The sequence below is a fragment of the Agromyces albus genome, assembly GCF_004134825.1.
Taxonomy (GTDB): Bacteria; Actinomycetota; Actinomycetes; order Actinomycetales; family Microbacteriaceae; genus Agromyces; species Agromyces albus.
The window spans coordinates 1-54,780 of the sequence record NZ_SDPN01000024.1 but is presented as its reverse complement, the minus strand read 5'-3'; the positions used below and the strand labels follow the sequence as shown (position 1 = coordinate 54,780).

The 54,780-nt window shown below is 69.9% G+C and carries 52 protein-coding genes; 31 read left to right on the top strand and 21 right to left on the bottom strand.

Translation table 11 applies throughout. The features are described 5' to 3' along the window. Nucleotides 1-2,022 (top strand): translation initiation factor IF-2 (infB, locus tag ESP51_RS13095; protein ID WP_129521339.1); only part of this gene is annotated, 2,022 nt, incomplete at its 5' end. Nucleotides 2,023-2,148: 126 nt separating this feature from the next. Beyond that, complete coding sequence (gene rbfA, locus ESP51_RS13090) at nucleotides 2,149-2,676, top strand: 30S ribosome-binding factor RbfA (protein ID WP_129521338.1); 528 nt, start codon at nucleotides 2,149-2,151, stop codon at nucleotides 2,674-2,676. A 7-nt stretch (nucleotides 2,677-2,683) separates the two neighbouring features. Here rbfA and ESP51_RS13085 read toward each other — a convergent pair whose 3' ends face one another. Further along, entirely contained in the window at nucleotides 2,684-3,604 is a 921-nt protein-coding gene (locus ESP51_RS13085; RefSeq protein ID WP_241843155.1) for a LysR family transcriptional regulator, read from the bottom strand. Nucleotides 3,605-3,715: 111 nt separating this feature from the next. Here ESP51_RS13085 and ESP51_RS13080 point away from each other — a divergent pair, with 111 nt between their 5' ends. After that, entirely contained in the window at nucleotides 3,716-5,092 is a 1,377-nt protein-coding gene (locus ESP51_RS13080; protein WP_129521336.1) for an MFS transporter, read from the top strand. Nucleotides 5,093-5,150: 58 nt separating this feature from the next. Here ESP51_RS13080 and ESP51_RS13075 read toward each other — a convergent pair whose 3' ends face one another. Next, a complete protein-coding gene (locus tag ESP51_RS13075; protein ID WP_129521335.1) occupies nucleotides 5,151-6,041 on the bottom strand; it encodes an HhH-GPD family protein in 891 nt (296 codons plus the stop codon). A 49-nt stretch (nucleotides 6,042-6,090) separates the two neighbouring features. Between ESP51_RS13075 and ESP51_RS13070 the strand changes: the two genes are divergently transcribed. Then, nucleotides 6,091-6,693: a nucleoside/nucleotide kinase family protein gene (locus tag ESP51_RS13070; RefSeq protein ID WP_129521334.1), complete on the top strand. Its 603-nt coding sequence runs from the start codon at nucleotides 6,091-6,093 to the stop codon at nucleotides 6,691-6,693. A gap of 233 nt (nucleotides 6,694-6,926) precedes the next feature. After that, a complete protein-coding gene (locus ESP51_RS13065) occupies nucleotides 6,927-7,856 on the top strand; it encodes a hypothetical protein (protein WP_241843154.1) in 930 nt (309 codons plus the stop codon). 64 nt (nucleotides 7,857-7,920) lie between these two features. Here the strand turns inward: ESP51_RS13065 and ESP51_RS13060 are convergent, their stop codons facing one another. Then, nucleotides 7,921-8,913: a ketopantoate reductase family protein gene (locus ESP51_RS13060; protein WP_129521333.1), complete on the bottom strand. Its 993-nt coding sequence runs from the start codon at nucleotides 8,911-8,913 to the stop codon at nucleotides 7,921-7,923. Nucleotides 8,914-8,961: 48 nt separating this feature from the next. On the opposite strand from ESP51_RS13060, the gene truB reads away from it, so the two are divergent. Genes truB through ESP51_RS13040 form a run of 4 tightly spaced genes read left to right on the top strand, consistent with a single transcriptional unit; the run spans nucleotide 8,962 to nucleotide 11,672 of the window. Next, on the top strand, nucleotides 8,962-9,906 hold the full coding sequence (gene truB, locus ESP51_RS13055) for a tRNA pseudouridine(55) synthase TruB (RefSeq protein WP_422386848.1): 945 nt from the start codon (nucleotides 8,962-8,964) through the stop codon (nucleotides 9,904-9,906). Beyond that, nucleotides 9,903-10,271: a hypothetical protein gene (locus ESP51_RS13050; RefSeq protein WP_129521332.1), complete on the top strand. Its 369-nt coding sequence runs from the start codon at nucleotides 9,903-9,905 to the stop codon at nucleotides 10,269-10,271. Before truB ends, ESP51_RS13050 begins: the two co-directional genes overlap by 4 nt. Before the next feature lie 25 nt (nucleotides 10,272-10,296). Then, the gene (locus ESP51_RS13045) at nucleotides 10,297-10,743 is read left to right on the top strand and encodes a hypothetical protein (RefSeq protein ID WP_129521331.1); all 447 of its coding nucleotides are present in this window, start codon (nucleotides 10,297-10,299) and stop codon (nucleotides 10,741-10,743) included. Next, on the top strand, nucleotides 10,740-11,672 hold the full coding sequence (locus ESP51_RS13040; protein ID WP_129521330.1) for a bifunctional riboflavin kinase/FAD synthetase: 933 nt from the start codon (nucleotides 10,740-10,742) through the stop codon (nucleotides 11,670-11,672). The genes ESP51_RS13045 and ESP51_RS13040 overlap by 4 nt, the downstream gene beginning before the upstream one ends. 44 nt (nucleotides 11,673-11,716) lie before the next feature. On the opposite strand, the gene ESP51_RS13035 is transcribed toward ESP51_RS13040, so the two are convergent. Beyond that, a complete protein-coding gene (locus ESP51_RS13035; protein ID WP_129521329.1) occupies nucleotides 11,717-12,412 on the bottom strand; it encodes a hypothetical protein in 696 nt (231 codons plus the stop codon). Nucleotides 12,413-12,435: 23 nt separating this feature from the next. On the opposite strand from ESP51_RS13035, the gene ESP51_RS13030 reads away from it, so the two are divergent. Continuing rightward, on the top strand, nucleotides 12,436-13,650 hold the full coding sequence (locus ESP51_RS13030; protein WP_129521328.1) for an MFS transporter: 1,215 nt from the start codon (nucleotides 12,436-12,438) through the stop codon (nucleotides 13,648-13,650). A gap of 8 nt (nucleotides 13,651-13,658) precedes the next feature. On the opposite strand, the gene ESP51_RS13025 is transcribed toward ESP51_RS13030, so the two are convergent. Beyond that, the gene (locus ESP51_RS13025; RefSeq protein ID WP_129521327.1) at nucleotides 13,659-14,591 is read right to left on the bottom strand and encodes an ROK family protein; all 933 of its coding nucleotides are present in this window, start codon (nucleotides 14,589-14,591) and stop codon (nucleotides 13,659-13,661) included. A 119-nt stretch (nucleotides 14,592-14,710) separates the two neighbouring features. Between ESP51_RS13025 and ESP51_RS13020 the strand changes: the two genes are divergently transcribed. The 6 genes from ESP51_RS13020 to ESP51_RS12995 all read left to right on the top strand — a co-directional run bounded on the left by ESP51_RS13020 (nucleotide 14,711) and on the right by ESP51_RS12995 (nucleotide 21,409). Then, nucleotides 14,711-15,655, top strand: coding sequence for a sugar-binding transcriptional regulator (locus ESP51_RS13020; RefSeq protein ID WP_129521326.1), 945 nt, complete (start codon nucleotides 14,711-14,713; stop codon nucleotides 15,653-15,655). A 49-nt stretch (nucleotides 15,656-15,704) separates the two neighbouring features. Next, on the top strand, nucleotides 15,705-16,712 hold the full coding sequence (gene deoC, locus ESP51_RS13015; protein WP_129521325.1) for a deoxyribose-phosphate aldolase: 1,008 nt from the start codon (nucleotides 15,705-15,707) through the stop codon (nucleotides 16,710-16,712). A 13-nt stretch (nucleotides 16,713-16,725) separates the two neighbouring features. Then, on the top strand, nucleotides 16,726-18,306 hold the full coding sequence (locus tag ESP51_RS13010; protein WP_129521324.1) for an aldehyde dehydrogenase family protein: 1,581 nt from the start codon (nucleotides 16,726-16,728) through the stop codon (nucleotides 18,304-18,306). Beyond that, nucleotides 18,303-19,163 carry an aldehyde dehydrogenase family protein gene (locus tag ESP51_RS13005; RefSeq protein WP_129521323.1) on the top strand — a complete coding sequence of 287 codons (861 nt, stop codon included), beginning with the start codon at nucleotides 18,303-18,305 and terminating at the stop codon, nucleotides 19,161-19,163. Before ESP51_RS13010 ends, ESP51_RS13005 begins: the two co-directional genes overlap by 4 nt. Nucleotides 19,164-19,233: 70 nt before the next feature. Then, nucleotides 19,234-20,397, top strand: a complete 1,164-nt coding sequence (locus ESP51_RS13000; protein WP_129521322.1) for a N(5)-(carboxyethyl)ornithine synthase — start codon at nucleotides 19,234-19,236, stop codon at nucleotides 20,395-20,397. A gap of 121 nt (nucleotides 20,398-20,518) precedes the next feature. Beyond that, nucleotides 20,519-21,409, top strand: a complete 891-nt coding sequence (locus ESP51_RS12995) for a glycerophosphodiester phosphodiesterase (RefSeq protein ID WP_129521321.1) — start codon at nucleotides 20,519-20,521, stop codon at nucleotides 21,407-21,409. Between the two features lie 10 nt (nucleotides 21,410-21,419). Here ESP51_RS12995 and ESP51_RS12990 read toward each other — a convergent pair whose 3' ends face one another. The 3 genes from ESP51_RS12990 to ESP51_RS12980 are packed head-to-tail and all read right to left on the bottom strand — an operon-like array spanning nucleotide 21,420 to nucleotide 23,153. Beyond that, on the bottom strand, nucleotides 21,420-21,962 hold the full coding sequence (locus ESP51_RS12990) for an O-acetyl-ADP-ribose deacetylase (RefSeq protein WP_129521320.1): 543 nt from the start codon (nucleotides 21,960-21,962) through the stop codon (nucleotides 21,420-21,422). Nucleotides 21,963-21,978: 16 nt separating this feature from the next. Further along, entirely contained in the window at nucleotides 21,979-22,872 is an 894-nt protein-coding gene (gene mmuM, locus ESP51_RS12985) for a homocysteine S-methyltransferase (RefSeq protein ID WP_241843153.1), read from the bottom strand. Nucleotides 22,873-22,874: 2 nt separating this feature from the next. After that, a complete protein-coding gene (locus ESP51_RS12980) occupies nucleotides 22,875-23,153 on the bottom strand; it encodes a metal-sensitive transcriptional regulator (protein WP_129521319.1) in 279 nt (92 codons plus the stop codon). Between the two features lie 72 nt (nucleotides 23,154-23,225). Here ESP51_RS12980 and ESP51_RS12975 point away from each other — a divergent pair, with 72 nt between their 5' ends. After that, entirely contained in the window at nucleotides 23,226-25,136 is a 1,911-nt protein-coding gene (locus ESP51_RS12975) for a DUF2207 domain-containing protein (protein WP_129521318.1), read from the top strand. A gap of 8 nt (nucleotides 25,137-25,144) precedes the next feature. Here the strand turns inward: ESP51_RS12975 and ESP51_RS12970 are convergent, their stop codons facing one another. Continuing rightward, entirely contained in the window at nucleotides 25,145-25,354 is a 210-nt protein-coding gene (locus tag ESP51_RS12970) for a hypothetical protein (protein WP_129521317.1), read from the bottom strand. Nucleotides 25,355-25,638: 284 nt separating this feature from the next. Here ESP51_RS12970 and ESP51_RS12965 point away from each other — a divergent pair, with 284 nt between their 5' ends. The 4 genes from ESP51_RS12965 to ESP51_RS12950 all read left to right on the top strand — a co-directional run bounded on the left by ESP51_RS12965 (nucleotide 25,639) and on the right by ESP51_RS12950 (nucleotide 29,830). After that, nucleotides 25,639-27,762 carry a DEAD/DEAH box helicase gene (locus ESP51_RS12965; protein ID WP_241843152.1) on the top strand — a complete coding sequence of 708 codons (2,124 nt, stop codon included), beginning with the start codon at nucleotides 25,639-25,641 and terminating at the stop codon, nucleotides 27,760-27,762. 139 nt (nucleotides 27,763-27,901) lie between these two features. Continuing rightward, nucleotides 27,902-28,930 carry a 6-phosphofructokinase gene (locus ESP51_RS12960; RefSeq protein WP_129521315.1) on the top strand — a complete coding sequence of 343 codons (1,029 nt, stop codon included), beginning with the start codon at nucleotides 27,902-27,904 and terminating at the stop codon, nucleotides 28,928-28,930. Nucleotides 28,931-28,933: 3 nt separating this feature from the next. Beyond that, the gene (locus ESP51_RS12955; protein WP_129521314.1) at nucleotides 28,934-29,407 is read left to right on the top strand and encodes an 8-oxo-dGTP diphosphatase; all 474 of its coding nucleotides are present in this window, start codon (nucleotides 28,934-28,936) and stop codon (nucleotides 29,405-29,407) included. A 102-nt stretch (nucleotides 29,408-29,509) separates the two neighbouring features. Continuing rightward, complete coding sequence (locus ESP51_RS12950) at nucleotides 29,510-29,830, top strand: hypothetical protein (RefSeq protein WP_241843151.1); 321 nt, start codon at nucleotides 29,510-29,512, stop codon at nucleotides 29,828-29,830. Between the two features lie 85 nt (nucleotides 29,831-29,915). Here ESP51_RS12950 and ESP51_RS12945 read toward each other — a convergent pair whose 3' ends face one another. Genes ESP51_RS12945 through ESP51_RS21080 form a run of 5 tightly spaced genes read right to left on the bottom strand, consistent with a single transcriptional unit; the run spans nucleotide 29,916 to nucleotide 35,029 of the window. Next, nucleotides 29,916-30,743 (bottom strand): FadR/GntR family transcriptional regulator, encoded by an 828-nt coding sequence (locus ESP51_RS12945; protein ID WP_129521313.1) that lies wholly within the window; start codon nucleotides 30,741-30,743, stop codon nucleotides 29,916-29,918. Nucleotides 30,744-30,752: 9 nt separating this feature from the next. Further along, entirely contained in the window at nucleotides 30,753-31,544 is a 792-nt protein-coding gene (locus ESP51_RS12940) for a 3-oxoacyl-ACP reductase (RefSeq protein WP_164990512.1), read from the bottom strand. After that, nucleotides 31,541-32,911, bottom strand: coding sequence for an aldehyde dehydrogenase family protein (locus ESP51_RS12935; RefSeq protein ID WP_129521312.1), 1,371 nt, complete (start codon nucleotides 32,909-32,911; stop codon nucleotides 31,541-31,543). Before ESP51_RS12935 ends, ESP51_RS12940 begins: the two co-directional genes overlap by 4 nt. Next, on the bottom strand, nucleotides 32,908-33,681 hold the full coding sequence (locus ESP51_RS21085) for a gamma-glutamyl-gamma-aminobutyrate hydrolase family protein (RefSeq protein WP_164990511.1): 774 nt from the start codon (nucleotides 33,679-33,681) through the stop codon (nucleotides 32,908-32,910). Before ESP51_RS21085 ends, ESP51_RS12935 begins: the two co-directional genes overlap by 4 nt. After that, complete coding sequence (locus ESP51_RS21080; RefSeq protein WP_164990510.1) at nucleotides 33,662-35,029, bottom strand: glutamine synthetase family protein; 1,368 nt, start codon at nucleotides 35,027-35,029, stop codon at nucleotides 33,662-33,664. Before ESP51_RS21080 ends, ESP51_RS21085 begins: the two co-directional genes overlap by 20 nt. A gap of 221 nt (nucleotides 35,030-35,250) precedes the next feature. On the opposite strand from ESP51_RS21080, the gene ESP51_RS12925 reads away from it, so the two are divergent. After that, the gene (locus ESP51_RS12925; protein WP_129521311.1) at nucleotides 35,251-36,834 is read left to right on the top strand and encodes an amino acid permease; all 1,584 of its coding nucleotides are present in this window, start codon (nucleotides 35,251-35,253) and stop codon (nucleotides 36,832-36,834) included. Between the two features lie 52 nt (nucleotides 36,835-36,886). Here ESP51_RS12925 and ESP51_RS12920 read toward each other — a convergent pair whose 3' ends face one another. Both ESP51_RS12920 and ESP51_RS12915 read right to left on the bottom strand, forming a co-directional pair. Then, nucleotides 36,887-38,524 carry a fucose isomerase gene (locus ESP51_RS12920; RefSeq protein ID WP_129521310.1) on the bottom strand — a complete coding sequence of 546 codons (1,638 nt, stop codon included), beginning with the start codon at nucleotides 38,522-38,524 and terminating at the stop codon, nucleotides 36,887-36,889. 52 nt (nucleotides 38,525-38,576) lie between these two features. After that, a complete protein-coding gene (locus ESP51_RS12915; RefSeq protein WP_129521309.1) occupies nucleotides 38,577-39,575 on the bottom strand; it encodes a LacI family DNA-binding transcriptional regulator in 999 nt (332 codons plus the stop codon). Nucleotides 39,576-39,969: 394 nt separating this feature from the next. Between ESP51_RS12915 and ESP51_RS12910 the strand changes: the two genes are divergently transcribed. Next, a complete protein-coding gene (locus tag ESP51_RS12910) occupies nucleotides 39,970-41,433 on the top strand; it encodes an aspartate ammonia-lyase (RefSeq protein ID WP_129521308.1) in 1,464 nt (487 codons plus the stop codon). 39 nt (nucleotides 41,434-41,472) lie between these two features. Here ESP51_RS12910 and ESP51_RS12905 read toward each other — a convergent pair whose 3' ends face one another. The 3 genes from ESP51_RS12905 to ESP51_RS12895 all read right to left on the bottom strand — a co-directional run bounded on the left by ESP51_RS12905 (nucleotide 41,473) and on the right by ESP51_RS12895 (nucleotide 44,102). Beyond that, on the bottom strand, nucleotides 41,473-42,354 hold the full coding sequence (locus ESP51_RS12905; RefSeq protein WP_164990509.1) for a fumarylacetoacetate hydrolase family protein: 882 nt from the start codon (nucleotides 42,352-42,354) through the stop codon (nucleotides 41,473-41,475). 104 nt (nucleotides 42,355-42,458) lie between these two features. Next, nucleotides 42,459-43,217: an SDR family NAD(P)-dependent oxidoreductase gene (locus ESP51_RS12900; protein ID WP_129521307.1), complete on the bottom strand. Its 759-nt coding sequence runs from the start codon at nucleotides 43,215-43,217 to the stop codon at nucleotides 42,459-42,461. A 36-nt stretch (nucleotides 43,218-43,253) separates the two neighbouring features. Further along, nucleotides 43,254-44,102: a fumarylacetoacetate hydrolase family protein gene (locus ESP51_RS12895; RefSeq protein WP_129521306.1), complete on the bottom strand. Its 849-nt coding sequence runs from the start codon at nucleotides 44,100-44,102 to the stop codon at nucleotides 43,254-43,256. A gap of 146 nt (nucleotides 44,103-44,248) precedes the next feature. On the opposite strand from ESP51_RS12895, the gene ESP51_RS12890 reads away from it, so the two are divergent. The 7 genes from ESP51_RS12890 (at nucleotide 44,249) to ESP51_RS12860 (ending at nucleotide 51,555) form a co-directional block, all read left to right on the top strand. Further along, nucleotides 44,249-45,550 (top strand): L-fuconate dehydratase, encoded by a 1,302-nt coding sequence (locus ESP51_RS12890; RefSeq protein WP_129521305.1) that lies wholly within the window; start codon nucleotides 44,249-44,251, stop codon nucleotides 45,548-45,550. Continuing rightward, a complete protein-coding gene (locus ESP51_RS12885) occupies nucleotides 45,547-46,515 on the top strand; it encodes an aldo/keto reductase (RefSeq protein WP_129521304.1) in 969 nt (322 codons plus the stop codon). The genes ESP51_RS12890 and ESP51_RS12885 overlap by 4 nt, the downstream gene beginning before the upstream one ends. Continuing rightward, nucleotides 46,512-47,426: an amidohydrolase family protein gene (locus ESP51_RS12880; RefSeq protein WP_129521303.1), complete on the top strand. Its 915-nt coding sequence runs from the start codon at nucleotides 46,512-46,514 to the stop codon at nucleotides 47,424-47,426. The genes ESP51_RS12885 and ESP51_RS12880 overlap by 4 nt, the downstream gene beginning before the upstream one ends. Before the next feature lie 108 nt (nucleotides 47,427-47,534). Continuing rightward, the gene (locus tag ESP51_RS12875; protein WP_129521302.1) at nucleotides 47,535-47,975 is read left to right on the top strand and encodes an RbsD/FucU family protein; all 441 of its coding nucleotides are present in this window, start codon (nucleotides 47,535-47,537) and stop codon (nucleotides 47,973-47,975) included. Beyond that, nucleotides 47,972-49,504 (top strand): sugar ABC transporter ATP-binding protein, encoded by a 1,533-nt coding sequence (locus ESP51_RS12870; RefSeq protein WP_129521301.1) that lies wholly within the window; start codon nucleotides 47,972-47,974, stop codon nucleotides 49,502-49,504. Before ESP51_RS12875 ends, ESP51_RS12870 begins: the two co-directional genes overlap by 4 nt. 55 nt (nucleotides 49,505-49,559) lie before the next feature. After that, nucleotides 49,560-50,513: an ABC transporter permease gene (locus ESP51_RS12865; protein ID WP_241843150.1), complete on the top strand. Its 954-nt coding sequence runs from the start codon at nucleotides 49,560-49,562 to the stop codon at nucleotides 50,511-50,513. Nucleotides 50,514-50,571: 58 nt separating this feature from the next. Further along, nucleotides 50,572-51,555 (top strand): ABC transporter substrate-binding protein, encoded by a 984-nt coding sequence (locus ESP51_RS12860; protein WP_129521299.1) that lies wholly within the window; start codon nucleotides 50,572-50,574, stop codon nucleotides 51,553-51,555. Between the two features lie 74 nt (nucleotides 51,556-51,629). Here the strand turns inward: ESP51_RS12860 and ESP51_RS12855 are convergent, their stop codons facing one another. Both ESP51_RS12855 and ESP51_RS12850 read right to left on the bottom strand, forming a co-directional pair. After that, nucleotides 51,630-52,301 (bottom strand): FadR/GntR family transcriptional regulator, encoded by a 672-nt coding sequence (locus tag ESP51_RS12855; protein WP_129521298.1) that lies wholly within the window; start codon nucleotides 52,299-52,301, stop codon nucleotides 51,630-51,632. A gap of 31 nt (nucleotides 52,302-52,332) precedes the next feature. Next, on the bottom strand, nucleotides 52,333-53,931 hold the full coding sequence (locus ESP51_RS12850) for a DNA-3-methyladenine glycosylase 2 family protein (RefSeq protein WP_129521297.1): 1,599 nt from the start codon (nucleotides 53,929-53,931) through the stop codon (nucleotides 52,333-52,335). Nucleotides 53,932-54,005: 74 nt separating this feature from the next. Here ESP51_RS12850 and ESP51_RS12845 point away from each other — a divergent pair. After that, nucleotides 54,006-54,780 (top strand): FAD-binding oxidoreductase (locus tag ESP51_RS12845; protein WP_129521296.1); only part of this gene is annotated, 775 nt, incomplete at its 3' end.

Here is a 54,780-nt window from a genome sequence, read left to right as displayed (position 1 = left end):
GGCTTCCAGCGCCCCGGTGGCGGCACGGGCTTCGGTCCTCCGCGTCCCGCGGGCGGCGGCGGCGGTCGTGGTCGCGGCCCCGGCGGCGGCACGGCCGGTGCATTCGGTCGTGGTGGCGGCAAGAGCAAGGCACGCAAGTCGAAGCGTACGAAGCGGCAAGAGTTCGAGATGCGGGAGGCCCCGTCGCTCGGCGGCGTGAGCGTTCCCCGCGGCGATGGCAACACCGTCATCCGACTGCGTCGTGGCGCGTCGATCTCCGACTTCGCCGACAAGATCGACGCGAACCCCGGTTCGCTCGTCACGGTGCTGTTCCACCTCGGTGAGATGGCGACCGCGACCGAGTCGCTCGACGAGGCCACCTTCCAGGTGCTCGGTGAAGAGCTCGGCTACAAGATCCAGGTCGTCTCTCCCGAAGACGAAGACCGCGAACTCCTCGAGGGCTTCGACATCGACCTCGACCAGGAGCTCGAAGACGAGACCGACGAAGAGCTCGAGCAGCGTCCCCCCGTGGTCACCGTCATGGGTCACGTCGATCACGGTAAGACCCGACTCCTCGACGCCATTCGCAATGCGAACGTCGTCGCGGGCGAGGCCGGCGGCATCACCCAGCACATCGGTGCCTACCAGGTGCGCACCGAGCACGAGAGCCGCGAGCGCGCGATCACCTTCATCGACACCCCGGGCCACGAGGCGTTCACCGCCATGCGCGCCCGTGGTGCGCAGGTGACCGACATCGCGATCCTCGTGGTCGCGGCCGACGACGGCATCATGCCGCAGACGGTCGAGGCCCTGAACCACGCACAGTCGGCCAACGTGCCGATCGTCGTCGCGGTGAACAAGATCGACAAGCCCGACGCCAACCCCGGCAAGGTGCGTCAGCAGCTCACCGAGTTCGGCCTCGTGGCCGAGGAGTACGGCGGCGACGTCATGTTCGTCGACGTGTCGGCTCGCGAGAACATCGGCATCCAAGACCTGCTCGACGCGGTGCTCCTCACCGCCGACGCCGGTCTCGACCTGCGCGCGAACCCCAATAAAGACGCGCGAGGCGTCGCCATCGAGGCGAAGCTCGACAAGGGCCGTGGTGCGGTTGCGACCGTCCTCATCCAGTCGGGAACGCTGCGGGTCGGCGACGCGATCGTCGCGGGCACGGCCTATGGCCGAGTGCGTGCGATGGCCGACGAGAACGGCGACGCCGTGCTCGAGGCCACGCCGGCACGCCCCGTGCAGGTGCAGGGCCTGTCGAGTGTCCCGCGCGCCGGCGACACCTTCCTCGTGACGGAAGACGACCGCACTGCGCGCCAGATCGCTGAGAAGCGTGAAGCCGCCCAGCGCAACGCCCAGCTCGCGAAGGCACGCAAGCGCATCTCCCTCGAGGACTTCACTCGTGCGCTCGAAGAGGGCAAGGTCGAGGCGCTCAACCTCATCATCAAGGGTGACGTGTCGGGTGCCGTCGAGGCGCTCGAGGAGTCGCTCATGAAGATCGAGGTCGACGACTCAGTACAGTTGCGCATCCTCCACCGCGGTGTCGGTGCGGTCACCGAGAGCGACATCGACCTGGCGACGATCGACAACGCGATCGTCATCGGGTTCAATGTGCGCCCCGACGTGAAGGCGCGCGAGCGCGCCGCTCGTGAGGGCGTCGACGTGCGCTTCTACTCCGTCATCTACAACGCCATCGACGACATCGAGAACTCGCTGAAGGGCATGCTGAAGCCCGAGTTCGAAGAGGTGCAGTCGGGTGTCGCCGAGATCCGCGAGGTGTTCCGCTCCTCGAAGTTCGGCAACATCGCCGGTGTCATCGTGCGGTCGGGAACGATCACGCGAAACGCCAAGGCACGCGTCATCCGCGACGGCGTCGTGGTCGGCGACAGCCTGGCGATCGAGTCGCTGCGTCGCTTCAAAGACGACGTCACCGAGGTGCGTACGGACTTCGAAGCCGGTATCGGCCTCGGCAAGTTCAACGACATCCAGGTCGGCGACGAGATCGAGACGATCGAGATGCGGGAGAAGCCCCGGGTGTAAATCGTGGATGGGGTCCCTGATTCTTCACTGAGGTGAAGAGCGGGGGCCCCTACCCCGATTCACCTCAGTGAAGAATCAGGGACCCCAGGCGATGTGATCATCCCGGGGACGGTGAGGGGAAAGAACATGGCGGATCCGGCACGGGCCAGGAAAATGGCCGATCGCATCAAGGAGATCGTTGCGAAGCGACTCGACAAGGGCCTGCGCGACCCCCGCCTCGGGTTCGTGACGATCACCGACGTGCGCGTCACGGGCGACCTGCAGCACGCGAGCATCTTCTACACGGTCTACGGCTCGGAAGCCGAGCGCAAGGACTCGGCTCGCGCACTGACGGCCGCCACCGGGATGCTGCGCAGCGAGGTCGGTCGCAACATCACCGCGCGCCTCACGCCGTCGCTCGAGTTCATCCCCGACGCGATCCCCGAGAACGCCGAGCACATCGAATCGTTGCTCCGCGAGGCGCGCACGCGCGACGCCGAGGTCACGGTGCTCGCGAGCAATGCCGAGTTCGCTGGCGAACCCGACCCCTACGTCAAGCCGCGCGATCTCGACGATGACGACGACTTCGACGACGAGGCCCTCGAAGACCTCGAGGGTTCCGAAGACGACGGCGAAGACCTCGGCGACCACGCCGAGCTCGGCGGGCCCCGCTGACCTCGCCTCAGTGACGACGGCCGTTGCCGAGGAGCTCCTCGGAGACGGCGGCGATTCGCGCGTGGAGGGCACCGATGAACGCCAGCACCGTCGGCTGGCGGAGCGCCTCGGGGCGACAGACGAGCCAGTAGGGGAGCCGCTCGTCGATCTCGTCGGTGAACAGCCGCACGAGGTCGTCGTGCTGATCGGCCAGGAACGCGGGCAGGAGGCCGAATCCCGCGCCCGCGCGTGTTGCGTCGACGTGCACGTAGACGTTCGTGCTCGACACCGCATCGAGCATGCCGAGGGTCGAACGTCGCGCCTCGTCGAGGGCGTCGACCTGCAGCATCGACTCGATGAAGTACACGAGCGGGGCGCCGTTCAGTTCCTCGAGCGACCGGGGGATGCCGCGGCGCTCGAGGAACGCGCGGCTCGCATAGAGCCCGAGCGCGTAGTCGGCGAGGTGGATCGCCTCGGCGCGGTGCACGTGCGGGCGGCCCACGACGACCTCGAGATCGACGCCCACGCGCTGCTGGGCGGCTCTCCGCGTTGCGGCGACGATCTCGAGCGAGACATCCGGATGAGCGCGGCGCACCTCGACGATCGCGGGCGACGCGATGAAGCCGCTGAAGCCGTCGGTGGCCGAGAGCCGCACGACGCCGGAGAGGCTCGGCGCGTCAGGCGAGAGTGAGCCGAGGGCGCGCTCGACGCCCTCGGCAGCGGAGACCGCGTGTTCGCCGATGGGGGTGAGCACCCAGCCGGCCACGCCTCGAGCGAGCACGCGGCCGCCGAGCGCGGCCTCGAGGGCGCCGATGCGCCGCGCGATGGTCGTGTGATTGAGGCCGAGCTCGGCGCCGGCCGTCGTGAAGCGACCCGCGCGGGCGACGGCGAGCAGCACGAGCAGGTCGTCGGGACTCGGCGGGGGACCGTGTTGGGTGAGCGCTGGCATTTCTGCATACTTGCACATTCCACGTGCGACTTTCGTCATTGGATGTGCGGATCGATGCAGCCATACTCAGGCGATGACGCGAATGCGTCGATCTATGCAAAGGAGCATCGGATGACCCAGACCCGTGTCGGCGAGGCGCAGACGCCCGCCGCGCCGCCCTCAGGACTCAGGCGAGTCGTCACCGCCTCGATGGCGGGCACCGTCGTCGAGTGGTACGAGTTCTTCCTCTACGCCTCGGCGGCCACGCTCGTCTTCGGCACCGCGTTCTTCCCGCCGTCCGACGATCCGCTGAGCGGGATCATCGCCGCCTTCCTCACGTACGCCGTGGGATTCATCGCGCGCCCGCTCGGCGGCATCGTCTTCGGCCACTTCGGCGACAAGTACGGTCGCAAGCGCCTGCTGCAGTTCAGCATCATCCTCGTGGGCGTCGCGACCTTCCTCATGGGCTGCCTGCCGACCTACGCGCAGATCGGCGTCGCCGCGCCCGCGCTCCTCGTGTTCCTGCGGTTCCTGCAGGGCTTCGCCATCGGCGGCGAATGGGGCGGGGCGGTACTGCTCGTCGCCGAGCACAGCCCGGCGCGTTCGCGCGGGTTCTGGGCGAGCTGGCCGCAGGCCGCGGTGCCGGTCGGCAACCTGCTCGCGACCCTCGTGCTCTTCGTGCTCTCGGCGACGCTCACGCAGGAGGCCTTCCTCGGGTGGGGATGGCGCGTTGCGTTCTGGCTCTCGGCGGTCATCGTGCTCATCGGCTGGTACATCCGGACGAAGATCACGGATGCGCCGATCTTCCTCGAGATGCAAGCCGAACGTGAAGCCGCGAAGGCCGTGTCGTACGGCGTCTTCGAGGTGCTGCGCCGTTATCCGAGGGGCGTCATCACGGCGATGGGCCTGCGAGTGGGCGAGAACATCCTGTACTACGTCGTGGTGACGTTCTCGATCGTCTACCTCACGCAAGTGGTGAAGGAGGGCACGACGAACACGCTGCTGCTGCTCGTCGGCGCGCACTTCGTGCACTTCCTCGTGATCCCGGTCTTCGGCCGGCTCGCCGACCGCATCGGCCGACGGCCGGTCTACGCGGCGGGCGCAGCGCTCGGCGCGACGTGGGCGTTCTTCGCCTTCCCGCTGATGAGCACGGCACAGCCCGTGATCATCTGGGCGGCGATCTCGATCGGCCTCGTCTTCCACGCCGCGATGTACGCAGGCCAGCCGGCGATCATGGCCGAGATGTTCCCGACCAGGATGCGCTACTCGGGCGTCTCGCTCGGCTACCAGGTCACGTCGATCTTCGCCGGCTCGCTCGCGCCGATCATCGCGACGACGCTGCTGTCGCAATTCGGTTCGAGTGTGCCCGTCGCCGTCTACGTGCTCATCGCGTGCGCCATCACCCTCGTCGCGGTCGCCGCGGCCCGGGAGACACGGGGGCTCGACCTGCGCGATGTCGACGCATCCGACCGGGAACGCATGGCGGCGCTCGAGTCGAACGCATCTTGAGGTGAGCGGATGCCCCGGCCACGCGGCCGGGGCGTCTGCGCGCGGCTCGTGCGTGAACTCACGACTGGGGCAGGCCGAAGGCGTCGTCGCCGTCGGAGACCGCGAGCCCGTCGGCGAGGAGTCCGGCGATCGCACGATCGAGCTGCGCGGTATCGGGCCAGGTGCGCTCGAGCTCGGCGCGCGACACCGGTCGGTGCGCTGCTCGCAGCTCCCGCATCACGAGGCCACGCACCTGGCGGTCTGAGCCCTCGAAGCGTGCCTGCACCGCCTTGCGGGCGCCCGTGTAGGCCGGGTACCCGGCGGCACGCCACGCGCACTGCGAACTGATGGGGCACTCGTCGCACCGTGGCGTTCGCGCCGTGCACACGGTGGCGCCGAGCTCCATCGTCGCCGCGTTGAACACGCGGGCCTCACCTGCATCCGCCGGCAGCATCGCCCCCATCGCCGCGAGGTCGCGCGCGACCGATGGGGGAGCGGCCTCGGCCTGACCCGCGACGGCACGCGCGATCACCCGCCTGGTGTTGGTGTCGACGACCGGATGCCGCAGGCCGAAGGCGAACGCGGCGACGGCGCGAGCCGTGTAGGGGCCGACGCCCTGCAATGCGAGCAGTGCCTCGAGGTCGTGGGGAACCTCGCCGCCATGCCGCTCGACGATCTCGGCGGCCGCGCGGTGCAGCCACAACGCGCGCCGGGGGTAGCCGAGGCGGTCCCATGCCCGCACCGCCTCGGAAGGCGGCTCGGCGGCGAGGCGCGCGGGCGTGGGCCAACGGGTGATCCACGCCTCCCAGCGCGGGAGCACCCTGGCGACCTGGGTCTGCTGCAGCATGAACTCGCTCACGAGCACCGCCCACGGCGACACGTCGGCTGCACGCCACGGCAGCGGCCGCGCGGCATCCGCGAACCAATCGTGAAGGGTGCCGGCGATCGACGTGGCGGTCTCGCTCGGCATGCTCTCCAGCCTATGTCGAGTGCGGATGTCGCGAGGATAGGCTCGGCTCATGCGCCTCGTCACCACGCCTCGCGTCACGTTCCTCAGGGCGCTGGCCGACGAGATCTTCCAGCACCACGGGCATGGCCGCGTGATCGTGGCGATCGACGGCCCGCTGCACAGCGGCAAGACCGCGTTCGGAGACGACCTCGCGGCAGTCTTCAGGGAACGCGAGCTCGCCGTGTTCCGCGCGAGCATCGAGGGCTTCCACCGCTCGCGTGCCGCCCAAGCAGCATTCGGCGCCGACACGCCTGCCCGGTACTACGCCCACGGCTTCGACGAGTCGGCGCTGCGCCGCGTGCTCGTCGAGCCGTTCCGCCTCGGCGGTTCGACGGCCTTCGTGACGCGCGTGTACGATCCAACTCGCGACGCGTGGGTGGAGCCGAAGTGGCTGACGGGCCCTCATGACGCCATCCTCGTGCTCGATGGCAGGTTCGTGCTGCGCGACCGGCTGGCGGGGCTGTGGGATTTCCGGATCGCGCTCGACGGCGACCCCGTCGACCCCGCCGACCAGCTCGCCTACGCCGACGGCGACCCGCGCACCGCGGCATCCGCCGTCGTCGACAACAGCGATCCCGAACACCCACGACGCAGGTTTTTCGACAGCTGCTGACGCGAAAGGCGTCTCTTGTGGACCGCTCCCGTCGTGAGTGTGGACAATCGGCTGCGTCGCCCGCTGCGATCGGGCATACTGGTGCCACTGCCCGCCCCCAAGCACGGCATGGCCCATCCCCGAAACGCGGCACCCACCGCATCGCCGGTATCCGCGCGCCAGAACGCGCCACCCTACCCGCCGCTGTTTCGACTGATGTGCCGAGCCCTTCGCCCGACCTATCAGGAGAACCCATGAGGATCCCTCGCGCCATTTTCGCCGCGGCCGCAACCGCCGGCGTTCTCGCCTTATCGCTCGCCGGGGCAGCGCTGCCGGCGAACGCCGTGCTCGTCGAAGACCCGAGCCTGTCCGTCCAGTCGAGCTCCAGCACCGACAACTGCATCGGCCTCGATTCCGGCAAGGTAGACACTGAGGGCGACCCGGCCACCGTCACCGCCACGGCGCCCTACGGCCAGCTCATCGACGGCTACTGCGTGAAATCCGGCACCGTCGCGTACTACTACGACGTGGTCCCCCCAGCAGCGGAGATCGAGTTCGCCCACCCCGACAAGGACTCGGTGAGCCACTGGTCGGTGAGCTATGTCGACGGTTCGTTCATCGAGCCGACGCTCACGGGCTCGCTCGCCGGTGAGTGCGTCACGAATGCGCCGTGGATCGTCTACGACGTCGTCTTGAACGACCCCGATGGGGTGGTGGCGACCGACCTCGTCTCGCTCGTCTTCACCGACGGCACGAACACCGAGACGATCGAGCTCGGCACGCTCGTCGACGGCAAGCTGTCGGGCAAAGCCCTGTGGCCGGGCGCCACGGTCGCCGAAGACGGCGTGACCCCGACCGGATGGCCCGGCTGGGCGTTCGTCGACGGCGAGTGGGTCGTCACCGACGAGAACTTCGCCTGGACCCGTGACCTCACCGAGGTCACGCTCGTCGTGAATCCCGAACTGACGGTCGACCTCGCCTACCCGGCCGTGACCCTCGACTGCGCGCCGCCTTCGACGGGCAGCGGAACCGGCAATGCCTCCACCACCGCCACGTCGACCGCCGCGACCGGCCTCGCCGCCACGGGCTTCGACGGTGGACCCATCGGCATCGTCGCTGCGCTGCTCGCCGTTGCAGGCCTTGCCCTGCTCGCCGTGACGTGGGTGCGACGCCGCCGCGCATAGTTCTCCGAACGACTCGAGGGGGTCCGGTTCGCCGGGCCCCTTCGGCGTCGGCGGGTCGCGCGTCTCAGCGAGGGGCGAGCTCGAGCACTCGCTTGACGGGCAGCGCCCCGTGCTGCTCGACCTCGTGCACGAGCGCGGTGAGCGCACGGTTGACCGGGGCGTCCATGCCGGCGACGGATGCCTCGCGCACGACGGCCCCGTTCAGGAAGTCGATCTCGGTTGGCTGCCCGCGCCGAATGCTCTGCTGGGTCGAGCCGAGGTTCGGCACATCGCCCATCCGCACGCGCATGAGCCAGGGCAGCACTTGCCCGATGGCGAGCGGGAGGCGGGCGAAGAGGCGCAGCCGCACGTCGCCGAGACCCTGCACGGCCCCGAACCGCACTCCGCGCGCCATTCCCACCCGCACGGTCTCGCGCATCGACGCGGTGACGACGCGGCGGAGCCGACGATCGTCGATGACCTCCTGCACGCTCCGACCGACGATCGTGGGCACTGCGTTCACCATGTTGACGACGAGCTTCGACCACTGCGCGCCGCGGAAGCCGCCGATCGCGACGACGGGCACGGCGTCGGAGAGGATCGCCGCGATACGAATGCACTCGGCGTCGGGCGGCCCGTCGCCGCGTCCGAGGTAGCTCGTCGCTCGAGTCGTCACCCGCACGACCCCGGGTTCGGTGTAGTTCGCGGCGATGATCGAGAGCACGCCCATGCACGACGAACGGGGCAGGAGCCGTTCGGCGATCGCGACGCCGTCGAGTCCGTTCTGCACGATGACGACCGGGACGCCGTCGATGACGGCCGCATTCGCCGAGATGGCGGCCTCGGCATCCTGCGCCTTCGTGCACACGAGCACGAGGTCGGGGCGCACGCGCAGCACCTCGCCGGCGTCGACTCGCGCGTGCGCGTCTCCGAATCCGCCGGTCAGCCGTATGCCGTCGGCCAGGATCGCGGCAAGGCCCGATCCGCGAGCCGTCACCTCGACGTCGTGCCCTGCGCGGGCGAGCAGTGCCGCGAATGTCCCGCCGAGCGCACCTGCGCCGATGATGCCGATCCTCACCGACCCAGCGTAGGCCCCGCGGCGTGGCCGACTGTTAGCCTGTACCGCGTGAACAGCGGCATCCTCCTCGTCGACAAGCCGCAGGGAATCACGAGCCACGACGTCGTCTCGCGCATGCGCCGCCTCGCCGGCACGCGCAAGATCGGTCACGCGGGCACGCTCGATCCGATGGCCACCGGCCTCCTCGTGCTCGGGGTCGACAGCGCGACGCGCCTCTTGCACTACCTCGTCGGGCTCGACAAGGAATACCTCGCGACGATCCGGCTCGGGTGGGACACCACGACCGACGACGCCGAGGGCGAGCCGCTCGTCGCGGCATCCGCCGACGCGCTCGCCGCCGCCACCGATGCGGCGATCGGTCACGGCATCGAGGCGCTCACGGGTGCGATCGACCAGGTTCCGAGCGCCGTGAGCGCGATCAAGGTCGCCGGCAAGCGCGCCTACCAGCGCGTTCGCGACGGTGAGGTCGTCGAGTTGTCGCCGCGGCGAGTGACGGTCTCGGCGTTCGAATCGGTCGGTCGGCGCGACGGTGACGGCTTCATCGACCTCGACGTGCGGGTGGAGTGCTCCTCGGGCACCTACGTGCGCGCCCTCGCACGCGATCTCGGTGCCGCGCTCGGCACGGGCGGCCACCTCACGGCGCTCCGCCGAACGCGCATCGGCCGGTTCGGTGTCGACGAAGCCGGCGAGCTCGAGGGCTTCGACGTCGCACGGCACCTCATGAGCCCGGCGGATGCCGCACGGCGAGCACTGCCCGTCATCGACGTCACCGAGGCGCAGGCCGTCGACCTCCGGCACGGCAAGCGCATCGACGCGCCGCCCAGCGCCTCCTCCGGCGCGATCCCGACCGACCCCGTGTCATCCGACGGCAATCAGCACGACGCTGCGATCGCCGCCATCGCCCCGGGCGACCGGCTCATCGCGATCGTCGAGCGCCGAGGCACCCAGCTCAAGGTCGTCACGGGATTCCCTGCCGAGGAGGCCGAAGAGTGATCGAGTGGTTCATGTGGGTGCAGGTCGGCGTGGCGGTCGCCGCGGGCCTGCTCTGCCTCGCGCTCGGCTTCGCGGGCCGTGTGCCGAACGACCTCGCGCTCGGCGCACTCGCGCTCGTGGAGCTGTTGCTCCTCGCACAACTGATCGTGGCGATCGCCGCGCCCGCCTCCGGCAACCACGCGACCGGGAGCGTCCTCGAGTTCTACACCTACCTCGTCGGCGCACTGCTGCTGCCGCCGGCTGCCGCCTTCTGGGCGCTCATCGAGCGCAACCGCTGGAGCACGGTGGTGCTCGGCGTCGCCGCGCTCGCCGTCGCCGTGATGGTCTACCGCATGTTCCAGATCTGGACCGTGCAGCAGGCGTGAGTGCGTCTGAGAGAATCGAAACGACATGACTGACGTGCGGAATGCCCGGCCCGACTCCGATCGCGGGCGGCGGATGAGCGGCATCGGACGCGTGCTCGTGACCGTCTACGGCGTGCTCGCGCTCGCCGCTGTGGGCCGCTCCCTGGTGCAGATCGTCGAGAGATTCCACGAGGCGCCGCTCGCGTTCTCGCTCTCGGCGCTTGCTGCGGCCGTCTACGTGGTGGCGACGGTCGCCCTCATCCGCTCAGGGCGCGGCTGGTACGGCGTCGCCTGGGCGACGATCGTCTTCGAGTTCACGGGCGTCATCGTCGTGGGAACGCTGAGCTTCGTGTTTCCCGAGCTGTTCCCTGAAGCGACGGTCTGGTCGTGGTTCGGCTTCGGGTACCTGTTCATCCCGCTCGTGCTCCCGCTGCTCGGCATGTGGTGGCTCGCACTGCACCGCCCAGCTCGAGGCGAGGCGGATGCCGCGTGAAGACGTTCAAGGGCGTCGACGGGGTCCCCGCCGGCTTCGGGCCCTCCGCGGTCACGATCGGCAAGTTCGACGGTGTGCACCAGGGCCATCGTGCGGTCATCGGCAGGCTCCGCTCGATCGCCGATGCCGACGACGTGAAGGCGGTCGTCGTCACGTTCGATCGCAACCCGCTCGCCCTCCTTGCCCCTGAGAAGTGCCCGGAGGCGCTCGTCAGCGTGCGGCAGAAGCTCGAGCTCCTCGCGACGACGGGCGTCGACGCGACCGTGCTACTCGCCTTCGACCGTGCGCTCGCCTCGGTGCCGGCCGAGGAGTTCGTCGAGCGCGTGCTCGTCAACGCGCTGCACGCCACGTCGGTGCTCGTCGGCAGCGACTTCCGCTATGGCGCGCGGGGCGCGGGCGACGTGCGCCTGCTCGCCGAGCTCGGCGAGCGGTTCGGGTTCACCGTCGAGGTCGTCGACGACGTGCGGCCCGAAGGGGAGCGGCGCGTGTCGTCGACCTGGATCCGCGAGCTCCTCGCCGAGGGCGACGTGCGGCATGCCGCCGAGCTGCTCGGCCACACGCCCACGGTGTCCGGAATGGTCGTGCACGGCGCGGCGCGCGGCCGAGAACTCGGATTCCCCACGGCGAACCTCACGCCCGAGTCCGAGGGGCTCATCCCCGCCGACGGCGTGTACGCCGGCTGGCTCACCGACGCCGGCACCCGCTATCCCGCGGCGATCTCGGTCGGCAACAATCCCACGTTCCAGGGGGTCCCGAAGAAGCAGGTCGAGGCGTATGTGCTCGATCGCGAGATCGACCTCTACGACCACGTCGTCGACGTGGAGTTCGTCGACCGCATCCGCGGAATGGTCGCGTTCACGAACATCGACGACCTCATCGACCGCATCCGTGACGATGTGGAGCGCGTCCGGGTCATCCTCGACCCCTGACTCGACGACGAGCCGTCGCCTTCAGAGAGCAAGAGCCGTCGCCTTCAGAGAGGAGGGCTGCCGCCGTCAACGGGTGCCGGGAAGTCGCCGTCGTGAGGCGGGCGGGGTGCCGTGAGGCCGATGCCGGTCAGGAACCGCAGAAGCTCGTCGGCGGTGCCCACGAGCGGCGCTCCGTGGCCGATGCTCCACGCGGCATCCGTGGCATGCAGGCTGTGGCCCGAGATGACGGCGCGGATCGCGGTGGGCGCTGCGGCGGCGCGGCGGAGGGCGACGGCGCCCGATGCGAGTGGCGGGATCGGCACGGCCACCCCCAGTGCGTGGCCGATGAGGAGCGCGGCGACCACGGCGTCGTCGAGCTCGACGATGCGGGTCGGCTGCGGTCGTGTCGTGATGACGGCAGCGCGAGCCTCGAGGGCCGCAGCGGCATCCGCACACCCCTTCGGTGCATCGTCGGCGATCACGGCCGCTCCGTCGTCGACGGCGAGCGCCCGTCGTGCCGTGGCGAGCGCGCGGCGCGCAGGGGACCGGTCGAACCCGGCGACGAGCTCGGCGACGACGTGCGCCACCGTGCGACCTTCACGCTCGGTGGGACGGTTCCACGCGGCGTCGTCGGCCGCGCCGAGTGCCGTCGCGAGCCCGCGGAGCACGACCGCGGTGGGTGCGCGGCGGTCGCTCGTGACGCCGCGCTCGTCAGCCCCGGAGTGCTGGCTGAGCGGCAGGTACCTGGCGAAGTCGGCCACCCTTCCAGCCTAGACTCGACGTGATGGAAGCGACCCCGCCCCGAGCATTGTGGGCCGGTCGAACCCTCGCACTCCTCGGCATCGTGCTCGTCGCGTTCAACCTGCGCACGGCCGTGGCATCACTCTCGCCGATCCTCGGCCAGCTCGAGGCGGAGATCCCGTTGAACCCGGCGATCGTCGGATTCCTCGGCATGCTGCCGCCCATCTGCTATGCCGTGTTCGGCATCCTCACGCCGATGGTCGCGAAGCGATTCGGCCTCGAGGTCACCCTCGTCTGGTCACTCCTCGCGCTCACCGCAGGCCTCTTCGGGCGAGGGTTCTCCGGCTCGGCGCTCACCCTCGTCGCGACGAGCACGCTGACCTTCGCGGCGATGGGCGTCGCCAACGTGCTGCTGCCGCCGCTCGTGAAGCGCTACTTCCCCGATCGCATCGGCCTGCTGACGACCGTCTACGTCACCGCGATGTCGGTGAGCGCCTTCATCCCGCCCCTCATCGCCGTGCCGATCGCCGAGGCCGCGGGGTGGCGCGTCTCCCTCGGCGAGTGGGGCCTGATCGCCGCGATCTCGCTCGTGCCGTGGATCGCGTTGCTCGTGCATCCGCGCCGGCAGGCGCCGGCGGCGCTGCTCGAGGAGGCCGACCGCGGGATGCTGCGGCATGCGGTTCGATCGCCGCTCGCCTGGTCGCTCGCCCTCGTGTTCGCGGCCGCGGGCTTCAACGCCTATGCGGCGTTCGCGTGGTTGCCGTCGATGCTGCACGACATCGCGGGCGTGGCACCCGCCGAGGCCGGGGCGCTGCTCTCGCTCTACGCTGCCATGGGGCTGCCTGCCGGGCTCATCGTGCCCGTGCTCGCCGCGCGCTACGGCAAGGTGCAGCTGCTCATCGTGATCGCCATCGTCGCATTCGTGGCCGGCTACCTCGGCCTCCTGCTCGTGCCCGGCTGGGCGACGTGGTTGTGGGTCGCCCTCATCGGCGCGGGCCCGCTCCTCTTCCCGCTCGCGCTCGTGCTCATCAACCTGCGGACTCGCTCCCATGCGGGTTCCGTGGCCCTGTCGGGGTTCGTGCAATCGGTGGGCTACCTGATCGTCGCGGCCGGTCCCCTCGTGGTCGGCTTGCTGCACGATGCCACGGGCGGATGGTTCTGGCCGCTCGTACTGCTCCTCGGTTCGGCGCTGCCGGCGGCGATCGCGGGCGCCGTGGTCGTGCGGCCTCGTTTCTTCGAAGACGAACGCGCTCGCTGAGGCCCGCCTCAGGCGAGCAGCTCGGGGCGGTGCACGAGGGCGGCGGCGCCGATCAGGGGACCTTCGTCGGAGAGCCCAGAGGGCACGACGGCAACGCGTGAGACGAACGGGAACGCCGTGCGTTCGGTGAGCGCCTCACGTGCGTGCTCGAAGAGCGCGGGGGAGACCCGTGAGAACCCGCCGCCGATCGCGACGACATCGAGGTCGAGCAGGTTGGTGGCCGAGGCGATCGCGTGCCCGATGGCCCCACCCGCGCGTGCGACGGCGGCGATCGCGATGGGATCTCCCGCGGCGTGCGCCTGGGCGAGTGCTTCGCCCGTCTCACCGGTGAACCCCTGCGTTCTGGCCCACGCGACCGTGCGGGGGCCCGACGCGACCGCTTCGAGGCATCCGCGTCCGCCGCACGCGCAGGCGTCGTCGAACCCGCCGACCTCGACGTGGCCGATGTGCCCGCCGTTGCCTGTGGGGTTGGGCGCAGCCCGTCCGCCGAGCACGAGGCCGCCGCCGACGCCCGTCGAGACGATCATGCCGAGCAGGTTCGTCGCGCCGCGACCCGCGCCGACCCAGTGCTCCGCGAGCGCGATGCAGAGTCCGTCGATGCGAAGGGTGATCGGGGCGTCGGGCACGAGCTCGGCGACGGATGCCGCGAGCGGGTGATCTCGCCAGGCGGGCACGTTGAGGGGCGAGACCGATCCGGTGGCCACGTCGATGGGTCCGGCGGCGCCGACGCCCACGCCGAGGAGCGCGGCTCCTGCCGGCAGGTCGGCGCGTGCCGCGAGCACGACCTCGCTCACGGCGGCGTCGAGCTCATCGCTCGAGGCGGCGTTGCCGGTGGCGCGCCGGTGCCGGGAACCGGGCAGCAGGATGCCGCGATCATCGACGAGCGCGGCCTCGACCTTGGTGCCGCCGAAGTCGACGGCGAGCACGAGCGGGCGTGGCATGGCACCAGCTTAGGCGCGCGACATCCGCTCGCCGGATGCTCATATGAGCAGGATTACCCGCGAGTGTTGCCGATGCGCGTCGCCCTGCCTACGCTGGAGAGGATGTGGAAGGAGGCCTGATGGACGAGATCGACGAGTTGCTCTCGATCCGCGCGGCCGAGCTCTATTACGAAGACAACAAGACCCAAGACGAGATCGGCCAGGCCCTGCGCCTCACCAGATGGAAGGTCGGTCGCCTCCTCGCGCAAGCGAAACAGCGCGGGTTCATCCGCATCGAGATCCTGCATCCGCGCGCCCGCCGGTTGCCCATCGAGCGCCGGCTTCGCGACGAGCGCGGTCTGGCCGACGCGATCGTCGTCTCCTCGGCGGGCGTCGGCTCGTCCGAAGAGCTCCAGGCGCGCACCGCGCAAGCGGCGGCCGACTACCTCACGGCCATGCGGCCGGTGCCGCGCACCCTCGGCGTGAGCTGGGGCCGCACCCTCTTCGAGATCTCGCAGCAGTTGCGCAACGGCTGGGCCATCGGCGTGAACGTTGTGCAGATCAATGGCGGGGTGAGCCTCAATCGCCGCCCAGGCACCGCGGCGGCCACCGCCGTGGGCATCGCCCAGAAGGGCGGCGGCAGCGCCACCCTGCTGCCGAGTCCCGCCATCCTCGAGCGGCTCGCCACGAAGGAGGCCATCGAGGCCGACCGCGTCGTCGCCGGGGTCATCGAGCTCGCGCGCTCCGCCGATGTCTTCCTCTTCAGCGCCGGCGCCGCCGACCGCACCTCGGTGCACGTCGAGAGCGGCTACCTCTCCGAGGCCGACGTCGACGAGCTCGTGCGCAAGGGCGCCGTCGGCGACGTCGTCGGCCGCTACATCGACTCCGACGGCAACATCGTCGATCCGGCACTCGACGCGCGCACGGTCGGGCTCACGCTCGACGAACTGCGGCGCGCGCCGATCGGCATCGCCGTGATCTCGGGCCCAGCCAAGCACGCCGTGGCCGACGCCGTCGTGCGCAGCCGCCTCTGCTCGGTGCTCGTCACCGACGAGGCCACCGCCCTCCACCTCCTCGACGGCTGATTCCGCGGCAACTCCGCGCCCAGCACTCACTGAACGGCAGGTCATCACCATGTCAGGCACTTCCATCGTCTCCGCCCGCGAGCGCGCGCTCGCCGTGCTCGGTGGCGAACCCGACGACGCCACGCTCCGTCGCTACCTGCACGGCATCCCCGGCATCGACGCGGTCGGACTCGAGCAGCGCGCGGCCGGCCTCGGCACCCGCTCGATCAAGACGACCTCCAAGCGCTGGGCGCTCGACCGCATCATCTCGCTCATCGACCTCACGACCCTCGAAGGCGCAGACACGCCCGGCAAGGTGCGATCGCTCGTCGCGAAGGCGATGACGCCCGACCCAGCCGACCCGACGTCGCCGCGCGTCGCCGCGGTCTGCGTCTACGGCGACATGGTGCCGTTCGCCGTCGATGCGCTCGGCGCGGCCCATGGCGACCCCGACGACGGCCTCGTGTCGGTCGCCGCCGTCGCCACGGCGTTCCCGAGCGGCCGTGCGTCGCTCGCGATCAAGTTGGCCGACACGGCCGACGCCGTTGCCGCCGGCGCCGACGAGATCGACATGGTGATCGATCGCGGCGCGTTCCTCGCCGGCAGGTACGGCGAGGTGTTCGACCAGATCGTGCAGGTGAAAGAGGCGTGCCGCAGGCCAGACGGAAGTGCCGCGAGCCTCAAGGTCATCCTCGAGACGGGCGAGCTGAACACGTACGACAACGTGCGGCGTGCCTCGTGGCTCTCGATCCTCGCTGGCGGCGACTTCATCAAGACCTCGACGGGCAAGGTGTCGCCCGCAGCCACGCTCCCGGTCACGCTCCTCATGCTCGAGGTCGTGCGCGACTGGCACCTGGCCACCGGCCAGCGCATCGGCGTGAAGCCCGCGGGCGGCATCCGCTCGTCGAAAGACGCCATCAAGTACCTCGTCACCGTGGCCGAGACCGTCGGAGAGGAGTGGCTGCGGCCGCACCTGTTCCGCTTCGGCGCGTCGAGCCTCCTGAACGACGTGCTGCTGCAGCGCCAGAAGCTCGCGACCGGCCACTACTCCGGCGCCGACTACGTGACGATCGACTGAGTTGGAGCACGACATGAGTTTCCTCGAGTACGCACCTGCCCCCGAGTCGCGGGCGATCCTCTCGCTCCGCGACAGTTACGGCCTCTTCATCGACGGCGAGTTCGTCGACGGCCGCGGCACTCCGTTCCAGACCATCTCGCCCGCGAGCGAAGAGCGCATCGCGACCATCTCGAATGCGAACGAAGCGGATGTCGCCGACGCGGTGGCCGCCGCCCGCCGCGCCTACGACAACGTCTGGTCGCGCATGAGCGGCCGTGACCGCGGCAAGTACCTGTTCCGCATCGCCCGGCTCGTGCAGGAGCGCGCTCGCGAGCTCGCGGTGGCCGAGTCGCTCGACAACGGCAAACCCATCAAGGAGTCGCGCGACGTCGACGTGCCGCTCGTCGCCGCGTGGTTCTTCTACTACGCGGGATGGGCCGACAAGCTCGACCACGCGGGGCTCGGCGCGAACCCCCGTTCGCTCGGCGTCGCTGCGCAGGTCATCCCGTGGAACTTCCCGCTGCTCATGCTCGCGTGGAAGATCGCCCCGGCACTGGCCGCCGGCAACACGGTCGTGCTGAAGCCCGCCGAGACGACGCCGCTCACGGCGCTCATCTTCGCCGAGATCCTGCAGCAGGCCGACCTCCCCGCCGGAGTCGTGAACATCATCACGGGCGCGGGCGACACCGGAGCCACGCTCGTCGCCCACGACGGCGTCGACAAGGTGGCCTTCACGGGCTCCACCGCCGTCGGACGAGCGATCGCGAAGCAGATCGCCGGCACCGACAAGAAGGCGACCCTCGAGCTCGGCGGCAAGGCGGCGAACATCGTCTTCGACGACGCTCCGATCGACCAGGCGATCGAGGGCATCGTCAACGGCATCTTCTTCAATCAGGGCCACGTCTGCTGCGCCGGAAGCCGCCTGCTCGTGCAGGAGAACATCCACGACGAGGTCGTCGAGCGGCTGAAGCTGCGGCTCTCGACGTTGCGGCTCGGCGATCCGCTCGACAAGAACACCGACGTCGGCGCGATCAACTCGAAGGAGCAGCTCGAGCGCATCCGCGAGCTCTCCGACGTCGGCGTCGCCGAGGGCGCCGACCGCTGGAGCGCGCCGTGCGTGATCCCCGAGAACGGGTTCTGGTACGCGCCCACGATCTTCACGAACGTGCAGACGTCGAGCCGCATCGCCCGTGAGGAGATCTTCGGCCCGGTGCTCTCGGTGCTCACCTTCCGCACGCCCGCCGAGGCGATCGCGAAGGCGAACAACACGCCCTACGGCCTCTCCGCCGGTATCTGGAGCGACAAGGGCAGCCGCATCCTCGCCGTCGCCGACCAGCTGCGCGCGGGCGTCATCTGGGCGAACACGTTCAACCGATTCGACCCCGCCTCGCCGTTCGGCGGCTACAAGGAGTCCGGCTACGGTCGCGAAGGCGGCCGCCACGGCCTGGCGGCGTACCTCGCCCCGAGCGCCGTCGGCCGGGGAGCCGCACAGTCGAGCCTCGCGGCGCCCGCCACGGCCAAGCCCATCGAGACCGCGGATGCCGCCCCCAAGCGCACGCGCCGAGCCGCGCAGCGCCGACAAACGGACTCCGCGACGAAGGGAACGAAGCGATGACCCGCCTCGCCGTGCCGAAGACCTACAAGCTCTACATCGGTGGAGCGTTCCCGCGCAGCGAGTCGGGGCGCACCTATGAGATCGTCGCGGCCGACGGGGCATTCCTCGCGAACGCGGCGAAGGCCTCACGCAAAGACGCCCGCGACGCCATCGTCGCCGCTCGTGCAGCGGTGGCCGGCTGGTCGGGTGCCACCGCCTACAACCGCGGCCAGGTGCTCTACCGCATCGCCGAGCTGCTCGAAGGCCGCAGGGCCCAGTTCGTCGCCGAGATCGAGGAGGCCGAGGGCGTGTCGCGCGCCGTGGCATCCGCTCAGGTCGACGAGTCCATCGACCGCTGGGTCTGGTACGCGGGCTGGGCCGACAAGTTCGCGCAGGTCGCCGGTAACGCCAACCCGGTGGCGGGTCCCTACTTCAACATCTCGGTGCCCGAGCCCACGGGAGTCGTCGCGATCATCGCGCCGCAGGATTCGTCGCTCCTCGGGCTCGTCTCGGCGATCGCCCCGGCACTCGTGGCCGGCAACTCCGTCGTCGTCGTGGCGAGCGAGCGATTCCCGCTCTCGGCGATCAGTCTCGCCGAGGTGCTCGCCACGAGTGACGTGCCGAAGGGCGTCGTGAACGTGCTCACGGGCTCACCTGCCGAGATCGCCCCGTGGCTCGCGAGCCATTCCGACGTGAACGCGATCGACCTCGTCGGTGCGGGCGCGCTCGACTGGATCTCGCTCGAGGTCGACGCCGCCGACACGCTCAAACGAGTGCTCCGGCCCGAGTCGGGCCCCGATGCCGCGGCACCCGCGCTCGGCCGCATCACGGCGTTCACCGAGACCAAGACGGTGTGGCACACGAAGAGCCTGCTCTAGTCGCACCGCCGGGCGCAGGCATCCGAGCAGGGGGTCCTGCGCCGGTCGCGGCATGGCGTAGCCTCACGCTATGGCCAACACCACCAGCCCTCGTCTCTTGCCACTCGGGGTCTTGGCGCACTCCAGGAAGCCCGATGAGGGGCGACTGCCGTTGCATCCGTCGCACCTCGAGCGGATCGATCCCGACCTTCGCGAGAACATGATCCTCGAGCGAGGCTACGGAGAGCGCTTCGGCTTCGCCGATGCGCAGCTCGAGCCCCTCGTCGCCGCGCTCGGCTCTCGCGAGGAGATCATCGCCCGGAGCGACGTCGTCCTCCTGCCGAAGCCGCAGGCGTCCGATCTTGAAGACCTGCACGACGGCCAGGTGCTCTGGGGCTGGCCGCACTGCGTGCAAGACCGCGCGATCACCCAGCTCGCGATCGACAAGGGGCTCACCCTCATCGCGTGGGAGGCCATGAACCACTGGACGGCGAGCGGCGGCTTCGGGCTGCACGTGTTCCACAAGAACAACGAGCTCGCCGGCTACTGTTCCGTGCTGCACGCCCTGCAGCTGTGCGGGTCGACGGGAGACTACGGCCGGCGCCTGAGCGCGGTCGTCATCGGGTTCGGTGCCACCGCCCGTGGTGCCGTGACCGCGCTGAACGCCCACGGCATCCACGACGTGCGCGTGCTCACCAATCGCGACACCGCTGCGGTCGGCTCGCCGATCCCCTCGGTCGACATCATCCAGTTCGAGCACAATCCCGAGGCGCCGTTCCTGAGCACCGTGAACACGGAGGACGGCCCGGTGCCGCTCGCCCCGTTCCTGGCCGAACGGGACATCGTGGTCAACTGCACGCTCCAGGATCCGAACGCGCCGCTCACGTACCTGCGCACGGAGGATCTGGGTGCCTTCCGTCCGGGCAGCCTCATCGTCGACGTGTCCGTCGACGCCGGAATGGGATTCAGCTGGGCCCGCCCCACCTCGTTCGCCGAGCCGATGTTCACGGTGGGGGAGTCGACGAACTACTACGCCGTCGACCACAGCCCGTCCTACCTCTGGAACTCGGCGACCTGGGAGATCAGCGAAGCGCTCATGCCGTTCCTGCGCACGGTGATGGAGGGCCCAGAGGCGTGGGCCGAGTCCGACACGATCGATCGCGCCACGGAGATCGCCGGCGGCCGCATCCGGAATACCGCGATCCTGGAATTCCAGCGTCGATCGGCCGAGTACCCCTACCTCGCACTCGCGTGAGCGGCGCCGGGCGGCGGGCGGCGGCGTCCCGCGAACGGGGGAGGTAACGAAACGGTAACGAAGTTGCTAGGGTGAGTGCACCGTCGCGCAATGGCGCGCGACCGGTGGAAAGGCCCTACCCGTGACCCGTTTCGCGCATCCACCACGCCGCGCCGTTCGCGTCCTGCTCGCGTCGGTCGCGGTGACGGCGACGGCGGCCGCGCTCCTGCTTGCCGCCACGCCGACCACCGCGTCGGCAGTCGACGTGTTCGGCGCACTCCGGATGCCGGGTACGGCGGCGTTCATCGTCGGGCATCGGGGCGATCGAGCTGAGGCGCCGGAGAACACGATGGCCTCGCTCGAACGCGCGATGGAGGCCCTCGACTTCGTCGAGACCGACGTGCGGTTGAGCCGAGACGGTGTGCCCGTGCTCTTCCACGACACGAGTCTCGAGCGCGTCACCGGGTCGCGGCACAGTGTCGACGAGCTCGACTTCGACGAGCTCCGTCGCCTCGACGTCGGTGCGTGGTACGGCGCCGAATACGCGGGGGAGCGCATCCCGACACTCGACGAGTTCCTCGAAGCCCTCGCGAGCCGTGAGACCGCGCGCGCCCTCGTCGAGTTGAAGGCCGACTGGACGCCCGAGGAAGTGCGCACGGTCATCGATCTCGTCGAGCAGCACGGGCTTCGCGGCCGCATCGTGTTGCAGAGCTTCAGTCTCGAGACCCTCTTCGCCGTGCAGCAGGTGTCGCCCACGACCCCTCGCATCATGCTCATCCGCGAGCTGCCCGCCGAGCCGGTGGCGCTCGCCGAGCGACTCGGCGTGATCGGCTTCGGCACGACGGCGGCATCGGTCACCGCCGTGCCCGGCGCGCTCGAGGCCCTGCACGAGGCAGGGATCGCGGTGCTCTGCTACACCCTGAACACCCACGAGAGCTGGCAGGAGGTGAGCGCGCTCGGCGTCGACGGCATCATCACCGACCAGCCGAGCGAGCTCGACCAATGGCTGGCCACCACGGCGCCCGGCACATGAAGCGGCGCGCTCACCCGACGTGGAGCCCCAGCCGGTCGGCGGCCGTGCGGAACTCGTCGTACATGCGCTCGGAGAAGAGCACGAAGCGCACGAGCGGAGGCGCGTCGGCAGCCTCCGCGGTGGTGCCGAGCGCCACGAGGGCGGCGTCGTCGGCGGGCCATCCGTAGACCCCGGCCGAGATCGCCGGGAAGGCGACGGATGCCGCCCCGAGGCCGGTCGCGACCCCGAGCGAGTTGCGGTAGGCCGCGGCGAGCAGCTCCCGCCTCGCGTCGGCGTCGGGGCCCGGCCCCGGCCAGACGGGACCGACGGTGTGGATCACCCAGCGCGCGGGCAGGCGGCCCGCCGTCGTCGCGACGGCCTCGCCGGTCGGCAGGCCCGACCGCAGCGTGGTCGCGCGCAACGCCCGGCACTCCTCGAGAATCGATGGTCCGCCGGCGCGATGGATCGCTCCGTCGACGCCGCCGCCGCCCATGAGGCTCGAGTTCGCGGCGTTGACGATCGCGTCGACGCGTTCGGCGGTGAGGTCGCCGATGATCAGCTCGATGCGGGGCACGGTCGCTTCCCTTCGATCAGGTGAGAGCCCGGTCGATGGCCGCGATCTGGCCGGGGCCGGTGCGGCAGCAGCCTCCGATGAGTCCGGCGCCCGCCGCCCGCCACGACCGCACCGCCTCGGTCGGGAACGCCGCGCGTCCGCTCCAGCGCCGGGCTGCGGCATCCCACGTCTCACCGCTGTTCGGATAGACGATGATCGGCTTCGTCGTGACCTCGCGTGCCGCCTCGATGGCGCCGAGCACTTCACCCGGTGCGCAGCAGTTCACGCCCACGGCGACGACCTCGTCGACGGCGGCGGCGAGCGCGAGCGCCTCGGCGAGCGGTTCGCCGCTGCGAAGCCGACCGGCGAGGGGAGTCACCGAGATCCATGCGTGAGTACCCGTGCCTGCGAGCTCGGCGAGGATCGCCTCGACCTCGACGAGCGAGGGCATGGTCTCGAACGCGATGAGGTCGGCGCCTGCGCCAGCAAGCACGTCGATGCGCTGCCGATGCCAATCGCGGAGCTCTTCCACATCGAGCCCGAGGTCGCCGCGGTACTCGGACCCGTCGGCGAGCATGGCCCCGTATGGGCCGACGGATGCCGCAACCCAGCCGTGCCCGGCCTCGTCGCGCGCGCGGCGAGCCAACTCCACACTGCGCCGCAGGAGCCCGGTCGTCGCGTCGGCGTCGAACCCGGCGCGAGCACATCCCTCGTACGTCACCTGGTACGACGCGGTGATCGCCACGTCGGCGCCGGCGGCGAAGTAGTCGCGGTGCACGTCGAGCACCTCTTCGGGCGAGTCGGCGAGCACTCGCGCGCTCCACAGCTCGGAGGAGACATCCGCTCCGCGCTCCTCGAGTCGTGTGCCGAGGCCGCCGTCGACGACGAGCGCGCGTTCGGCGAGGGCATCGAGCAGGCTCAGAGCCGACACGGTCAGCCGCGGTTGTTCGAGAGCTCGAAGATGCGCACGAGCTCGGTGACGGCGGCCTCGCGCTGGTCGCCGCCCGCCTCGTACATGTCGGTGACGTGCGTGCGCAGGTGGTTCTCGACGAGCAGCTTGTTGAGCGAGGCGAGCGACTTCTGCACCGCGAGCGAGAGGGTGATGATGTCGACGCAGTAGTCGTCGTTCTCGATCATCTTCTCGATGCCGCGGAGCTGGCCCTCGATGATCTTGGTTCGGTGCAGGGCGCGCTTCTTGATGTCGTCGATCACGGGCACATCCTATCGCCCGGAGGGATATACCCCCTGGGGTACATTCGGCTCGAATGGCACTAACGTTGGGGCATGACGCGTCTCCGCCTCGCCTGCATGCTCGCAGCGTCGGTCCTCGCCCTCGCGCTCGGCCTCGCGGCGTCGCCGGCGGCCGTCGCGTTCGCGGCGGAGCAACCCGGGGAGGCGGCATCCGTCGACGCGGGTGCTCGAGCCGGCGTCGACGACTTCACGTTCGCGTCGTTCGACGCGGTCTACGAGCTCTCCCGCGACGCCGACGGCCGCTCGGTGCTCGACACGACCGAGACGCTCGTCGCGGTGTTCCCCGAGTTCGATCAGAACCGCGGCATCCGCCGTGCCATTCCGCTCCACTACGACGGCCACCCGACCGACATACAGATCGAGTCGGTGACGGATGCCGCCGGCAGCCCTCGCGCATTCGAGGCCGAGCGCGACGAGAACGGGGAGTTCCTCCTCGTCACGATCCGGGCCGACGACTTCGTGCACGGCGAGCAGACCTACGTGATCAGCTACCGGCAGCACAACGTGACGTTCACGCCCGACGACGCCGCGATCGACGAGTTCTACTGGGACGTCAACGGCACGGGCTGGGCGCAGCCCTTCGGACGAGTTCGGGCGGAACTGCGCATGAGCGCCGACGTCGCCGAGGCGTTCACCGGCGACGTCGCGTGCTATCGCGGCTGGACCGGCTCCGACACACCGTGCGAGACGCTCACCGTCGGGGACTCGCTCCCGCCGGTGGTCGTCGCCGAGGCGTCGACCCTCGGCCCGTACGACAACCTCACGATCGCCGTCGGATTCGCGCCCGGCACGTTCGAGCCGCGCGACGAGGCGTTCATGTCCTCGCCCGCGGCGATCGCCGGCGCGCTCGCCGCCATCGTGGCGATCCTCTCGATGCTCGCGGCGATCGTCACGCGCGTGGTGCGCTGGCGCGACCACCCCGGGCGCGGCACCATCATCGCCGAGTACGAGCCTCCGGCCGGCGTCAGCGCGATGGTCGCCGCCGACCTCGTGGGCCGATCCGGCAAGGGGGTCACGGCGACGATCCTCGAGCGCGCGGTGGCGGGCGAGCTGCGCATCGTCGAGACGGGCCGCAAGCGCTACGCGGTCGAGTTCGTCGGGGGCGAGGCGGGCGACGCCGATGCCCGGTCCGTGGTGTCCGCGCTCTACGGCGTTCCGACCCCGGGCGAACTGCGCGAACTGACGTCGCGCGACACCGCGCTCGGCAAGCGACTGCTCGCTCTCCGCCAGGCCGTCACGAAGCGCGTCGTGAAGACGGGCCTGCGGCGCAGGCCCGACCTCGGCCGCCGCACGCTGTTCGCCGTCGTGGGCATGATCGGCGCGGTGCTCAGCGTGGTCTTCGGCGTCATCGCGCTCGACGCGCAGATGGGCGGAGCCTGGCCGGCGATCTGGTTCGTCGCGGCGATCCTCGCCGAGCTCGTGACGTTCGTCGTGGTCATGGATGTGCGCCCGCTCACCGAAGAGGGGCGAGCGGCACGTGACCACCTCGAGGGGCTCCGCCTCTACATCCGCCTCGCCGAGGCCGAGCGGCTCCGCGTGCTGCAGAGTCCCCATGGGGCACTGCGGGTCGAGCGTCCGGCCGCGGCATCCGTGCCGGTCGCGATGGATGGCGCGGCGGCTGCGCCTGCCTTCGCCGCCCCGCTCGACCCCGTCGTCGTGTTGAAGCTCAACGAGCGACTGCTGCCCTACGCGGTGCTGTTCGGCCTCGAACGCGAATGGAGCCGCGAGCTCGCGTCGCTCTACGAGCAGACCGGTACCTCGCCCGACTGGTACGCCGGCCGCAGCGCCTTCAATGCCGGGGTCTTCAGCGGGGCCGTGCACTCGTTCTCGTCGGCGTCGAGCGCGTCGTGGTCGGGCTCGAGCTCGAGCTCGTCGAGCAGCGGCTCGGGCGGCGGCGGCTCGTCGGGCGGCGGGGGCGGCGGAGGCGGCGGCGGCGGGGTCTGATTCGCGCGTCAGTCCGCGACGGCCTCGTCGCTCAGGTCGACGCGTCGTTCCGTGTCGAGGCCAGGCACCTCGTCGTCGAGACTGTCGTCGATCGTGCGTTCATCGCCGTCTGCGGGCTCGGCGGCCGTATCGGGCTCGTCGAACTCCGTGTCTTGCGCCACCGTGAATTCGTCGTCATCGGGCGAGACGCCTGCACCCGCCCTCGCGAGATCGTCCATGGTCCAAGAGTAGGCCGCAGAGGAAGTTCCCGCACGGGCTTGCGGATGCAACCGCGACCCGCGGCATCGCTTCGTCGCAACCTGCGCCGAATTCCGGGTAGAATGGCGCTGCGCCCGACGAATCCGTTCTTCGGCCGACCGCGTGAGCCCAGCTCGCGTGCTGCTCGGTTCGGGATTCGGCGTACCGCGATCGGCGACATCGGGTGATGTGCCGAACCGGCCTCGACCATCACGACCGATGTCGAGGGGGGCATGCCGGATGCGGCCCAGAAACTGGAGGACCATTGGCCCAGACGAGGCAGCGACAGCGTACGCGCTCGCGCGACGATGACGCACCCATCATCCCGATCCTCGCGCGCAAGGTGCGCGAAGTCGAGACGAAGGCGCAGAAGGGCAAGCTCGGCCCCACGAACCGCACGAAGTACCAGGTCATCGCGTTGCTCATGCGCGAAGAGCGTGCCCGTGTGAAGGCTGACTCCGAGGTGAGCGATGCCGCACGTGCCGAGCTGCTCAAGCGACTCGACGGCATCGCGCAGATCCTGGCCAAGACGGCCGCGCGCGACACGAGCCTCATCGCCCTGCTCGAGCCCGACGCCTCGATCTCCACGGTCGCGCAGCGGTTCCGCCGCGACTGGCTGCTCGAGTCCGGCGCCGAGCTCTCGCCCGACGAACTCATCATCACGCGAGAGCCCGAGCTGAAGCCCATGCTCGCCGAGAACCAGGTGATCCCGGCATCCGTGCGCTCGAGGCAGCTCGCGAACCCCTTCCTCGCTCCCGACTTCTCGAAGGCCGCGCCGCCGCCAGTGCCGGTGCGTCGCCTCGCCAACTGGGAGCTCCTCGGCCCGTTGTTCAAGTCGTTCGAGACCGGCTCGGGCGGCCAGGCCGCCTCGATGGAGCTGCCAGAGGCGCCCAAGGTCGACCGGCTCTCGCCGCGCGGTCTCGAGCTCATGATGCACCAGATCCGATTCATCGAGAGCGTGCGCGAAGGACACCGCACCTTCCTGCTCGCCGATGAGCCGGGCCTCGGAAAGACGGCGCAATCGGTGCTCGCGGCATCCGTCGCCGATGCCTACCCGCTGCTGGCCGTCGTGCCGAACGTCGTGAAGATGAACTGGGCTCGCGAGGTCGAGCGCTGGACCCCGCATCGCCGCGCCACCGTCATCCACGGCGACGGCGAGACCCTCGACGCGTTCGCCGACGTCGTCATCGTGAACTACGACGTGCTCGACCGCCACATGGCGTGGCTGTCGACCCTCGGTTTCAAGGGCATGGTCGTCGACGAGGCGCACTTCATCAAGAACCTGCAGTCGCAGCGGTCGCGCAACGTGCTCACGCTCGCCGAGCAGATCCGCCGCAGCGCGCCGGGCGGCGACCCGCTGCTCATGGCCCTCACGGGCACCCCGCTCATCAACGACGTCGACGACTTCCGTGCCATCTGGAAGTTCCTCGGCTGGATCGAGGGCGACCGGCCGTCGCCCGAGTTGCTCGGCAAGCTCGAGCAGACGGGGCTCACCCCGGCCGAGCACGGTTTCTACCCCGAGGCCCGCCGCGCCGTCATCGACCTCGGCATCGTGCGCCGCCGCAAGGTCGACGTCGCCGCCGACCTGCCTGCGAAGCGCATCGCCGACCTGCCCGTCGAACTCGACGACGAGCTCGGCCGATCGGTGCGCGCCGCCGAACGCGAGCTCGGAAACCGCCTCACCGGCCGCTTCCGTGCACTCGTCGAAGCGCGCAATCTGCGCATCGGCGATCTCGACGACGACCAGCGCGAGCAGTTCATCCGCGCGGTCGCGCACGCCGAGCTCGAAGAGTCCAAGGCATCGAAGTCGGGCGAGAACGTCTTCACGATGGTGCGCCGCATCGGCCAGGCGAAGGCCGGCCTCGCGGCCGACTACGCCGCCCAGCTGGCGCGATCGGTCGGCAAGGTCGTGTTCTTCGCGAAGCACATCGACGTCATGGACCAGGCCGAAGCGGCGTTCGCGGCGCGGGAGCTCCGCACCGTGTCGCTCCGCGGCGACCAGACCGCCTTCCAGCGGCAAGCGGCGATCGACGCGTTCAACAACGACCCCGAGGTCGCCGTCGCAGTGTGCTCGCTCACGGCGGCGGGCGTCGGCGTGAACCTCCAGGCCGCGTCGAACGTCGTGCTCGCCGAGCTCAGCTGGACCGCAGCCGAGCAGACGCAGGCGATCGACCGCGTGCACCGCATCGGCCAAGACGAACCCGTCACGGCATGGCGCATCATCGCCGCGGGCACGATCGACGCGCGCATCGCGGAGCTCATCGACTCGAAGCAGGGCCTCGCCGCCCGCGCGCTCGACGGCAGCGACGTTGAGCCGGGTTCGGCCGACTCCGTGCAGCTCGACGCGCTCGTGCACCTGCTGCGGCAGGCGCTCGACGGGGCGCTCTGACGCTCGCGCGGGATCGCCCTTCGTGGGAAGGCTATAGACTGCGGCAGTCGAAACGCCCCGACGAAGCGGCCTCCGGCACCATCACAGGTTCCTCTGAGATCGCGACAGGTCTCTTCACGCAACTGGAGTCACACGAGGCATGAAGATCGGTATCCTCACGAGCGGCGGAGACTGCCCCGGGCTGAACGCCGTGATCCGCGGCGCCGTGCTGAAGGGCGTCATCTCGCATGATGCCGAGTTCGTCGGCTTCCGCTGGGGGTGGAAGGGCGTCGTCGAGGGCGACTTCATGCCGATCGAGCGCCACGACGTGCGCGGCCTCTCGAAGCAGGGCGGCACGATCCTCGGCTCGAGCCGTACCAACCCCTTCGAGGGCGAGGGCGGCGGCCCGGAGAACATCCAGCGCATGCTCGACGAGAACGGCATCGACGCGATCATCGCGATCGGCGGCGAGGGCACGCTCACGGCGGCGAGGCGACTCACCGACGCCGGCCTGAAGATCGTCGGGGTTCCGAAGACGATCGACAACGACCTTGCGGCGACCGACTACTCCTTCGGCTTCGACACCGCCGTCGAGATCGCCACCGAGGCGATCGACCGGCTCCGCACGACCGCCGAGTCGCACGGGCGATGCCTCGTCGTCGAGGTCATGGGCCGGCACGTCGGCTGGATCGCGCTGCACTCCGGCATGGCCGGCGGCGCGCACGCCATCCTCATCCCCGAGCAGCCGAAGACCATCGAGCAGATCTGCGAGTGGGTCGAGTCGGTGCGCGACCGTGGCCGGGCGCCGCTCGTCGTCGTGGCCGAGGGCTTCCACCTCGAGGACATGGAGGGTGCGCACTCGCACAAGGGCCTCGACGCGTTCAATCGCCCGCGGCTCGGCGGCATCGCCGAGCGGCTCGCGCCAATGATCGAGGAGCGCACCGGCATCGAGTCGCGTGACACCGTGCTGGGCCACATCCAGCGCGGCGGCGCCCCGAGCGCCTACGACCGGGTGCTCGCGACGCGACTCGGCATGCACGCGGTCGACGCGGTCTACGAGAACGCGTGGGGTTCGATGGTGACCCTGCGCGGCACCGACATCAAGACCGTCTCGATCGCCGAGGCCGTCGGCAGCCTCAATCGCGTGCCGCAGGCCCGCTACGACGAGGCGAAGATCCTCTTCGGCTGACGGATGCCGCTTCCACAGGTCTGCGTCTGTTACCTCCTGCGCGAGCGGGACGGCACCACCGAGGTGCTCCTCGGCCGCAAGAAGCACGGCCTCGGCGAGGGCTACTACGTCGGCCTCGGCGGCAAGCTCGAGCCCGGCGAGTCCGCGGTCGAGGCCGCGGTGCGCGAGGTGGCCGAGGAGTCCGGCGTCATCGTCGCGGCTGCAGACCTCGAGCCGCGGGGACTGCTCAGCTATCGCTTCCCGCACCGCGAGGCGTGGAGCCAGGAGTCGAACGTGTTCGTGTGCCGTCGCTGGATCGGCGAGCCTGCGCCATCCGACGAGCTCGATCCCGAGTGGTTCGAGATCGCGGAGATTCCGCTCGACGAGATGTGGGACGACGCACGGTTCTGGCTGCCCGGCGTGCTCGCGGGCGGGGCCGTGCGGCGATCCTTCACGTTCGGAGCGGATCTCGCCTCCGTCGTCGATCCGGTGGCGTGAGTCGCGGGCACGCCGCCCCCGGGATCGGGGGGATAGCCCCATGTCACCGTGCTCGCGGCATCCGTAGCGTGGAATCACACCCCACGAACAGGAGAGATCGACATGACCACCGTCACCCCCACCGACCAGCAGGCGCCGTTCGCCGAGCAGAACCCCTATGCCGCCCCTGGGGCGGAGACGCGTGGGTTCAGCATCTCGAGCCTCGTGCTCGGCCTCGTCTCGATCGTAGCGAGCTACACCTTCGTCGTGCCCGCCATCGGCCTCGTGCTCGGCATCCTGGCGCTCAAGCGCGAGCCCGCGTCGCGCACCATGGCGATCTGGGGCATCGTGCTGAACGCCGTCATGCTCGGCGGCGCCGTGCTCGTCGGCCTCGCTGCAGCCGCCTTCGGCCTCGCGATGCTGCCGTTCGCCTTCATCGGCTGATCGGCACCGCGCCTGAACGGGCCGCGTCCCCAGGCTTCGGGGCGCGGCCCGTTTCGCATGCGTGTGCCCGTCTGCGCGGCATCGTTCACGCGAAGAAGCCGCGCAGCAGCGCCTCGGTGCCCTCGAGGTGCTCGGCCATCGCGCTCGCTGCCTCGTCGGGACTTCCCCGGAGGATGGCGCCGACGATCGCGCGGTGCTGGTCGTCGGAGTGCGCGATGTTCGGCGCGAGCAGGGGAATTCCGTCGAGCAGCTCGTTGATCCGCATGCGCACGTCGGCGACGAGCGGGATGACGCTCGGCGCGCCGAGCACCTCGGCGATGAGCAGGTGCAGCCGCGAGTCGGCCATGCGGTACTGGGCGGAGGTCGCGACCCGGCACTCCTCGTAGGCCTGCCACAGCCGCTCGCGGTCGGTGGCGGTGAGCTCGCTCTCGGCCGCGCGACGAGCCGCGCCGACCTCGATCACGGCGCGCAACGCGAGGGTGTCCTCGAGCCGGATCGCACGCGTCGCCGGGTCTCCGCCGGCACCAGGCGCTGAAGGCGACGTGGAGGGGAGCTCGTCGGAGACGAATGTGCCGCCGTAGCGACCGCGACGGGAGACGATCCAGCCCGCTTCGCCGAGCGAGGCGATCGCCTCGCGAAGCGTGTCGCGGCTCACTTCGAGCATTCCTGCGAGCTCGCGTTCGGGCGGCAGCTGCTCGCCCGGGCCGATGAGTCCGAGCCGGATCGACTGGAGCAGTCGCTGCACGGTCTCCTCGAAGGCGTTCGCCGGACGGGCCGGGGTGAGCAGGAGTCCCGGCCTCAACACGTCGGCAACGACCTCGGGCGGCGCCGGCGGTGCCGTCGGCGGCGTGGGCGCAGGTTCGCCCGCGGCCGGATCGACGCCAGCGTCGTCGCCCCGCTCCCGAATGGCCATGACTCGAGCCTAGAGCGGAGTGACGTAGGCCGAGCTGATGCCGCCGTCGACGAGGAAGGTCGAGCCGGTGATGAACGAGGCGTCGTCGCTCGCGAGGAACGCGACCGCGGCCGCAAGCTCCTCGGGCTCGGCGAAGCGGCCGACCGGCACGTGCACGAGCCGGCGCTGCGCGCGTTCGGGATCGCTCGCGAAGAGCTCCTGCAACAGGGGCGTGTTCACGGGGCCGGGGCACAGGGCGTTCACGCGAATGCCCTGTCGCGCGAACTGCACGCCGAGCTCGCGGCTCATCGCGAGCACGCCGCCCTTCGACGCCGTGTACGAGATCTGCGAGGTCGCGGAGCCGAGCACCGCGACGAACGACGCCGTGTTGATGATCGATCCGCGCCCCTGCGCGACCATGTGCCGCAGGGCGGCTCGCGAGCAGAGGTAGACCGACTTCAGGTTGACGTCCTGCACCTTCTGCCACGCCGGCAGCTCGGTCGTCTCGATCGAGTCGTCGTCGGGCGGCGAGATCCCGGCGTTGTTGAACGCGATGTCAACCGAGCCGTATGTCTCGGCGGCGCGGTCGAAGAGCATGTTCACCTGCGCCTCGTCGGTCACGTCGACCTGCACGAAGAGGCCGCCCACGAGCTCGGCGGCGGCGGGGCCTGCCGTGGCATCCATGTCGCCGATGACCACCGTGGCGCCCTCGGCGGCGAGCCGCTTCGCGGTCGCGAGGCCGATGCCCGACGCGCCGCCGGTGATGACGGCGACGCGGCCGGCGAGCCGCTGGGTGAGATCGATGCGCGGGATGGCGGTCATGGTGCTCCTCGGGGGTCGACGGCGATGAAGACGTTCTTGGTCTCGGTGAAGGCCAGCGGGGCGTCGGGCCCGAGCTCACGGCCGAGGCCGGATTGCTTGAAGCCGCCGAACGGCGTCGAGTAGCGCACTGAGGAGTGCGAGTTCACCGAGAGGTTGCCCGACTCCACGCCTCGGGCCACGCGGATGCCGCGGCTGAGGTCCCGCGTCCAGATCGAGCCCGAGAGGCCGTAGTCGCCCGCGTTCGCGAATGCCACCGCGTCGGCCTCGTCGTCGAACGGGAAGACCGAGACGACCGGTCCGAAGATCTCCTCGCGGGCCGCCCGAGAGTCGCGAGCGGGGGTCAGCACCGTCGGCGGGAACCAGTAGCCGGGACCGGAGGGCGCGCTGCCACGGAACGCGACGTCGGCGTCGTCGGGCACGAACGACCGCACCTTGTCGAGATGTGCGCCGGCGACGAGGGGGCCCATCTCGGTGCCCTCGTCGGCGGGATCGCCGACCGCGACACCGGCGACGGCGGGCTCGAGCAGCTCCATGAACCGCTCGTAGACGCTGCGCTCGACGAGGATGCGGCTGCGGGCGCAGCAGTCCTGCCCGGCGTTCTCGAACACGCCGTAGGGCGCAGTGGCCGCCGCGCGCTCGAGGTCGGCGTCGGCGAAGACGATGTTCGCGCTCTTGCCGCCGAGTTCGAGGGTGACCCGCTTCACCTGGGCGGCGCACCCGGCCATGATGTGCTTGCCGACCTCGGTCGAGCCCGTGAAGACGATCTTGCGCACCGTCTCGTTCGTGACGAGGCGCTCGCCGACCACCGATCCCTTGCCCGCGATGACCTGGAAGAGCCCGTCGGGCAGGCCTGCCTCGAGCCCGAGCTCGGCGAGCCGCAGGCTCGAGAGCGGGGTCCACTCCGCGGGCTTCAGTACGGCGGCGTTGCCCGCCGCGAGTGCCGGAGCGAAGCCCCACGCGGCGATCGTCATCGGGAAGTTCCACGGCGTGATCACGCCGACGACGCCGAGCGGCTCCTGGAACGTCACGTCGAGGCCGCCGGCGACGGGGATCTGCCGGCCGAAGAGCCGCTCGGGCGCGGCGGAGTAGTACTCGAGCACGTCGCGCACGTGCCGTGCCTCCCACCGGGCCTGGCCGACGGGATGGCCCGAGTTGCGCACCTCGATGCGCGCGAGTTCCTCGACCGCGCCGTCGACAGCGTCGGCGAAGCGGCGGAGCAGTCGCGCACGATCGGCCGGAGCGACGAGCGCCCAGGCGCGTTGCGCCTGCGCGGCGCGGGCGATCGCGGCATCCGTCTCCTCGATCGTCGCGGAGGCGACCGTGGTGACCACGGTCTCATCGGCTGGGTTCACGATCGTGTGGCTCACGACTGGCTCCTCGGGTGTGCTCGGGTCTCTCGGTGCGTGCGCGCGGCGTCGACGAGGCCAGCGAAGAGGCGTCGGTCGGCGGCGTTCTCCTCGGGATGCCACTGCACCCCGATGCCGAACGGCACCGAGTCGAGCTCGACGGCCTCGACGACGCCGTCGGCGGTGCGCGCCGTCACCGTGAGACCCGGCGCGACCTCGTCGAGGGCCTGGTGGTGGTACACGTGCACGGGCAGCGGCGCGTCGCCCTGGCCGAGCAGCGCGCCGAGCCGGGAACCCGGCTCGATCGAGACCTCCTGCTCGCCGAACACCGCGGGTGCCGGCTGGTACGCCTCGGTGCCGAGGACATCGGGCAGGTGCTGCACGAGCGTGCCGCCGAGTGCGACGTTCATCAGCTGCACGCCGCGGCAGATGCCGAGGAACGGCAGTTCGAGCTCGACGGCGGCCGTGAGCAGCGCGTCCTCCCAGTCGTCGCGATCGGTGCGCGGGGCGCCGGTGCGCTCGTGCGGCGACTGCCCGTAGCGCGACGGGTCGACGTCGGCGCCGCCCGAGACGATGAGGCCGTCGAGCGCGCCGAGCACGCCGCGCGTGATGGCGGGCGAGACCGGCTGGGGTGGCAGCAGCACCGCGACGCCGCCGGCATCGGTGACGGCGTCGATGTAGACCTTCGGCAGGAACGAGGCGCGCACGTCCCAGACGCCCGTCTTCGATTGCTCGAGGTAGGTGGTCACGCCGATGAGCGGCGCGGTTGGCTCAGAGTCGTTCGAAGCCACGCACCCGCTCCCAATCCGTGACGGCCGCGTCGTAGGCGGCGAGCTCGATGCGCGCGTTGTTGAGGTAGTGCTCGACGACCTCGCCACCGAAGGCCTCCCTCGCGATCGCGGAACCGGCGAACAGCTCTGCCGACTCCCGGAGCGTGGCCGGAACCCGCGCGATGTCGCTCTCGTAGGCGTTGCCGGCGAAGAGTTCGTCGAGCTCGAGCTCCTCGTCGATGCCGTGCAGGCCCGCTGCGATGAGCGCTGCGACCGCGAGATATTGGTTGACGTCGCCGCCCGGAACCCGGTTCTCGACGCGCATGCCGAGACCGTGTCCCACGACGCGGAGCGCGCACGTGCGATTGTCGAGTCCCCACGCGATCGCGGTCGGTGCGAAGCTGCCCGCGACGAAGCGCTTGTAGGAGTTGATGTTCGGCGCCGAGAAGAGCGTGAGCTCGCGCATCGCCGCGAGCTGGCCGGCGAGGAAGTGGGTGAAGAGCTTCGACATGCCGTGCGGGGCATCCGGGTCGCTGAAGACCGCCTCGCCGTTCTCGCCGCGCAAGGAGATGTGGATGTGGCAGCTGTTGCCCTCGCGCTCGTTGAACTTCGCCATGAAGGTGAGCGACTTGCCGTGCTTGTCGGCGATCTCCTTCGCGCCGTTCTTGTAGATCGAGTGGTTGTCGCACGTGCCGAGCGCGTCGGTGTAGCGGAACGCGATCTCCTGCTGGCCGAGGTTGCACTCGCCCTTCACGCCCTCGCAGTACATGCCGGCGCCGTCCATGGAGTTGCGGATGTCTCGCAGCAGCGGCTCCATGCGCGTCGAGGCGAGCAGCGCGTAGTCGATGTTGTAGTCGCTCGCGGGGGTGAGGCCCTGGTAGCCCTTGCGCCATGCGTCGCGGAACGAGTCGTCGAAGACGATGAACTCGAGCTCGGTGCCCACGAACGCCGTGAGGCCGCGTTCGGCGAGCCGCTCGAGCTGGCGCTGCAGGATGCGCCGCGGCGAGGGTTCGACGGGCGTGCCGTCGAGCCAGAGCAGGTCGGCCGTGACGAGGGCGGTCGCCTCGAGCCACGGGGCCGCGCGGAGTGTCGTGAAGTCGGGGATGAGGGCCATGTCGCCGTAGCCGCGCTCCCAGCTCGACATCGCGTACCCGTCGACCGTGTTCATCTCGACGTCGACGGCGAGCAGGTAGTTGCAGGCCTCCACGCCGTGCGCCGCGGCATCCTCGAGGAAGAGCCTCGCCGACACGCGCTTGCCGATCAGGCGGCCCTGCATGTCGGTGAAGGCCACGATGACCGTGTCGACCTCGCCCTCGGCGATGGCGCTGCGCAATTGGTCGAGCGAGAGGTACCCGGTCGGTGCCGTCATCCGCAACTCCTCAGAACGTGGTCGAAAGGTCGGTAACGCCGACCATTACATCACAGCCGGCACGGGCCGGATAGGCGCACACTCGCCTGTTCCGACGAACGGTCTGGGGACAAGCCTTGAGAAAGGTCTGTACGAGCGACCATTGCGCGCCCTATAGTCGGGCCCAACGCATCGCACCCGCGCCGCCCCCACGGCTGCGCGATGAGCACGAGGGAGCCGTCATGGCCAAGGACACCCTGAACGTCTCGGGAGTGAAGTACACGACCGCCGAGTCCGGATACTTCGACAAACGCAAGCTCACCCGAACCGCGGGCGTCTGGGGCCTCTGGGGCCTCGCGGTCGCCGCGGTCATCTCCGGCGACTTCTCGGGCTGGAACTTCGGCATCGACTTCGCGGGCTTCGGCGGAATGCTGATCGCCTTCGCGATCCTCGTCGTCATGTACTACGGACTCATCTTCTCGATCGGGGAGATGGCGTCGGCGATGCCGCACACGGGCGGCGCCTACTCGTTCTCGCGCGCCGCGATGGGCCCATGGGGCGGATTCGTGACGGGACTCGCCGAGACGATCGAGTACGTGGCCACGACGGCCGTCATCGTCTACTTCTCCGCCGCCTACGCCGACAGCATCACCTCCGAGCTGCTCGGGTTCTCGATGCCCGCGTGGGTGTGGTGGGTCATCCTCTACCTCCTCTTCATCGGGCTCAACACCGCCGGGGCGAGCATCTCGTTCAAGTTCGCGATCGTCGTGTCGATCATCTCGATCGGGATCCTCCTCGTGTTCTCGGTCATGGCGGCCACGTCGGGCCTGTTCTCCTGGGACAACCTCTTCGACATCGCGCCCGACGCCGGTCAGAGCGCATTCCTGCCGCACGGCGTGTTCCCGATCCTCTTCGCCCTGCCGTTCGCGATGTGGTTCTTCCTCGGTATCGAGGAACTGCCGCTCGCGGCCGAGGAGTCGCACGACCCGGTGCGCGACATCCCGCGCGCCGGACTGTGGGCTCGAGGCACGCTCATCGTGACGGGCCTGCTCGTGCTGTTCCTCAACACGGGCGTCGTCGGCGCCGAGGCGACCGGGGTCGCCGGCGAACCGCTGCTCGACGGCTTCCGCGCGATCGTGGGCGACGGCGCGGCGGCGGTCCTGGCGCTCTTCGCCCTCATCGGGCTGCTCGCGTCGCTGCAGGGCATCATGTTCGCGTACGGACGCAACATGTACTCGCTCTCGCGGGCGGGCTACTATCCGAAGTTCCTCTCGCTCACGGGCACGCGGCAGACGCCGTGGGTCGCGCTCGTCGCGGGCGGCGTCATCGGGTTCGTGGCACTCGTCATCGTCGACGCCGCCGGTGGATCGACGGGAGTGGCCGGCGCGATCGTGCTGAACATCGCGGTCTGGGGCGCGGTGCTCGCGTACCTCATGCAGATGGTCGCCTTCGTCATCCTGCGGCGCAGGTTCCCGAACGCGAAGCGCCCATTCCTCAGTCCGTGGGGCGTGCCGGGTGCCGTGGTCGCGGGAGCGATCGCAGCGCTCATCTTCGTGGGCACACTCATCAATCCGGCGTTCCTCCCGGCGATCATCGCGATCCTCGTGGTGTACGTCGTGATGCTCGCGATCTTCGCGCTCTGGGGCCGACACCGCCTCATCCTCTCGCCCGAAGAGGAGTACGCGGTCTCGGGCGGCCTGCATGGCGACCCGCAGGCCGAGGGCTACGGCGGGGCGGTCGAGAGCGAGCTGCTCGCCTCCGACGGCGTCGACGAGCCCGACGGCGTCGACGAGCCCGACGTGGTCGACGAGCCCGACCGGGTCTGAGCCGACTCGAGCGGGCGGCGGGGCGCGGGGGCGCCTCGCCGTCCGTTCTGCGTCAGATCGCGACGTCGCCGCAGAGGTGCACTTCGAGCCCGAGCTCGGCGAAGAGTGCCGCCTTCGCGAGCAGCGCGCGATCGGCGGCCGCGGCATCCGGCGCATACGCCACCTGCACGTGATTGGCCTTGTGCCTGGCCATGAGCTGGTCGCGGTTCACGCCGTGCAGTACCGCGTGCATGATCGGCCACTGCGGGTCGGTCGCGTCGAGGCGGCGCTGCGTCTCGGCCTCGGGCAGCTCACGCACCGAGCCGCGTCCGAGGTCGACGTGCAGGCGGCCGTCCATCACGAAGACGCGCGACCACACGATCTCGCCCGGCTTCGAGACGCCCGAGAGGGTGCCGCCGCCGAGCGGGAAGAACATCGGCGGCTGGCGCATGCTGTACGACTTGTCGTAGCCGCCGTTGTGGCTCGCGGGCACTGATCCCGAGATCTCGAACACCCACACGAACTCGCCGTCGTACTCCTCGCCCCAGCGCACGTCGTGCAGGGTCGTGGCGGGGTCGAATCCCATGGCGTTCCAGATGCGGTTCGTGATGAGCGCGTCAACCGCGACGCCCTCGTCGACCTCGTTGAAGTGGGGGAGTGCGGCGCCGGGGTAGAGCTCCCGCTCGCCGCCGCGCGAGCGCACGGGCGGCCGCTCGACGTTGTTGAGCAGGCCCTCGGCGAGATCGGATGCCGGCACCATGTCCTTCAGGCCCTGCTGGTACTGGATCCCGACGGCGTCGAGGCCGAAGTCGTCGGAGATGCGTACGGCGGCGATGTACATCTTCAGCTGGCTCTGCACCTGGGCGCGAGTGAGCTCGGTCGCGTCATCCGTGCCGAAATGGAACGTGAGCGCTGCATTCTCGAGCCACGCCATCGCCTCGTCGGCCTCGGCGTCGCTCACGCGCGCCATCTCGGCGAGGAGCGCGCTCTGCGAGAGGCGTTCCTTGTAGATGCCGAGCGGATTCAGGAGCTCGTCGTCGATGATCGCGTTGTACATGCCCATGCAGCCCTCGTCGAAGACGCCGATGATGGCCTTCTCGGCGCGGAGCTCGTCGGCGAGCGCACGCCCGAGCGCGACCTCGGGTGCGGCGTCGTCGAGCGCGGGAAGACTTCGCACGTGACTCAGGTCGTGCTCGATGCGCCCGGTCTCGAGCCATTCGCCGAGCTTCTCGACCGCCCAGTCGTCGGTGAAGTCCGCGCTCCAGAGGGCGGAATGCTCGACCCCTGCCTTCGTGAGGCTCGCGGTGAGGTTCAGGAGCCCCACAAGGCCGGGGAAGTCGCCCGCCCAGTTCGCGACGACGAGGATCGGGCCGCGGTGTGTTCGAAGGCCCGCGAGCACGTGATGGCTGTACTGCCAGACGGCTTCGACGACGACGAGCGGCGCGTCGGGCGGCAGCGTCTTGAAGACCTCGATGCCGGCGCGCTGGCTGTCGATGAAGCCGTGGCCGGTGAGCTCGTCGACGCCGTGACCGCGCTCGACCGACCAGCCGAGTCGTTCGACCGCCGCGGCGAAGTCGGCTTCGAGGTGCTCCTGCGTCGGCCAGCACTTCGTGTTGGCACTCAGCCTGAGGTCGCCGGATGCCACGGTGTAGACGGTGTCGGGCGCTGCGGTGCGCGGCTGGCGCCTGGCCGGAAGGGTGTACTCCATCATGGTTCTCTTCCTACTCGTTCTCCGTCGTGGTCATGGTTCATCCTGCGCGGCGTCATCGCACGTGCGCGAGGGCGTTCTCCGGGTTGGTCGACACCTCGTTGCGCAGCACGACCGTGCGCGGCGGCCGGTCGTCGCCGTTGATGCGGTCGAGCAGCATCGTCGCCGCGGTCCTGCCCATGGCGCGCGCGGGCACGTGCACCACGGTCATGCCCGCGGGAGCGAGCGCGGCGAAGGGCAGGTCGCCGAACGCGGCGAAGCCGAACGTCTCGGGCGAGCTCCCGGTGTCGTAGAGCACTTGAAGGGCGCCGACGCTCATGAGGTTGTTCGCGACGAAGACGGCGTCGGGTGGCTCGGGCAGCGCCAGGAGTCGCTGCATCGCCGCGCGCCCGCCGTCGACGCGGTAGTTCGCGTGCTCGAGGAGTGCCTCGTCCGGCGTGAGGCCGGCCGAGCGCAACCCGTCGCGCCATCCGTCGGCACGGTGCTGCGCAGTCTCGACGTCGCTCGGGCCGGTGATGCAACCGATCCTCTTGAAGCCGTGGGTGACGAGGGCGCTCGTGGCCGCCATGCCGCCGGCACGGTTGTCGACCATGACGGCATCGATGTCGAGTCCGTGGGGGCCGCGGTCGACGGCGACGACGGGTCGGGAGCGGGAGAGCAGCGGATGCAGGTCGCTGGCGTCGCTCGCCGCCGCGATGATGATGCCGGCCATGTTCTCGAGCACGGCGATGTCGATGTACTGCGCCTCCTTCGCGACGTCCTCGTCGGAGTTGCAGAGCACGACGGAGAAGCCGGCCGAGCGTGCCGCGTCTTCGACGCCCCGGGCGAGCGAGGTGAAGAACGGGTTCTCGATGTCGGGGATGATGAGCGCGATGATCTCGCTGTGCCGGCGCCGGAGCGTGCGCGCCGTGCGGTTCGGCGTGTAGGCGAGCTGGGCCGCGGCCGCGCGCACGAGACCGGCCTTCTCCTCCGACACGTTGTTGCTGTTGAAGACGCGCGAGACCGTCGCGGGTGACACCCCGGCGAGCTTCGCGACCTCGTAGATGGTGGCCACAACCCCTCCAATCGGACGGGGACGCCCGTCTGTCGAACGCCTCGGGCGTGACCCCTACAGTGAACACTAGTTGCCTGAAATCGATTCCAAAAGTGGGCCAAGACGATGTCGTCGAAAGTGCGAGCCCAGACCGTTGCATAGGGGGCAGAAGAGCGAGAAACCGATTGCGCGATATGAGCGCGCTCCGGCATCCGTGGCACGAATCGTGCGCCGTTCGCGAGTGTTCCGCACGAAGGGTGCGGACGCCGATCGAAAGCGGCGTACCCCTGCGCGATAGGCTCGATGTCAGAAGTGACCGAGCGCAATGAAGCGCAACGAGAGGCAATGGAGCCCTGTGTCGACACCGACCGCACACCCGTCCACCCCGGAGAACGTCGATGCCCTGGAGGCGAGCATGCACCTTCCCGATCGAGACGTGCCGACGCGAACCGAGACCGATTCGCTCGGGAGCGTCGAGGTGCCGGCCGACGCCTATTGGGGAGTGCACACGATGCGCGCCCTCGAGAACTTCCCGATTACGAAGCGGCCCATCTCCGTCTATCCCGAGCTCGTCGTCGCGCTCGCGTCGGTGAAGCAGGCCGCCGCCCGCGCGAACCGCGAGGTCGGCGTGCTCACGGCGCAGAAAGCCGCCTGGATCGACGAGGCGTGCCAGCGCATCATCGACGGCGAGCACCACGACCAGTTCGTCGTCGGGGTGATTCAGGGCGGCGCCGGCACGTCGACCAACATGAACGCGAACGAGGTCATCGTGAACCTCGCCCTCGAGATCGCGGGATACCCGAAGGGGCGCTACGACATCCTGCACCCCATCGACGACGTGAACCGCAGCCAGTCCACGAACGACACGTACCCCACGGCGGTCAAGCTGGCCATGACCTTCTCGCTCACGACGATGCTCACGGAACTCGACCAGCTGCGGATCGCATTCGGGCGCAAGGGCCGCGAGTTCCACGACATCCTGAAGGTGGGCCGCACGCAGCTGCAGGATGCCGTGCCGATGACGCTCGGCCAGGAATTCCATGGGTTCGCGACGACGCTCGGCGAGGACATCGAGCGTCTCCGCGAGACGATCAAGCTGCTGCTGGAGGTGAACCTCGGCGCGACCGCCATCGGCACCGGCATCACCGCCGACCCGGGCTACGCCGAAGCGGTCGTCCGCCACCTCCGCGCGATCACCGGGCTCCACCTCGAGCCCGCGCCCGACCTCATCGAGGCCACCAGTGACACCGGCGTGTTCATGACGTTCTCGAGCGCGCTCAAGCGAAGTGCGATCAAGCTCTCGAAGATCTGCAACGACCTGCGACTGCTCTCGTCGGGCCCGCAGGCGGGCTTCGGCGAGATCAACCTTCCTCCGAGGCAGGCGGGGTCGAGCATCATGCCCGGAAAGGTGAACCCGGTCATCCCCGAGGCGGTCAGTCAGGTCGCCTATGCCGTCGCGGGGGCGGATGTCACGGTCACCATGGCGGCCGAGAGCGGCCAGCTGCAGCTCAACGCGTTCGAGCCCGTCATCGCGCACTCGCTGCTGCAGTCGATCACCTGGATGCGCCAGGCCTGCTGGACGCTTCGCGTCAATTGTGTCGACGGCATCACGGCGAACGTCGAGCGCCTCGACGCGATGGTGGCCTCGAGCGTGGGCGTCATCACCGCACTCATCCCGTTCATCGGCTACTCGGCGGCGTCGTCGATCGCCAAGGAGGCGCTGCGATCGGGCCGGCCGGTCGCCGATCTCGTCGTCGAATCCGGACTCATGACGCGCCCCGACGTCGAACGGCAGCTCGCGCCGTCGCGGCTCTCGGGCATGCACACGATCACGCAGGCGATCCCCGTGGTGGACGTGCAGGGCGAGCCGTCGGAGTAGCTGACCGGCGGGTCGTGGCATCGCGCGCCACCCGCCCGGCTACACCACGCGGCAGTGGGTGGTCAGCGAGCCGATGCCGCCGATGGAGACGGTGACCGTCGCGCCGTCGTGGAGGAAGACCTGCGGGTTGCGAGAATAGCCGGCGCCGCCGGGGCTGCCCGTGGAGATCAGCGTGCCGGGCGGAATGGTCGCCGAGCGCGAGAGGTACGCGATGATGTCGGCGACGCTGCGCACCATCTCGCTCGTCGAGGCGTCTTGCAGGATCCGGCCGTCGACGTTCGTGGTGAGCCAGAGGTCTTGCGGGTCGGCGATCTCGTCGGCGGTCACGACGACGGGCCCCGTCGGCGTGAACCCGTCGAACGACTTGCACCGCGACCACTGCGCCTCGCTGAACTGCAGGTCGCGAGCCGTGATGTCGTTCACGACCGTGTAGCCCCACACGTAGTCGAGGGCGTCGTGCACGTGGACGTTGCGGGCCGGCCTGCCCATGATGACGCCGAGCTCCGCCTCGTAGTCGACCTGGGTCGTGAGGTCTTCGGGCCAGGAGGTGGTGGCGCCGTGGCCGCTGAGCGAGTTCGGCCAGAGCGAGAAGATCGTCATGGCGGTTTCGGAGCGGAGCTTCAGTTCCGAGGCATGCGCGGCGTAGTTCGCTCCGATCGCGATGACCTGCGCGGGCCGAAGGACCGCCGATGAGTGACGGAGGTCGGCAACCGGCACGAGGCCGGCTTCGACGTCGGCGGCGAGCGCGGCGTCGACGACCTCCCGTACCTCGGCGAGACCATCGTGGCCGCGTTCGATGAGGTCTTGGAGGTCGCGCGGCGGCGTGCTCATGACCTCATCGAGGAAGAGTGCCGCGTCGTTCACCACCACCGCGAGCCGAGGGGTCGTCTGGCCTTCGACTCTGAGGTGTGCGAATCTCACTCGTCTAGGCTATCGGCCGCCCTCGGCGCTCGGTTGTGCGAGACGCACAACGAACGGGCTCCGATGCGCCCTGGCTTCGACAATCGCGGGCGATCCGCGACGATTCAGCGTGCCGCGGGCCGGAGTCGCAGCTCCTGCATGCCTCCGTCGACGGCGAGCGCGATGCCGGTCGTCGAGCCCGCGCCGGGCCCGGCAAGGTACGCGACCGCCTCGGCGACCTCGTCTGCCGAGACCAGGCGGCCGTGCGGCTGCCGCGCCTCGAGCGCCGCTCGTTCGGCGGCTGGATCGGCCGCCGAGGCGAGCAGACGCCCGATCCACGGAGTGTCGGCGGTGCCCGGGTTCACGGCGTTCACCCGAATCCCCTCACGCAGGTGGTCGGCGGCCATGGCACGAGTGAGCGCCGCCACCGCGCCCTTGCTCGCGCTGTAGAGCGCCCGTTCCGGCAGGCCCGCCGTAGCCGCGATCGACGAGGTGTTCACGATCGCCGCGGCGGGCGAACGGCGCAGGTACGGCAGCGCGGCGCGCGCGACGCGCACCATGCCGAGCACGTTGATGTCGAGCACGCGGTGCCACTCGTCGTCGGCGTTCGCCTCGATCGTGCCCTGTGCGCCGATGCCCGCGTTGTTCACGACGATGTCGATGCGGCCGAGCGAGGCCGCGACGTGTTCGATGCCCGCGCGCACGCTCGCGTCGTCGGCGACGTCGACCGCGACGGCGAGGTCGGCGTGCTCAGCATCGTCGGGGCGCAGGTCGAAGACGGCGACGCGGGCGCCGCCGTCGCGCAGGCGCCGCGCGATCGCCGCGCCGATGCCCGACGCCCCGCCCGTGACGACGGCGACGAGGCCGGAGAATTCGGTTCCCATGGTGGTCCCTTCAGATGGATGAGGATGCCGGCCGGTTCAGGCTGCGACGTAGCGCTGGCGTTGGCGGCCGAGGCCCTCGATCTCGAGCTCGACGACATCGTCGACGGCGAGATAGGGGAATCGTCCTGAGAGCGCGACGCCCTCGGGCGTCCCGGTGAGCACGAGGTCGCCGGGCTCGAGTGCCAGGAACTGGCTGAGCTGCCAGACGATCGTGTCGATTCCGAATATGAGGTCGCTCGTGCGCGAGTCCTGTCGCGGTTCTCCGTTCACGAAGCTCTGGAGTCGCACGTCGGATGCGTCGACCTCATCGCCCGTGACGAGCCAAGGGCCTGTGGGGCAGAATCCGGGGGCGCTCTTCCCCTTGCTCCACTGCCCGCCCGACTGCGTGAGCTGCCAGTCGCGCTCGGAGAGATCGTTCGCGATGACGTACCCGGCGATGTGCGCTGCAGCCTCGGCGCGAGCGGCGAGGTAGCTCGCCCGCCGGCCGATGACGACGCCGAGTTCGACCTCCCAATCGGTCTTCTCGCTCCCGCGGGGGATCGGCACGTCGTCGAACGGACCGACGACGGTGTTGGGCGACTTCATGAACATCACGAGCTGCTCGGGCGGTGCCGACCCCGATTCCGCAGCGTGCGCCGCATAGTTCATGCCGATGCAGTACACAGCCGATGGGCGCGTGATCGGGGCGCCGATGCGCAGGGAGGCGGCATCCGCGAGTTCGGGGAGGGCGCCTGCGGCGAGTGCCGAGCGAGTGCGCTCGATGCCGCCGCCGGAGAGGAAGGGGCCGTCGAGGTCGAGCGTGATCGGGCGCAGGTCGAGCGCGCGATCGCCATCGAACACGACGGGGATCTCGGTGCCGACGGGTCCGAGCCGGGCGAATCTCATACTGGTCCTCTCCATTGGGGCCGCCGCACGAACATCGGAAGTCTCGACGCAGTGCGGGTGATTGTCAGGGGTATTCTGTCACATTTCCCGCTGGTTGACATTTAGACATCGGATGTTTATGCTCGGGTTCGCCACGAAAGGACGCCATGAGCACAATCGTCAGCGTTGACACCCGGGACATCCGCTTCCCCACTTCCCTCGAGCTCGACGGCTCCGATGCGATGAACCCCGATCCCGACTACTCGGCGGCGTACGTCACCATTCGAACGGATGCCGCAGACGGGCACTCCGGTCACGCGTTCGTGTTCACGATCGGCCGGGGCAACGACGTGCAGGTCGCCGCCATCGAGGCGTTGCGCGAACACGTGCGCGGGCTCGACGTCGAAGCCGCCCTCGCCGACATGGGCGCGACCTGGCGCCTGCTCACCCACGACTCGCAATTGCGCTGGCTCGGCCCCGAGAAGGGCGTCATGCACATGGCGATCGGCGCGGTCGTCAACGCGCTCTGGGACCTGAAGGCGAAGCGCGCGGGGCTGCCGCTGTGGCAGCTGCTCGCGAGCCTCACGCCCGAAGAGCTCGTGAGCCTCGTCGACTTCCGCTACCTCAGCGACGCGATCACGCCCGATGAGGCGCTCGAGCTGTTCCGCGCCGCCGAGCCCGGGCGCGCCGATCGCACGGCCGAACTCCTCGCGACGGGGTATCCGGCGTATACGACCACGCCCGGCTGGCTCGGGTACTCCGACGAGAAGCTCGACCGGCTCTGCCGCGAGGCCGTGGCCGACGGCTTCCCGCAGATCAAGCTCAAGGTCGGCGCGAATCTCGCCGACGACGTGCGCCGGCTCGGCATCGCCCGCGCCGCCGTCGGTCCGGACTACCCGATCGCGATCGACGCCAACCAGCGCTGGGACGTGGGCCCGGCGATCGAGTGGATCAACGCCCTCGCCGAGTTCGACCCCGCCTGGGTCGAGGAGCCGACGAGCCCCGACGACGTCCTCGGACACGCCGCGATCGCCCGTGGCATCGCCCCGATCAGGGTCGCGACCGGCGAGCACGTGCAGAACCGCATCGTCTTCAAGCAATTGCTGCAAGCGGGCGGCATGGACGTCATGCAGATCGACGCCACTCGCGTCGGCGGCGTCAACGAGAACATCGCCAACCTGCTGCTCGCCGCGAAGTTCGGCGTGCCGGTGTGCCCGCACGCGGGCGGCGTCGGCCTCTGCGAAGCCGTGCAGCACCTGTCGATGTTCGACTACGTCGCGCTCTCAGGCACGATGGAGGGCCGCATGATCGAGTTCGTCGACCACCTCCACGAGCACTTCGTCACGCCCGTCGTGATCGAGCGAGGCCGTTACGTCACGCCGACCGCCCCTGGCGCAGGCACCGAGATGCTCGCAGCATCCGTCGACGACTACACCTGGCGCGGTCGTCATCGCGCGGTGCCCGTATGAACGCGGGCGTGGTGATCGCCGAGCGCCTCGGTCCGCTCGGCTACGGCGCCGCGTCGATCGGCAACCTCTACCGCGAAGTGGCCGATGAGCAGTCGGATGCCGCGCTCGAAGCGGCGTGGCACGGCGGCATCCGGTACTTCGACACCGCGCCCCACTACGGCCTCGGCCTCTCCGAGCGCCGCCTCGGCACCTTCCTCCGCTCGCGCCCCCGTGAGGAGTACGTGATCTCCACGAAGGTCGGCCGCGTGCTCGACCCGAATCCCGACTTCAACGGCGGCGACGACCTCGCGTTCGACTTCGCCGTGCCGAACACCACGATGCGCCGCTTCGACCCGAGCGAGTCGGGCGTTCGCCGCAGCATCGACGAGTCGCTCGAGCGACTCGGCCTCGACCGCATCGACATCGCCTACCTCCACGACCCCGACGTCTACGACCTCGATCGCGGCATCGCCGAGGGGCTGCCGGCGCTCGCGAGGCTCCGCGACGAGGGCGTGGTCGGCGCCATCGGCATCGGCACCAACGACGCGGATGCCGCGGCGCGGGCCGTGCGCGAGGGCGACCTCGACCTCGTGATGGTCGCCGGCCGCTACACGCTCCTCGAGCAGCCCGCGCTCGACGAGCTCCTCCCGCTCTGCGAGCAGCGCGGGGTCGGCGTGGTCGTCGCCGCGGTGTTCAATTCGGGGCTCCTCGCCACCGACACCCCCGACGAGAATGCGCGCTACAACTACGGCCCGGTTCCCGACGAGGTGCTGGGCCATGCCCGCCGGCTCGCCGACGCGTGCCGGGCCGCCGGCGTCTCGCTGCCCGAGGCCGCCATGCAGTATCCGCTGCAGCACCCCGCGGTGCACTCGGTCGTCGCCGGTTCCGCGCGAGCGGCCGACATCCGCCAGAACATCGCACGCGTGCACGCGCCCCTCCCAGCCGGCTTCTGGGACGGCTTGAGGTCTGCGGGGCTGGTCCCGTGAGCGGGGCGACGCGCACGATCGACGCGCACGTGCACCTGTGGAACCGTGCCGTCGGCCGCCACGAGTGGATTCCCCGCGGCGGCCCGCTCGATCGCGACTTCAGCGCCGCTGAGGTGCGCCTCGAACTCGACTTCGCCGGCATCGACGCGGCCATCCTCGTGCAAGCCGAGGACTCGCTCGCCGACACGTGGTTCCTGCTCGGGGTGGCCCGCGACCACGACTGGATCGCCGGAGTCGTCGGATGGATTCCGCTCGACCACCCCGAAGCGGCGCGCGCGGCGCTCGACGCCCTGGTGGGGGAGCCGGCCCTCCGCGGCATCCGTCACCTCGTGCACGATGACCCCCGTGACGACTTCCTCGACCTCCCCGAGGTTCGGGCATCGCTGCGCGAGGTGGCGTCGCGAGGGCTCGCATTCGACGTTCCCGATGCGTGGCCACGGCATCTCGATGCCGCCGCGCGAGTCGCCCGGGCCATCCCCGAGCTGACCGTCGTGATCGACCATCTCGCCAAGCCGCCGGTGGGCGGGCCCGACTTCGACGCGTGGCGTCGGGCATTGGGGCAGGTGGCGGCCGTTCCCAACACGATCGCCAAGTTCTCCGGGCTGCACCTTCCCGGTGCGCCGTTCGGCCTTGAGACCGTACGCCCGCTGTGGGAGACCGCGCTCGATGCCTTCGGTCCCGACCGTCTGATGTACGGCGGTGATTGGCCGATGTCCGTGCCCGACGGCGGGTACCAGGCGACGTGGGAGGTGATGCGCGAATGTCTGTCTGAACTGGGCGAAACCGAGCGCTCTGCCGTGCTCGGCGGCACGGCGGAGTCGGTCTATCGCTCGCAAATAGTCCGACCTCTGTGGCCGCAAAGACACGAAACAGACTCAATTGTCGCTGACTATCCCCTAAACATCCGATGAGTAGTACACTCACAATTGCCCGACAGCTTGATTGATCCACGGCTTGACGAAATCGATTTCATATCTTTGACTGGTCGTATCTGAATCTCAATGAAGAGAGGCACACACGTGTTGAGTGGAATCCACCCGATCCTCCACGGCGAGCTGCTCGCCGCGCTCGATCGGCTCGGCCACGGCGATGAACTCGTCGTCGCCGACGCGAACTTCCCGGCGCACCGGGTCGGCGAGGTCGTCGTCGAAACGCCGGCACTCGCGGCCGCCGAGGTCGTCGCGGCCATCCGCACGGTCGTGCCGCTCGACGGGTACGAAGGCGCGTCCGTGCTGCTGATGGAGGCAGAGGGCGGCGAGGTCCTGCCGGTGCAGCACGAGCTCGTGACCGCTGCGGATGCCGCCCCCGACCGCGTCGACGAGCTCGAGCGCTTCGAGTTCTACGAACGGGCCATCGGCGCACAGCTCGTCGTGCGCACGGGGGAGTTGCGGCCGTATGGCAACCTCATCCTCCGTAAGGGCGTCGTGAATGCCTACGAGTCCCGAGGAGCGGCGCGATGACCCCGGAAACCACCACGACGACGGCGCTCCTCGACCTCTCGGGCGTCAGCAAGGGCTTCCCCGGAGTGCAGGCCCTCGACGACGTGCGACTCGAGCTGCGGCACGGCGAGGTGCTCGCTCTCGTCGGCGAGAACGGCGCGGGCAAGTCGACCCTCATGAAGCTGCTCGCGGGCATCTACACGCCCGACGCAGGCACGTTCCGCCTGAACGGCGAGGAATTCTCGATCGAAGGCCCCCGCCATGCGCAGGAGCTCGGCATCGCGATCATCCACCAGGAGTTCAACCTCATGCCCGACCTCACGGTCGCGCAGAACATCTTCATCGGGCGTGAGCCACGCTCGGGTGGCGTGTTCCTCGACGACCGGGCACTCAACCGCAGCGCGCAGGAGCTGTTCGACCGGCTCGGGCTCACGATCGATCCGACCGAGCGCGTCGAGCACCTCACGGTGGCGCGCCAGCAGATGGTGGAGATCGCCAAGGCCCTCTCGTTCAACGCGAAGGTGCTCATCATGGATGAGCCGACGGCGGCCCTGAACGACGCCGAGGTCGAAGTGCTCTTCGAGCTCATCCAGCGATTCCGTACGCCCGACACCGGCGTGATCTACATCTCGCACCGTATGGACGAGCTCGCCCGCATCTCGGATCGCATCACCGTGCTCCGCGACGGCCGCTACATCGACACCCTCGAGACGGCGACCTCGACCGTCGGCGAGGTCATCTCCCTCATGGTCGGCCGCACGATCACGGGCGAGCAGCGCCCGGGGCAGGTGCAGCGCTCGCCCGACGTGGTCCTCAGCGTCGCGGGGCTCTCCACGAAGAAGCTGCTGAAGAACGTCGGATTCGAGCTGCACCGCGGCGAGATCCTCGGATTCGCGGGACTCATGGGCGCCGGCCGCACCGAGCTCGCGCGGGCCATCGTCGGCGCCGACCCCATCGAGTCCGGACGCATCACGGTCGACGGTCGCGAAGTGCAGATCGGCAATCCGGCCGATGCGGCCCGGCTCGGCATCGGCTATCTCTCCGAGGACCGCAAGCGACTGGGCGTCGTGCTCGAACAGGATGTCGCCACGAACATCGTGCTGAGCACCCTGCCGGCGTTCACCTCGAAGGCCGGGTTCATGCGAGACGGCGCGATCATCCGCACCGCACGCGAATTCATCGGCCGGCTCCGCATCAAGACGCCCTCGGCGAATCAGCTCGTGAAGAACCTCTCGGGCGGCAACCAGCAGAAGGTCGTCATCGCCAAGTGGCTCGCGAAGGACTGCGACATCCTCATCTTCGACGAGCCCACTCGCGGCATCGACGTCGGCGCGAAAGACGAGATCTACGCGCTCCTCGAGGAGCTCGCGCGACAGGGCAAATCGATCATCATGATCTCCTCCGAGCTTCCCGAGGTGCTTCGGATGAGCCACCGTATCGCGGTCATGTGCGAAGGCCGGCTCAACGCGGTGCTCGACAACGCCGAGGCGACGCAGGAGATCGTCATGGACTACGCAACGCGCTTCAGCGCTGAAGGAACGGTGAGTTGAATTGACGACGACGGCCCCACAACAACCAGCAACCAAGGATGCTGCGACGAGCGCCGTGCGCGCTCGGCTCCGCGGCCAGATCCAGCAGCTCCTCGCCTTCGCGAGCCTCATCGCGATCGTCGTGTTCTTCTCGATCGCCAATGACCGATTCCTCACGTGGGCGAACGTGACCGGCATCCTGCTCGCGGCGACCGTGGTCGGCCTGCTGGCCCTCGGCACGACGTTCGTCATCATCACCGGCGGCATCGACCTGTCGATCGGCACCGGCATGACGCTCTCCGCGGTGATGACGGGCGTGTTCCTCACCTACCTGGGCATGCCGCTGTGGCTCGGCGTCATCCTCGCGATCCTGTTCGGCGGACTGCTCGGCTTGATCAACGGCGTCAACGTCGCGGTGCTCAAGATCCCGCCGTTCATCGCGACACTCGCGATGATGCTCGTCGCCGCTGGGCTCTCGCTCGTCATCTCGGGCACGGCGCCGATCTACTTCAAGGAGACGCCCGATTTCGTGCGGCTCGCGACGGGGTCGCTCATCCCCGGCATCCGGTTCCCGAACGGCGTGCTCATCTTCATCATCGTCGCGATCGTCGCGGGCGTGATCCTGAAGAAGACGCTCCTCGGGCGCTACACGTTCTCGATCGGATCGAATGAGGAGGCCACCGAGCTCTCAGGCGTGAACGTGACGAAGTGGAAGATCGCGATCTACACCTTCGCGGGCCTGTTCACCGGACTCGCCGGCGTGCTGCTCGCCTCCCGGCTGTCGTCGGCCCAGCCTGCACTCGGCATGGGCTACGAGCTCGAGGCGATCGCCGCGGTCGTGATCGGCGGCACCTCGTTGCAGGGCGGCAAGGGCTCGATCGTCGGCACCGTCATCGGCGCGCTCATCATGGCGGTGCTCACGAACGGCCTGCGCATCATGTCGATCCCGCAGGAGTGGCAGTCGGTCGCGGTCGGCGCCGTCATCCTCATCGCCGTCTACCTCGACATCCTCCGGCGGAAGAACGCCTAGACGTCCGGCCCTCGCGGGCCGGAACGATTGCACCAACACACAACAAAGGAGTTCGATCATGCGAAAGCGTTCATTCGGCGTCGCGGCGGGGCTCGTCGCCGCTGCGCTCGTTCTCAGCGGCTGCGCGGGTGGCGGCGACGGCGGCGACGGTGCCGGCGGCGGCGATGGCGACAAGCCGTACATCGCCCTCGTCTCGAAGGGCTTCCAGCATCAGTTCTGGCAGGCCGTCAAGGAAGGCGCCGAGCAGGCTGCCGAGGAGTTCGACGTCGAGATCACCTTCGAGGGCCCTGACACCGAGGCCGACGTCGACCAGCAGTTGCAGCAGCTCCAGACGGCACTCGACAAGGGTCCCGACGCGATCGGCTTCGCCGCGCTCGACAGCCAGGCGGCCGGTCCCTACCTGCAGCAGGCACAGGATGCCGGCATCCCCGTCATCGCGTTCGACTCGGGTGTGGACAGCGACATCCCCGTGACGACCGCCGCGACCGACAACAAGGCCGCCGCGGCAGAGGCTGCCAAGCACATGGTCGAGCTCGTCGGAGGCACAGGCAAGATCGCGCTCGTCGTGCACGACCAGACCTCGGTCACGGGCGTCGATCGTCGTGACGGTTTCGTCGAGTACATCGAGGAGAACGCACCCGACATCGAGATCGTCGACATCCAGTACGGCGGCGGCGACCAGCTGAAGTCCACCGACCTCGCCAAGGCGATCCTGCAGGCCAACCCCGACCTGAAGGGCATCTACGGCTCCAACGAGGGTTCGGCGATCGGCGTCGTCAATGCCGTCACCGAGCTCGGCCTCGAGGGCCAGCTCACCGTCATCGGCTTCGACTCGGGCCAGGCGCAGATCGATGCGATCACCAGCGGCCTGATGGCCGGCGCGATCACGCAGAACCCGGTCGGCATCGGCTACGAGACCGTGAAGGCGGCCGTCGAGGCGCTCGACGGCAAGGAACTGCCGAAGAGCATCGACACGGGCTTCTTCTGGTACGACGAGACCAACATCGAAGACCCAGAGATCCAGGCCGTGCTCTACGAGTAGGACCGGATGTCGCGGAGGGGGTGACGGCTGGGGCCGGCACCCCCTCCGTCATGCCGTACCCTCCGCGCGGAGGCTCAGAGCGCGGAGCGGAGCCACTGCTCCACACCGCTCACGTGGGCGACCGTGAGCGCGGAGGCGAGTTCGCCGTCGCCCGTGGTGATCGCCTCGAGGATGGCGTGGTGCTCTGCGAGGGTGCGACCGACCGCGTCTTCCTGCGTGATGCCGCGCCAGATGCGTGCTCGCACGGTGTGGCTCGAGAGGGAGTCGATGAGACCCGCGAGGTAACTGTTGCCGGTGGCATCCGCGATGCCGCGGTGGAACTCGAGGTCGTGGGCGACGAGGCCTTCGACGTCGGTCGCGTGGTCGACGCTCTCGATGACCTCGCGCAGGCGAGCGAGGTCGTCTTCGTCGGCGTTGCGAGCGGCCAGGGCGGATGCCGCGGGCTCGAGGATGCGACGCACGGCGAAGATCTCGAGCACTGACTGGTCGTCGTGCAGGTCGACGACGAATGACATGGCCTCGAGCAGCAGACGAGGCTCGAGGCTCGTGACATAGGTGCCGTCGCCGCGCCGCACATCGAGCACGCGGATGACCTCGAGCGCCTTGACGGCTTCGCGGAGCGACGAGCGGGACAGGCCGAGGCGCTCGCTCAGCTCCTTCTCGGGAGGGAGCCGGTCGCCGGGAGCGAGCTCGCCGGCGAGGATCATCTCTTTGATGCGCAGGATCGCTTCGTCGGTGACCGCCATGCGGGCATAGTACCTCGCATCGGGCCAGACATCAGATCTCTGCGCCGGCGGCGCGCCAGAGATGCATGCTCGCGTAGCTGCGCCACGGGGCCCAGCGCGCGCCGATCGCCTCGAGAGCGGATGGTGTCGACGGGAGCCCGAGCCGGCCGGCGCCGTTGCGCAGCGCGAGGTCGCCTGTGAGCAGCACGTCGGGCGCTCGAGTGACCCGCATCGCGAGGTAGCCGGCCGTCCATGAACCGATGCCCGGCACGGCCAGGAGGTCGGCCTGCAATTCGTCGCGCTCGCGCTCGGCCGCCACGACGAGCTCGCCCGAATCGAGCCGGCGGGCGACGTCGAGAATCGTGCGCACGCGCGCGGCCGGCCCGCGGAGCACTTCGGCACCGCCTTCGGCGATCGCCGCCGCCGTCGGGAAGAGCACGCCCGCTGCGGTCGAGGCGACGCGCTCGCCGAGCTCGGCGGCCACTCGCGAGAGGGTGGTGCGGGCGGACTTCACCGAGACCTGCTGCCCGATAAGGGCACGGAAGACCAACTCGTGCGGGTCGAGGCATCCGGGCACGCGCATGCCGGGAGTCGCGGCGACCGATGCGGCGAGCGCCGGGTCTGCCGCGAGGGCGGCGTCGATCGCGACCGCATCGGCATCGAGGTCGAACAAGCGGCGCACTCGCGCGACGAGCGGCGGCAGGTCGGCGAGGCTCGAGAGCCTGGCCTCGACGTCGATCGAGGGCGCGGCGTCGCCACCGGTCGCGGCGAAAACAACGAGCGCAGGCCCGCCGGGCAGGCGCAGCGTGCGCTCGAACCGATCGGGGCTCGCCACCTCGACGCCGTCGACGGCGCGAGCGGCGAGCCACTCGAAGACGCCCGCGGCGTCGAACGGCGGCCGCGCGGGCAGGCGCAGGTGCACGACTCCCGCCTCGGTGTCGAGCAGCCCGGTGTCGAGCTGCTGCCGCGCGGAGCCGCGGTCGCGCTCGCGCTGGCGCACGCGCGCTGCGAGTCGCAGCTCGAGCGGACTGCGCTCGTAGACGGCTCGAATCGTGTCGTTGAACTGGCGAATGCTGCCGAAGCCCGAGGCGAACGCGACATCCGCGGCGGGCAATGCCGTGGAGGTGAGCAGGGCTCGAGCGGTCTGCGCGCGGTGTGCGCGCGCGAGGGCCAGCGGGCCGGCGCCGAGCTCTGCGGTGAGCACGCGGGTGAGGTGACGGCTCGTGTAGCTGAGCCGGGCGGCCAGGCCCGGCACGCCCTCGCGCTCGACGACGCCGTCGGCGATGAGGCGCATCGCCCGGGCGGCGAGGTCGTCGCGCAGGTCCCACTGGGGGGAGCCGGGGACCGCGTCGGGCAGGCAGCGCTTGCACGCCCGCAGGCCTGCTTCGTGGGCGGCCGCCGCCGTGAGGTAGAAGCTCACGTTCGTGGCCTTCGGCAAGACCGCCGGGCAACTCGGCCGGCAGTAGATGCCGGTCGAGTGCACGCCCGTGATGAACTGCCCGTCGAAGCGCGCGTCGCGTGCCTGCATCGCCCGATACCGCTCGGCGAACACGGGGTCGGCGAGCGGGTCGACGCGCCTGCGGCCCGCCCGTGTGGCGCTCGAGGGCGCTTCAGGCGAGGGCCGCTCGGGTGCGCTGATCGTCGAGGTCATGATCCCAGCCTCGCACGACCTGACGACATCGACCGGCGGAAATCGGACATCGGCGCCGCCGCTAGTGTGGAGGGATGCCGCATGCCGTCATCTCCCTGCTGCACGACGCCCTCGGGGCATCCGTCTCCACCGACGCCGCAGCGCTCGAGGCGACGCGCGAGGATCGCTCCGGTTGGCGCAGCGCCACCCCGCCCATCGCCGTCGTGCACGCGGCATCCGTCTCCGAGGTGCAGGCCGTGATGCGCATCGCGCACTCGACCGGAACGCCCGTCGTGCCGCGCGGCGCCGGCACTGGCCTCGCGGGCGGCGCGATCTCGAGCCCCGGTGCGATCGTGCTCGACCTGTCGCGCATGAACCGCATCCTCGAGGTCTCCCAGGCCGACGAGCTCGCCGTCGTCGAGCCGGGTGTGCTCAACGGCGACCTCAACGACGTGCTCGCCCCGCTCGGCCTCTGGTTCGCGCCAGATCCTGCGAGCCGCGCGATCTCCTCGATCGGCGGCAACATCGCCACGAACGCCGGCGGGCTGCTGTGCGCCAAGTACGGCGTCACCCGCGAGGCGGTGCTCGGCCTCGCCGTGGTGCTCGCCGACGGGCGGTTGCTTCGCACGGGCCACCGCACGGTCAAGGGCGTCACGGGCTACGATCTCACGGCCCTGTTCACGGGGTCGGAGGGCACGCTCGGCGTCATCGTCGAGGCCACCGTGCGACTTCGGCCGCTCATCGACGGCGACGTCGTCACGGTCGCCGCGGCGTTCCCCGACGTCGAGGCCGCGGCGCGCGCCTCGGCCGGCGTCACGGCCGCGCGCATCAGGCCGGCCGTGCTCGAGCTCATCGACGCGGCGGGCCTCG

Bases quoted from the DNA above. Each gene is read 5' to 3' on its own strand.
- rbfA (WP_129521338.1), top strand. From the start codon at position 2,149: ATGGCGGATCCGGCACGGGCCAGGAAAATGGCCGATCGCATCAAGGAG.
- ESP51_RS13085 (WP_241843155.1), bottom strand. From the start codon at position 3,604: ATGCCAGCGCTCACCCAACACGGTCCCCCGCCGAGTCCCGACGACCTG.
- ESP51_RS13080 (WP_129521336.1), top strand. From the start codon at position 3,716: ATGACCCAGACCCGTGTCGGCGAGGCGCAGACGCCCGCCGCGCCGCCC.
- ESP51_RS13075 (WP_129521335.1), bottom strand. From the start codon at position 6,041: ATGCCGAGCGAGACCGCCACGTCGATCGCCGGCACCCTTCACGATTGG.
- ESP51_RS13070 (WP_129521334.1), top strand. From the start codon at position 6,091: ATGCGCCTCGTCACCACGCCTCGCGTCACGTTCCTCAGGGCGCTGGCC.
- ESP51_RS13065 (WP_241843154.1), top strand. From the start codon at position 6,927: ATGAGGATCCCTCGCGCCATTTTCGCCGCGGCCGCAACCGCCGGCGTT.
- ESP51_RS13045 (WP_129521331.1), top strand. From the start codon at position 10,297: ATGACTGACGTGCGGAATGCCCGGCCCGACTCCGATCGCGGGCGGCGG.
- ESP51_RS13030 (WP_129521328.1), top strand. From the start codon at position 12,436: ATGGAAGCGACCCCGCCCCGAGCATTGTGGGCCGGTCGAACCCTCGCA.
- ESP51_RS13025 (WP_129521327.1), bottom strand. From the start codon at position 14,591: ATGCCACGCCCGCTCGTGCTCGCCGTCGACTTCGGCGGCACCAAGGTC.
- ESP51_RS13020 (WP_129521326.1), top strand. From the start codon at position 14,711: ATGGACGAGATCGACGAGTTGCTCTCGATCCGCGCGGCCGAGCTCTAT.
- deoC (WP_129521325.1), top strand. From the start codon at position 15,705: ATGTCAGGCACTTCCATCGTCTCCGCCCGCGAGCGCGCGCTCGCCGTG.
- ESP51_RS13010 (WP_129521324.1), top strand. From the start codon at position 16,726: ATGAGTTTCCTCGAGTACGCACCTGCCCCCGAGTCGCGGGCGATCCTC.
- ESP51_RS13005 (WP_129521323.1), top strand. From the start codon at position 18,303: ATGACCCGCCTCGCCGTGCCGAAGACCTACAAGCTCTACATCGGTGGA.
- ESP51_RS13000 (WP_129521322.1), top strand. From the start codon at position 19,234: ATGGCCAACACCACCAGCCCTCGTCTCTTGCCACTCGGGGTCTTGGCG.
- ESP51_RS12975 (WP_129521318.1), top strand. From the start codon at position 23,226: ATGACGCGTCTCCGCCTCGCCTGCATGCTCGCAGCGTCGGTCCTCGCC.
- ESP51_RS12970 (WP_129521317.1), bottom strand. From the start codon at position 25,354: ATGGACGATCTCGCGAGGGCGGGTGCAGGCGTCTCGCCCGATGACGAC.
- ESP51_RS12960 (WP_129521315.1), top strand. From the start codon at position 27,902: ATGAAGATCGGTATCCTCACGAGCGGCGGAGACTGCCCCGGGCTGAAC.
- ESP51_RS12955 (WP_129521314.1), top strand. From the start codon at position 28,934: ATGCCGCTTCCACAGGTCTGCGTCTGTTACCTCCTGCGCGAGCGGGAC.
- ESP51_RS12950 (WP_241843151.1), top strand. From the start codon at position 29,510: ATGACCACCGTCACCCCCACCGACCAGCAGGCGCCGTTCGCCGAGCAG.
- ESP51_RS12945 (WP_129521313.1), bottom strand. From the start codon at position 30,743: ATGGCCATTCGGGAGCGGGGCGACGACGCTGGCGTCGATCCGGCCGCG.
- ESP51_RS12940 (WP_164990512.1), bottom strand. From the start codon at position 31,544: ATGACCGCCATCCCGCGCATCGATCTCACCCAGCGGCTCGCCGGCCGC.
- ESP51_RS21080 (WP_164990510.1), bottom strand. From the start codon at position 35,029: ATGACGGCACCGACCGGGTACCTCTCGCTCGACCAATTGCGCAGCGCC.
- ESP51_RS12925 (WP_129521311.1), top strand. From the start codon at position 35,251: ATGGCCAAGGACACCCTGAACGTCTCGGGAGTGAAGTACACGACCGCC.
- ESP51_RS12920 (WP_129521310.1), bottom strand. From the start codon at position 38,524: ATGATGGAGTACACCCTTCCGGCCAGGCGCCAGCCGCGCACCGCAGCG.
- ESP51_RS12910 (WP_129521308.1), top strand. From the start codon at position 39,970: ATGCACCTTCCCGATCGAGACGTGCCGACGCGAACCGAGACCGATTCG.
- ESP51_RS12900 (WP_129521307.1), bottom strand. From the start codon at position 43,217: ATGGGAACCGAATTCTCCGGCCTCGTCGCCGTCGTCACGGGCGGGGCG.
- ESP51_RS12895 (WP_129521306.1), bottom strand. From the start codon at position 44,102: ATGAGATTCGCCCGGCTCGGACCCGTCGGCACCGAGATCCCCGTCGTG.
- ESP51_RS12890 (WP_129521305.1), top strand. From the start codon at position 44,249: ATGAGCACAATCGTCAGCGTTGACACCCGGGACATCCGCTTCCCCACT.
- ESP51_RS12885 (WP_129521304.1), top strand. From the start codon at position 45,547: ATGAACGCGGGCGTGGTGATCGCCGAGCGCCTCGGTCCGCTCGGCTAC.
- ESP51_RS12870 (WP_129521301.1), top strand. From the start codon at position 47,972: ATGACCCCGGAAACCACCACGACGACGGCGCTCCTCGACCTCTCGGGC.
- ESP51_RS12860 (WP_129521299.1), top strand. From the start codon at position 50,572: ATGCGAAAGCGTTCATTCGGCGTCGCGGCGGGGCTCGTCGCCGCTGCG.
- ESP51_RS12855 (WP_129521298.1), bottom strand. From the start codon at position 52,301: ATGGCGGTCACCGACGAAGCGATCCTGCGCATCAAAGAGATGATCCTC.
- ESP51_RS12850 (WP_129521297.1), bottom strand. From the start codon at position 53,931: ATGACCTCGACGATCAGCGCACCCGAGCGGCCCTCGCCTGAAGCGCCC.